Below are 57671 nucleotides of genomic sequence, written 5' to 3' on the forward strand. Positions count from 1 at the left end.
CGTATTCCTCAGTGTCGGCTGCGCTGTTATCGGCGGCCTCACACCCGAGGAACTCTAGGCCCGCTGGTAGGTAGTCGGTGATGGTGAAGTCGGAGCTGGGGTTCACACCGTTGTTGGTGATGGTGAGTTCGTACACCGTCTGGTGATCGTGCACACCGCGCAGCAGTTCAGATTCCGTGGTGGTTAGCTCGGCTTTGTCGAGTACGAAGGGAACGAGCGTGGTACTTGATTCTGCGGCTCCGCCGACATCACGTGAGTCTTCGATGACGTCACCGGTGTTGGCGTCGAACTTCACCAGCGTGCGCTCGTTGGTGTTGGCCAACGCTTCCGCCGTACCCGTGAAGACGTCGCCGACGCTGTACGTGCCCGTCGTCGGGTAGGTGAACGAATAGGTCAGAGAAACGACGGCGCCAGACGAGAGGTCAGCAACGTTGTTCCAGATGAGCTTGGTGCTGCCGTCAGACAGTAGAATCTGCTGCGGTGCGCCGTAGCTGGAGTTGGTGACGAGCGTTGCTCCCGCGGGCAGGATGTCGGTGAACGTGAGGTTGTAGGCGTTAGTTCCCGAGGTTTGCTGTGCCGTGAGCGTCACGGAGACATCGTCTCCGAACAATGTTGATGCGCTCACCTGGCGGTCGAGGTCAACGGCGATGTCTGCCTCGGCGGCAGTTGCGACTGCGGCAGGCACCGTAATTCCGGCGGCTAAGAGGGCAGCAACAAGCAATGAGCGCAGCAAAAACTTCACGGGTAAGACCTTCGGGATTGACCTTGGGCCTGCAAAAATCTCGGGAGCAGGCCGAAGCTAATTCGGGTGGTGTCGGGTTGGGCCGCTCAAGACGAACGCGATGTCGGGTGGTTCGTCGGGTAGACCGTACTCAACCCTAATTGGCCACGAGTCCCCCCAATAGCCCACATAGAGGGGTACACAGACGCGTCTACGTCACCCGTTTTGTCGGCACAAGTGTGGACTACGGGTGCCCACCGCGAAAAACCCTCTCAACGCAGAAAAGCGCGGTGAGTGCGAACAGGACTTGTAGTCCCGCGCACTCACCGCGCCTCTTCGTGAATCCCTGTTACTTACCTGACGTCAGCGCCCGCTTCTCTGTGCTGCCAGCGCGCTTTCTCGGAACGAAGAGCAGTAGCCCTGCCAGTAGGAGCAGCACTGCGAGCGCACCACCCGAGGCGATGTTGGTGCCGGTGAAGGCGAGCAACATCGTAGTGAGTCCCTGGATGACGGAACGCGAACCGAAGGCAGGCAGTTCTACCGTCGACGACGTTCCCGTCGTCGGTCGGTAGTCCGAGTCGACCGTGTCGAGGTCGACGGTTGCCGTGTAGGTTCCCGCAGGCAGGTTCGTCAGAACCCACTCGCCGCTGGAGTCGGTGATGACGGTGATCGTGACGGGACCGTTTGGTCCAGCCCACACCACAGTGACCGTTGCATTCGGAATGCCCACTTCTCCACTGTCACGGATGCCATCCCCATCAGGATCATCGAAGACAACACCGGTGAGGGTGGCACTTCCGATCACGATGTAGTCAACGTCATCGCGAGTCTCGCCCGCGGTGAGAGTGGTCGTCGTGTCGAACAGGTCGCCACCGTCGAGGTCCGCGCTGGGCACGTAGCCTTCCGGCAGAGTAGTGGGGTCATAGGAGACCTGCACCTCTCCGGCCGGCAGCCCCTCTTCGAGGTAGTTGCCATTCTCATCCGTTGTTGTCGTGATGATGATGTCATCGTCGGTGCCGAACACACCGTCGGCGCCGGGACTCGTGACCGTGATCACAATGCCAGCAAGACCGGGCTCGTTCGTTCCTTGGACTCCATCGTTGTCGACATCGAGCCAGAGCAGATCGCCAACGCCAGCGTCACCGGCGTAGCCGAAGTCCTGATCGAGGTTCTCTTCACTAGCGGAGAGGATGAGCTGCGACGCGTTGTCGAACCCGCCGTCGGGATCAGCCGTTGCAACGACTCCCGCGGGAAGGTTATCCAGCTCAACCAGGAACAGTCCCTCGGGCAGACCCTCAAAGAGGTAGTTTCCGTCGACGTCTGTTGTCGTGGTCGAGACCACATCATCAGCGTTGCCGAGGATGCCGTCAAGGCCAGCCCAGGTCAGAGTGACGCCCACCTCGGGTATCCCCGCTTCGCCGTCATCTAGGATGCCATCCCCGTTTTGGTCGAGCCACACCGTGTCACCGATCGAACCAGTGGCGGCGAATCCAAAGTCGATGTTTTCGAGGTCTGTTCCCGCCGGGAGCGCTACGGCTGTCGTGGAGTCAGCGTCCACACCAGAGGCTGGAGTGCCTGGCGTCGGTTGGTTCGTGCCAGCATCAGCATCGAATGTCGGCAGCAGGCCCGCCGGCAAAGTCGCCGTGTCAACAGTCACCGAGTAGTTGCCCTCAGGCAGACCATCGAAGAGGTACTGGCCGTTAGCATCCGTAGTTTCCACAAATGTGAGGTCATCGCCGCCACCCGCTACGCCATCTGGCCCGAACCAGACCAGAGTCACGTCGACATTCGGCAGACCAGGCTCACCCGGATCTTCGACGCCGTCGTTGTTGAGGTCGAGCCAGACAGTGTCAGAGATGCTGGAATCTCCGGTGTAACCGAAGTCTTGATTGAGATCGGAGCCGTCAAGTGTGATCGCCGAAGTCTCGTCGGGACCAACCGTTCCGCTGTCGTCGTCATAGGTCGGCGCAAATCCAGAAGGAATACCGCCGATTACCTCGACGAGGTACTCACCGTCCGGAATGTTGATGATGATCCAGTCGCCCTCAGCGTCGGTCTGAGCGAAATAGAAGTCGTCGGCGTCAGCACCAGTTCCACCGGCAACGCCGTCAGCTCCGAAGTAGGTGACCCGAATGTCGACACCGCTCAGTCCAGGCTCATTTAGATCCTGAACACCATCGGCGTCAACATCCCACCACACACGATCGCCAATAACGGAGTCAGCGAAGTAGCCGAAGTCGACATCGTCGATCGCCTCTCCGAGGGCAAGCGATACAGAAGTTTGCGAATCGTTGTTGCCATCCAGATCGAAACTGTTTTCAACCCCGTCAGGCAGACCGCCCAAAATTTCGACCGAATACTCCCCCGGCAACAGATTCGGGAAGAGGTAAGCACCGGAGGAGTCAGTCGTTGTGAGGAACACCCCATCATCTCCACCGCCAGCAACGCCATCTTCACCAAACCACGTCAGCCGAACTTGAGCGCCGTTGATTCCGCGCTCGGTCGGGTCCTGAACGCCATCGTTGTTGCGATCAAGCCACACGTAGTCGCCGATGGATGCGGTGCCGTTGTACCCGAAGTCCTGATCGGTGCGGATCTGGCCCGCCGTCAGAGACGTCGTGGATGTCGAACTCGTTCCGCCGCTCGGATCAGAGACCACCACGTATCCCGCGGGCAAGTCAGTCACGGTCACGGTGTACGGACCTGCAGGCAGATCGCTCACCGTGTATTGACCGTTGGCATCCGTCGACGTCGTGAACGTGATGTTATCCGCCGTGGTTGCGAGGTCACCATCGAGCCCGCCGGAGACAACCGTGACGGTCGCGCCGGGGAGACCAGGCTCATTGGCATCTTGAACGCCGTCGATGTTCTGGTCGAACCAGATGTAGTTGCCAATCGAACCGGTGCCGGTGTAACCGAAGTCGACGTCACGCTTTGCCGCATCCTCGGCGAGCGAGCCTTGCCAGACACCGTTGGGCGTTGTAGCGCCGCCATCAAGGTCGAAGCTCGGCGTCATGCCCGCGGGCAGAGTGGAGGCATCCACAGTCACACGGTAGGTCCCACCCGGCAGATTCTCGACCAGGTACTCACCGAGCGAGTCGGTAACGGTCGTGAACGTCTCATCGTCAGCAGTACCGAAGATGCCGTCGGCGCCGAGATACACGACGGTCACACCGACGCCTTCGAGGAGAGGCTCGCCAGCATCCTGCACGCCGTCATTATTGACGTCGTACCAGATGTAGTCACCGATTGAAGCGAGATCGAGTTCGACGCTCACGACATCTTCAGTCACGTTGTCGTAGTCGTTGTAGTCGATCGACGGATCGCGGCCAGCCGCAGGAACGCCGAAGTATTGCGAGATGTCTGCGGTATTGACGACCTCGGCCGAATCCACATTTTCATCGGTCTCGTCGAGAAGCGGCATCGTCACGGAATACGTGATGGTGACGGAGTCGCCGATCTCGAGCGGGCCAGCAATTGTCCAGCTCAAGGTGCCATCGGAGGGGTCGGAGTCAGTGTTTGTCACACCCTCCGGATCTGTACTGGTGAACGCGGTAACGCGGTCATCGGGAGTGTCTGTCACCGTAACGTCGTAGGCGGGCGAGGTGCCGGTGTTGGTCACGATGATTGAGTAATCGAGAGTGTCACCAGGCTGCGCACGACGGGTGTCCGGGCCAGTAGCCGGGCCATCGACGTTCTTATCGATCGTGAGCGTCGGTTCGACGATGTCAGTGTTCGCAGTGGACGGGGTTCCGTCAGCATCGAACGTTTCCGGTTCTGGCACTGTCGTCGGAGTTCCCGTGATGAGGTTCGTGTCGTTCCAGTAGGGCCACGCAGTGTTGACGAGCGTGCTGCCGTCTGTCGCCGCCGTTGTCACGATCCCCGTGTAGCGGAACGTGATGACCCGGTCTTCTGCCGCAGCAGGATCAAAGTCACCAATAAAGAAACCGATGGTGCGGTCCGTCGCGCTTGGCGCACCGATAACCTCGGTGGTTGCCGCACAGGGGGCACCTTCTTGGTCACACACAGAGTCAAGGAACTCCCCGAAACGCACGTTGGCCGGCATCGTGTCGATGATCGTGGTGTCGTCGGCAACAACGCTCTTCGGGATCGTCACCTCAACCGTGTAGGTAACAACTTCACCGATCGTGCGTGTTGCCGGGGTTGCCGTCTTGTTGACGTCAACTCCCGGTGTTTGCAGCGTCACGATGCTGGAGTCTTGATAGCCACCAGCCTCAGTGCCGAGCGCTGAATCGGAGGTGCGTTCGTCAGGATCAGTGCCGGCGATCGACGTTGTCGTGGCATCCACGGTGTTCACGATGGTGGCGCCACCACGAAGCGGGTCGTCGACGACGACCGTGTAGCTCCGGATGGTGGACGCGCCGGGAGCAAGGCTCGCGACCGTGAAGGTGATGGTGCGGTCGAGTTCAACCCATTCGCCACCGCCGGGAAGGGTCTGGTCGCCAGAGACGGGGTCGCCTTCTTCGTCGATGGGTTGAACGGTGTCCGGAAGGGTGTCAACGACGATGGTGTCATGGGCGGTCGAAACCCCGGCACCGCCACTGTTGCTCAACTCGAGGGTGTACTCAACGAGTTGACCTGCGACAACTTGGCCAGCCACAGCGTTGCTGGCCTTATCCAGAGCGATGTCAGGTTCAACGATCGTGGTCGTCACGCTGTCACTCACGCCGGAGTCGCTTCCGCCATCAACACGATCCCACGTGAAGGTGGCGTCATTAGAGACTGTGTCACCGCGGACCGGGCCGCTAGCGTCGGGCTCCCGAGTGTCGAGCACCCGCACGATGATGGTCAGGACGACGATGTCATCTCCGCTGCCAGCGTCGTTCACATAGGTCGCACCGAGAGGTGCTGTAACGAGTTGCCCATCAACATCCGCATCCCCCGCATCGACACCGTTGATCGTAAACGTGGGGGTATCGACAATCGCGAGATCATCGCTAATGACGTCAGTCACCGCAGGCTCGTTGTAGGCACTGCCGCCTTCAGGAATCGTGGTCGTCACCGTGTAGGTGATGAGCTCGCCGATCGTGGCTTCGGCGCCAGCGTTGTTTCCCACGTCATCGATCGACGTTGTCGCGGTCTTCTCGACGGTGGGGCGGTCAACGTTTGCCGTAGCCGTGTCCTTGGCGGGGTCGCTGTTGGCATCGTCTTCGAGCGCGGGATCGATGTTGTTCTCAGGAATGTACTCCTGAGGATCCCCGTTATTGGTGTCTCCGTCGTAGGAGAGAACGCCAGCAGTGTTGAGGAACTCGTCTCCCAGTGAAGAATCGGCAGGGGTGATCACGTCATAGGTCACGGTGTAACTGTCACCTGCGGCCAGCGGGCCCGGGATTGTCCACTCAATGGAGTCCGGGGATCCTGCTATGCAGTCGCCATCCGGGCTGATGTTTTCAATATCGGAGCACTCCAACAGGCTCGGCAGGTTGTCCAGGACCGAAATGTTTTCTGCTGCTTGGCTTCCCGTGTTGGCAACAACGACCGAGTACGTTAGGCGGTCAGTCGCCTGCACGGTTGCCGCGTCTACGGGGGCACCAGGGATCGCAGCGTCGTTGAGCTCCGTAATTCCCTTGGCCACGCTCACGATCGGCTTTTCGAGCTCGGTATCAGCCTGGTCACGCAACTGGAATACATCGCCTGCGCTATTTTCATAGGTCATTTTCATGATGTTCGCGACGATCGACCCATCCGTTACCGCAGCCGGATCAGAGATCCGCGCTGCAATAAAGACTTGGAACTCGGATGCAGCATCCACCTCGCCGATGTCCCAGCTCAGCAACGACGAGCCGGCGGTGTGGGTGAAGTCGATGCCATCAGCATCCGTGATGGTGCTGTTTGGCGTGTACTCAAATGCTTCGTAGGTGAATCCTGCAGGCAGGAAGTCGGTAACGGTGGCCTCGAGCGTGTCCAAGATTCCGGGGAAATCGACGGTCAGCTCGTAACAGACCAGATCACCAGGGTGGAAAGGACCGGTGACGGTGTCGCTAAACACCAAGCCTGTTTCAGCGCCGCAGGTTGTAGCGACATCTGCCGGCTCCGCGACGCGCTTGTCAATGGTGATACCCAGCGCCGTTTGACCGGCACTGGACTCGTCAACCACGGTCAGTTCGGTCGTGTTCGCATCGCTGTCGGTGATGACATCTGCAGTCGCGGCAAGAGCAACCGAGTTCGTCCACGAGTCGTTCGAGCTCACCGGACCGCCACCGTTGCGGTAGTCGGTCCGCGTGGTCGTGGTCAGCGTGATGGTGCCCGACGCGGATGCCGCGGCGAACGCTGCGGCATTCCAGGTCACGGTGATCGTGCCGTCAGCGTTGGTCACAACGGATTCAGGAGTGAGCGAGCTTGTGTCGTAGTTGAGGCCATCAGGAATGGTGTCGATGACGCTAATTGTGCTGGTGGAGAGCGCGTACTCCGAGGATTGGAAATCGAGCGACCATACGCTCGTGCCACCCTGTGCAATTGAGTCTTGGTCGACAGACTTCTGGATGGCCACGTCTTCGGCCGTCACGGTGGCGGTGGCATCATCCGTGTACTCCGCTGCGCCGTAGGTGCCGGTCGCGGCCGCGTAGTTGGTGAGCTCTTGCTCGTCAGTGGTGAGGTCTCCCGTGTTGTTGTCGAGGTTTGCGGTGGCCTCGCCCGAAGCGGCGACGTTTTCGCGCAACGGGATCGCTGCAGCATAGGCAATCGTGAGAGACGCTCCGGCGGCAATCGTGCCGAGGGAAGCCCACTCCACACGGGTATAAACATCGTTGGGGAGCGGCCCGGCACCGTCTGGGTCGACTGTCACCGTTGACGTCGTGGGCACGAACCCGTTGCAGTTCACCGCGGCAGGGAGCGGTGTGTCATCGATACGCCCCGAGCCGGCATACTCTTCGGTGCCTGCAGTGCTGTTGTCTTGGGTCGTGCAGCCGAGAAATTCGAGCCCGGCTGGCAGAAAGTCGACGACAGAGAAGTTGGTGCTGTTAGTGACACTGTTATTTGTGATTTCCAGCGTGTAGACAGACTTGTAGTCGTGAACACCGCGCAAAAGTTCTGATTCGGTGCTCGGCTCACCCTTGGTCAGCTCAAACGGGATCACCGTGGTTGACGATTCTGCCGTGTCCCACCCAGTGCGCGTGTCTTCGTCGACTTCACCGGTGGTGGGATCAAATTCCACCACAACACGAGGGTTGGAGTTAACGAACGCCTCAGCAGTGCTCGTGAACGTGTCATCCACGTCATATATGGCCGTGTCGTAAGAAAACGAGTACGTCAGCGGCACAACGGTCCCTGCCGAGAGGTCGGCCACGTTGTCCCAGATGAGCTTCGTCGCTCCGCCGGGGAGCGGGATTTGTTGACTGACGGGGTAACTGGAGTCGGTGAGCGTTGCCCCGGCAGGGAGCACGTCAGTGAACGTCAAGTTGTAAGAATTAATCGCGGGCACCGAGGACTGCTGTGCCGAGAGCGTCACCGAGACATCACTGCCATACAGCGTCGAAGCGCTAACCGCCCGATCGAGCTGCACGTCGGGATCGCCCGCCGCTGTTGCTGCCGAGACGGGAACCGTGATGCTCGCTGCGATCAGAGCGGCAACGAGCAGAGGGCGTAGAAAAAGCTTCACAAAGATGGCCTTACGGTGTGGGTGCGTTGGTCATGGAGATCGAACGAATCAACAATCGTCGGGGGTTAGGCCGGAGATGCAGATGAAGAGTACGAGTCCGCGCAGCATGAACTGCGTTTGCAAAAAACGAGACCAATCGCCTACTTCAGTGGGTGAGGTGTACGACAAGGTCTACTGCTCCCAAATGTACCCCGAATTGTCCCCGTTTGCACGGATAGTTCCGAACTGAATCTATTTGTGCTTCGTTACAGGAAACAACAAATGCCGCTGAATCCCCCGACGATCTCTCAAGTTGAGCCCGCTTATGAGGAACATTAGGCACGCATCCGACCCTCGAACGCAGCCGCCGCACCCGGTGCAGAAACGCTCATCGGGTTACAAAATAAAGTGCGCGAAGTGGTCTAGTTTTTGCGAGCGTCGCGAGCCGAAAAACGCGGCCCCCAACACGCGCACCACAACTTCAGCGCCAATTGTTTACTGCGCACCACTAGCCTGTTCGCATGACGGACAAGACTCCCGACAACGACGTTCCTGACGTTCCCGCTGTTCCGCGCGTCTCTAATACCCGCGCCATTGGCACTGTGGGGCAGGGACTCCTCGCGGATACGCCGATTCCCAAGAGTCGCGTGCGCGCGTGGGCGCTCTGGGATTGGGGCTCCGCCGCGTTCAATGCCGTCGTCACCACTTTCGTGTTCAGCACGTATCTGGCGAGTGGTCTATTCATCGACCCCGAGATCGTTGCCGCCGCAGGCGATGACGACAAGAACCCGGCGCTCGTTCTCGCTAAGGCAAATAACACGACCGTCATCTCGGGTGCGCTCACGATTGCGGGCATCCTTGTCGCCATTTTGGCTCCCATTTTGGGGCAACGATCGGATGGTTCTGGTCGCAGAAAATTGTGGCTTGCGATCAACACGGGCCTTGTTGTGCTCGCGATGGGCGCCATGTTCTTCGTCGCTCCGGTGCCGTCGTACATTTATCTCGGTGCTGCGCTCTTGGCTGCCGGCAACGTTTTCTTCGAGTTTGCGAGCGTGAATTACAACGCAATGCTCGTGCAGGTTTCCACTCCCAAGACGGTGGGCCGGGTGTCGGGCTTCGGCTGGGGCATGGGCTACATCGGCGGAATCGTGCTGCTGATCATCCTGCTCGTACTGTTCATTCAGAACTTCGGTAGCGAGACCGGCAATGGTCTGCTGAACGTTCCGTTTGGAACCGATGGCGGCGCCCTCGACGTGCGCTACGCAGTGCTTGCCTCCGCACTGTGGTTTGCGATCTTCGCCATTCCGGTGCTGATCGCAGTGCCCGAGATTCCTGCCGGCGCCCGCCAGAACCGGGTGAGTTTCTTTGCCAGCTACGCCAAGCTTTTCGGCACCATCAAGACTCTTGCCAAGAAGAGCCCGCAGGTGTTGCTGTTCTTGCTCGCAAGCGCTGTCTTTCGTGACGGTCTCGCGGCCGTGTTCACCTTTGGCGCCATCATTGCGGCGCAGGTGTTCGGCTTCAGCCCGAGCGAGGTCATCTACTTCGCGGTTGCGGCCAACCTGGTTGCGGGCATCGGTACCTTTATTGGCGGATGGCTCGACGACAAGCTCGGGGCCAAGAATGTGATCATCGGCTCTCTCATCGGCCTCGTGCTCGCCGGCCTCGCTGTGCTCTTCGTGGGCGACGCCAAAACCGGGTTCTGGATCGCGGGCCTCTTCCTTACGCTCTTCGTCGGACCAGTGCAGGCGGCAAGCCGCAGCTTCCTTGCGCGCATCACTCCGGTGGGGCGCGAGGGCGAGATCTTTGGTCTCTATGCCACGACGGGCCGTGCGGTGAGCTTCTTGGCTCCCGGCCTCTTCACGCTCTTTGTGGTGATGACCGGCGACACTCGTTTCGGCCTCATTGGCATCGTCATCGTGCTCGTTGCCGGAATTGCGCTCATGCTGCCGGTGAAGGCCAAGCAGTCGGTTATTGACTAGTTCGGTTCGAGTCCGAAATTCACTGGCGCCGAGCATCCGTGAGGGGGATGCTTGGCTCATGACCGAAACTGCTCCCACTTCGTCCGTTGCCCGCGCCGAACTTCTCCGTTCGCTTCACGTTCCTGGCACTCCTCTTATTGTCTCCAACGTGTGGGATGCCATTACGGCCCGCACCGTGGCTGAGGCTCCGGGGGTTCGCGCCCTTGCCACCGCGAGCCATGCGGTGAGTTTTGCGCGCGGAGTCTCCGACGGCGAAGGCCTCACTGTTGAGCAGGCGCTGGAGGCGGCATCCATTATCTGTACTGCTGTTGAGATCCCTGTCTCTGTTGATTTCGAGAAGGGCTATTCGCCAGATGCTGCGGGCGTGCAGGCCAATGTCGAACGACTGATCGCGGCAGGAGCTGCTGGCTTGAACATCGAAGACAGCTCGGGACCAGCCAAGGCGCCGCTCTTTGAGCTCGAGGATGCCGCGGCTCGGGTTGCTGCAGCGCGCGCGGCTGGCGATGCCACCGGTGTGCCGATCGCGATCAACGCCCGCGTCGATGTGTTGGCCGGTGGCGGCGAGTGGGATGACATGGTCGCCCGTGCGAACGCTTACCTCACTGCGGGCGCTGACTGCATTTTCGTGCTCGGCCTTGGTGACGAGCAGATGCTTGCTCAGGCGATTGCTCAGATCGATGGCCCCATTTCGGTAATTGGCGGGCCTGGCTATGTGCCGCTGAAGCGCCTCGCAGAGCTAGGTGTCGCCCGCGTCAGCTTCGGCCCCCGCACCCTCGGCCTCACGCTGTCGCACTTGCAGCAGGCCGCCACGCAGCTCACGGCGCTGGGCGACTACCCCGAAGAACTCGGTTACGTCTACTAGATCGCGGTGTGAGGCGTAGTGTCAGATTATGGACACGAAACAACCCATCAGTTACTGGGTGAAACTCGTCGATCGCATCGTTGACGAGCTCTTCGCCACCACCCTTGAAGAGCACGGAATCACCCGCCGGCAATGGCAGCTACTCACCGTGTTATCGAAGGCCCCCGCCGGTGTCGAGCTGCTCGACATCGAAATTGCGCCCTTCCTTGACCGCGCGAATAGCGCTGTGCCACCGACGGAGGGATTGCACACCACGTCGGTCGAGTCGCTCGCCGAGTTGGTGGAGAGCGAATGGCTCACCACGGATGGCGCCCTGTACTACCTCACTGACCGCGGCCGCGCCGTTGTCGATCGGCTCACTATCGTGATTGCGGATGGGCGCGAGAAGGCGACCGAGGGCGTCACCCCTGAACAGTACGAGACCACGGTGACGGTGCTCGAAACTATGGCCCGCAACCTCACGCCGCACCTTGTAGGCGGCTCCGCCTAGCGGATGAACGCCCACCAGATGAGCAGCATCGTCACGAAGAACCCGGTGACGAAATTGAGGGCCAGGAAGTTCTTCCAGCCGCGGTTTGCTGACTCGGCTGTGGCATCCGTGATGTTCCAGAATGGCGCGCACATCGCCGCATAGGGCAGCACCAGAATGGCGCCGAGTGGGCCCGGCCAGCTTGAGAAGAGCAGCAAAACGCCGCCAGCCAAGTACGCGATGACTGCGAAGCGCGTTGTGGCGCGTGCTCCGATGACAGTCGCAATTGACGAGATGTCGGCGGCACGATCGGCGAGCACATCTTGCACCGCACCGAAGGCGTGCGAGGCAATGCCCCAGAGGAAGAATGCACCAAGCACTGCCCAGAGCTGCGGAGTGAACACGGCCCCGGCGAGCACGAGCGCGTAGATCGCAGGCGACACAAAGTGCGTGCTTGAGGTGAGCGAGTCGAGGAACGGTCGCTCCTTGAAGCGCAAACCCTTGGCCGAATAAGCGACAACGGCAAACATGCTGATCAGCAGCACTAACCACGACAGAGGGTTACCGACGATCACGAGATAGATCAAGAACGGGATGGTCGTGATGGCGGCGGCGATGAGCGTTGGCCGGTGCATCCGCGGGGCAAGAAGCGCACCCTCGACTCCGCCCTTGCGCGGGTTGCGCAGGTCAGACTCGTAGTCGAAAACGTCGTTAATGCCGTACATCGCCAAGTTGTAGGGCACGAGGAAGAAGATGGTGCCGAGCACGAATGTGAGGTCGATGACGCCGGTGGTCAGGTAGTACGCGGCCGCAAAGGGGAAGGCCGTATTGACCCAGCTCAGCGGGCGAGACGAGAGGAACAGATCCTTAAGCATGGGAGTCCTTTCGGCGAGAACCCAGCAGCATCCACAAGCACGGCAGCCCGACGACGGCCGCGACTGTGTAGGCGAAATCTTCGAGCGGGGCGACGCCGATGAAAGCGCCGCTGATGGCATCCGCGCTGTAACCCACCAGGCCGACCGAGATCATCACGTTGTCGAAGACCGCGGTCATGACAAGCAGGATGCCGGCGGTAATCGCAATTGCACGCCACCGTGGTGCGCGGGAGGTGGCGATCGCGGACACTGCGAGCGCCGCCACGATCACCAAGAAGACCGCATTCAGGAGCCAGTAGGTCATGACGCGCTCGCCCGCGGCTCGGTCGCTGGTTTAGCGGAAGCTTTGGTGGCGGTCGCGCTGGCGGAAGCAGCGGAGGCGCTGTCGCCCTGGCGGGTGAGTGCCCCATAGACATTCATCGTGAGATAGCAGAGCAGGGTGAGGAAGAAGACTTCTTCGAGCGGAACCTCCGGCGCCACGAGCAGACCGGTCATGAACTCGGTCTCGCCGCGAAAGAAGATGCCGAGGCCGACACCGAGAAGATCCCAGACAAGAAAGAACAGCACGCCGACCGGCAACACGATGCGGGCGCGCCGGGCATCCCGCCAGAAGAACAGCGAAAAGCGTCGATCGAGCACGACCATTCCCGTGAGGGAAATCAGCAGAGCAAGAAGGTAGAGAACGATCACGGCCAGGGCCTTGGTTCCGGTGCGACCACGGGCATGAGCGGCTCGGCAAGCGGGCCTGCAGAGGTGTCGCCGCGCAGGCGCTTCACGAGCACTTCGGCACTGATCAGACACATAGGAAGGCCGATACCCGGGATGGTCGACCCACCCACGTAGTAGAGCCCCTTGACCTTCTTGCTCACATTGCCCGCGCGGAAGAAGGCGCTCTGCTTGAGCGTGTGCGCCGGGCCCAGCGCGGTGCCGCGCCAGGCGTTGAGGTCATCGGCGAAGTCGCCGGGGCCAACCGTGCGACGAACAGTGATGCGGTCGGCGAGGTCGGGGATGCCGGTCCACTCGCTGATCTGCGAGATCACCGAGTCGGCGAGCTTCTCGATGCGCACATCGCCAGCGCCAGCACCGGCGAGCTGACCGTGACCGATAGCGGGGTCGGCCGGAATCGGCACGAGCACGAACACATTCTCGTGACCCTCGGGCGCCACATTCGGGTCAACACCACTCGGCTTGCAAATGTAGAGCGATGCCGGCTCGGGCACCTTCGGCTCATTACCGAAGATGGCCTCGAAGCCCTCTTGCCAGTCCTTCATGAACAGCAGCGTGTGGTGCTCGAGCTCGGGAAGCTCACCCTTCACGCCCAGATACAACAGGAGCGCGCTCGGGCCAGGAACCTTCTTCTCCCAGTAACCAGCGGGGTAAGTCTGCTCGCTCGAAGCCAGCATCGTGGTTTCGGTGTGGTGCAGGTCGGCAGCAGACACCACGGTGTCGGCGTTCAGCGTGTGGGTCTTGCCCGCGGCATCCGTATATTCGACGCCGCGCGCTACGCCCGCGACTGTCACGATGCGCGTGACCGTTGAATCGGTGCGGATGTCGACGCCAGCCGTGCGCGCAATGTCGGCAATACTCTCGATCACCCGGGTGAAGCCGCCCATCGGGTAGAGCACGCCGTCCGACAGATCGAGGTGGCTCATGAGGTGGTACATGCTCGGGGTGAGGTACGGCGAGGAGCCGAGAAAGACGGCCGGGTAGCCGAGCACTTTGCGCAGACGATCGTCTTTGACTGTGCGAGCAACCAAACTCGAGAGAGGTTCGATAAGCAAGCGGATGAAGCGGGCCGCCTTAGCGAGCACCTCTTTCGTTGCGCTCGTGCGCAGATCAGCGAAGCTCGTGTAGAGAAAGTACTTCTTCGCGAGCTCGTAGGTGTCTTTGGCCGAGACGAGGTACTTGCGCATGCGGGCACCCGAACCCGGCTCGATGCTCTCGAATAGCGCGAGGTTCTCTTCGAGCTCGGTTGAAATGTCGAGCGCTTCTTTCTCTCCCTCAAAATAAACCCGGTAACCAGGGTCGAGGGTGACGAGCGAAAGCTGCTCGGCGGCGCTCGTGCCCATGAGCTTGTAGAAGTGATCGAACACCTCAGGCATCAAATACCACGACGGCCCGGTGTCGAAACGGAACCCTTCGTGCTCCCACAGCCCCGCGCGGCCACCCACCTCAGGGCGGCCCTCGAGCAGCGTGACCGAATGCCCCTCCTTAGCCAGCAGTGCCGCACTCGCGAGCCCGGCAATACCGCCACCAATTACTACAACGTCACTCATGGTCGAGGAGTCACTCCTATCGCGGCCGCCGCAGCCAACCGCAGTTTCACAACATCTGGAACCCGCACCCGGGTCTTCACCAATTCGCTCGCCGGAGTTGCCCGGATGCGCTTGGAAAGTTGGGCAAAGAGAGAGTGCGCGAGCGCAACCGCTTTTTTGCTGCTCGCCGGCAGCTCGGCACCAATGGCGGCATCCCGCAGATCAGCATCGAGATCATCAAGCAGTCGGATCTTTTCGGCTTCGGTGAACGAGGCAACATCGATGCCCGGAAAGTAGCTGCGGCCGAGCGTCTCAAAATCGTCGGCGAGGTCACGCAAGAAGTTGACCTTTTGGAAGGCTGCGCCGAGCGCTTGTGCACCGCGCTCGAACTTGGCTCGCTGCTCGTCGCTGACATCGTGGCCGTGCAGGAAGGCACACAGGCACATAAGACCGACAACTTCAGCGGAGCCGTAGACGTAGCGATCAAAGCTGGCCTGGTCGTGCTCTTTCTGGTTGAGATCCATGCGCATCGACTCGAAGAAGGGAGCCGTGAGCTCTGCACCAAACGACACCTCGCGCGCGGTGAGCGCGAAGGCATGAACGACGAGGTTCGAGCTGAAGCCGCTCGCGATCGCGTTCTCGGTTTCTTTCTCAAGTTCGTTCAACTGACGGCCCGTCGCGATCACGTCGAGACCGGCTTCTTCGGCTCCGCCGTCAACGATTTCGTCGGCCACCCGCACGAGAGCGTAAATGTTCTCGACATGCTGGCGAACATCCGTGCCGAGGAGGCGGGATGCCGCAGAAAATGACGTGGAATAGCTGCGGATGACGATGCTGGCAGCATCTTCGGCCACCCGGTCATACAGCTTGAGGCGTGAACTCACGCGCGCCCGCCCTCGGCAGGCTCAGACACATTGGTTAGGCTGAGTGCAGGCCGACACATGGGGTGCGGCATTTCGATTCGTTCCACCTAGGCAGACTATCGCGATCATGAGTGAAATCCCCGAGCAGGTTGTACTTCTCTCCGAGTCCGGCGAACACATTGGTGTTGCCGACAAGGCTCTCGTACACACCATCGACACCGCCCTGCACCTCGCCTTCTCGTGCCACGTCTACAACGCCGACGGCAAGGTGCTCGTCACGCGCCGCGCTCTCTCGAAACTCACCTGGCCCGGCGTGTGGACTAACTCGTTCTGCGGGCATCCGGCCCCCGGCGAAGACATGGCTGACGCGATCATCCGCCGCGCCAAGTACGAGCTCGGCATCACTGTCGGCGACGTGCAACTTGTGCTGCCTGACTTTCGATACCGCGCCGTTGACTCCTCTGGCATCGTCGAGAACGAAATCTGCCCCGTCTACCGTGCAGTGACGACGGATGCCGCAGCCCCGAACCCTGCAGAGGTCGACGAGTTTGACTGGGTTGACCCCGAATCGCTCCACAGCGCCGTGGCCGCAACGCCGTTCGCGTTCAGCCCGTGGCTCGGCTGGCAGTTGGAGCAGCTCGACGCTCAGCGTTAGGCGCCCAGCGCCGGCACACGTGACCGGCACTGAGCCCTCAGTACAGCTCCGCGCTTAGTAGCCGCGCGTGGGGTTGGCGGCTCGGATCTCTTCGAGAGCGCTATTGGCATAGCTGAGGCTCAAGTCTCGCGTGTAGGGCGTCGTGTAGATCCACAGGTCATCGATGAGCACGTGCGCCGGGAACCGACTGGCCGATGAACCTTCGGCTTCGCCGACATAGGTTTCGACTCCGTCGTTCTCAATAGTTTCGTAGCCCGACGCGAGAATCTGAGCGCGCAGCGCATCGAGGTCGGTGTTGGAGGTATCGGCGACCATCAAGCCGACAAAGACCTCAAAGCTGCCGGCGGGAGCCCACGTGCACTGCTGGCTCAACGGAACCTCGGCCAGGAAGTCTTCGAATCCTTCGTAACGCCCAGGCCAGGTGAGTTCGAACTCCCCCGTGTTTTCTACGCTAAGTAGTTCAGTGGTGTCACCAAGATAATCGGCAACCACGCTCAGCGGAAGCAACTCTTCGCAGGAGGGGATCACGAGAGGTTCGACCGCGGGAGCCGCTGATTCCGAAGGCGCGCTGCTCGGCGATACCGCTGGCGAGGCTTCAGGCGAATTTTCGACTACGGCCGGGGTGCACCCGACTAGTGACAGTGCAACCACAGTTGCCGATGCTGCAGCCACGAGACCACGGATAAGTGGTCGTGCCGAGCGTGTTTCAGATCCCCCGAAAGTGTTCATGAACGCAACAATATGCGAGGGTGAGAATTCGACAACTACTAAAAACGGAATCGTGATCTAACGTTCATTCGAGTTAGCCCCCGAGCGAACCCGCATCGTTCGCTCGCACATCGGTGCGGTGAAAATTTTGAAAGCTGCGGCTCGCCGTTGGACCACGCTGGCCCTGGTAACGGGAACCGTATTGACCCGAGCCATAAGGCGATTCGACCGGCGACGTCGTCTTGATAAAGCACAACTGGCCAATCTTCATGCCGGGCCAGAGCTTGATCGGCAAGGTCGCAACATTGCTGAGCTCAAGGGTGACGTGACCCGAGAAGCCGGGATCAACGAAGCCGGCGGTCGAGTGGGTGAGCAGGCCGAGGCGCCCGAGCGAGCTCTTGCCCTCGAGCCGAGCGGCAACGTCATCGGGCAAAGTCACGAGTTCGAACGTGGAACCGAGCACAAACTCACCGGGGTGAAGGATGAACGGCTGGTCGGCATCCACCTCCAGAAGGTGAGTGAGATCGGGCTGATCAACCGCCGGGTCGATGAACGGGTATTTGTGGTTGTCGAAGAGGCGGAAGAAGCGGTCGAGCCGCACATCAACACTCGACGGTTGCACCATGTCGAGATCGAGAGGGTCAAGGCCGATGCGGCCAGAGGCGAGTTCGGTCCGGATGTCGCGATCACTGAGAAGCATGGCCTAAGACTAACGAAATCCCGGCTGCGTAGTGCTCAGATGAGCAAACTTGGGGAGCCGCGAAAGCTACGACAGCCGGGCGGGAGCGAGCAGCGCGAGGCGCGATGAGGCGACATCCGCTGCCGTCTTCTCGATGAGTTCGTCGAGACTCTCGTAGCGGAACATTCCACGCAACCAGGCGTGCACCGTGAACTCGACCTCGGCGCCATAGAGATCGCCGTCGAAGTCGTGAATGAAAGCCTCGACCCGACGCTCGGTCACATCGTCGAACGTGGGGTTATCGCCAATGCTGATCGTGGCGCCGTGACGTGCCGCAGCAGGCGGAAAGCTCACCCAGCACGCATACACACCGTCGACCGGCAGCGCGTGCTGATCGATGACCGCAATATTCGCGGTGGGAAAGCCGAGCTCGCGGCCACGCTTGTCACCGTGCACGACGGTGCCACGAAAACTCAGCGTGGGCGGATGCTCCATTAGGCCACCGCAATCGGTGCTCGGGCCACGCTCGTTAGCCGTGGCGCGCACCCGTGACGCGAGCACGCTCGCGCCCTACAGGCCGCGGAACTGGCTGAGGTGAAAGACAAGAGGAGTGACTTCGGGGAACGCTTCAGAGTGGATGACTTCGAGAGCCACAATCTCGTGGTCACCGCCATCAAAGCTGTTGCGGATCTCGCACTCGAGCCACAAAGCGGCACCATCCATGTGGATGGCTCCCCCTTCGGTCGCACGCCACGCGACGTCGGCGAAGCGGTCACCAGTGCGGGAGGCGAGGCTGCGGGCGGTGCTTTCTTGATCGGCGCCGAGAACGCTGAGCCCGATGCGGGTGGCGCGAGCGAGCACAGGCCAGGTGGCGGAGGTGCGCGCAGGGCACACGGCCACGAGCGGTGGATCGAGGGAAACGGAGGTGAAGGAGTTGACGGCGATGCCGGTTGGGGTGCCATCGACGACGGCGGCGAGGGCGACGACGCCGGTGGGAAAGAGCGAGAGTGCTCGGCGAAGAGCAACCTGCGGGGGAACTTCTTCCGCGGTCGTCTGATGTGACATGGGCGGACTCCTTTGCTTGAAATGTTCAACCAGCGACTGCTAGTCAAGTTTGAACATATGACTACATGTTAGTCATTTTTGATCATGTAAACAACTAACTTTCTGCCCTGCGCGCCGACCGCTTGGCCTACCATTGGGGGCATGTCGACTACAACTCGCCTCGTCGTACTGGGAGCTGTGAACCAGTTCCAACCAGTTCACGGCTACTTTCTGCGCCGTGAACTGATGACCTGGCACATCGACGAATGGGCCAACATCCAACCCGGCTCGATCTACAACGCCCTGCGGTCGCTCACCAACGATGGCTATCTCGCCGAGAACGGCACCGAATCTGCCGGTAACCGCCCCGAACGCACGACCTACCGCATGACCGAAGCCGGCGAAGTCGAATTGCTCCGGATGCTGCGCGACGCCCTCTGGACAGTCGAAGTCTTCGACACCAAGCCCGTCATGGTGCTCACCTCGTTTATGTACGCCCTGCAGCGCGAAGAAGTGCTCGCCGGCCTCGAACACCGCGTCACCGAAATCGACGCCCGCATCGCCAGCAATACGTACCACATTGGTGATGTTGCAACCTCGACCTCGACCCCCGCCTACGTGCGCGAAATCTTCGAACTGGCAACCTCTCGCTTGCGCGGAGAACAGCAGTGGGCTCGAGACGTGATCGGCCGCATCCGCTCTGGCGACTACGTCTTTGCCGGAGAAGATGGCGACCGCCCCGCTCGCCGCGCTACGAGCTAGTTCTTCGCTTCACCCGCGGCCGTCGCCCGGTAGGCGGCACCCGGGTGGTCATCGCGCAAGATCGAATCGTCGGTGCCGAGCAGACGCTCGCGCAGCGTCGGAGCGTCATAGCCTTCGCCCGCAACTCCCCGCTCGCGCAGAATCGGCAGCACCTTCTCAATGAACTCGACCGTCGAACTGGGCTGGATCATCGGCGTCAGTAGGAACCCGTCGAGGTCGGCGCCCTCAGCGAGAGCGATCATCTCGTCAGCGATCTGCTCAGCAGTGCCCACGAAGGGCTTGCTGCGCACACCATTGCCGTGCCACTGAGCGAGAACATCGCCGACGGTCTGGTCGCCGAAGCGCGTGACCTGAGTCTGCGAGAGCTCGGTGTGGAGCTCCTTCATCGGCGTCGCCGGGTCGAAGGACGAGAGATCGAGGCCCGTGAACCACGCGTAGGAGGCGACAGCAACGTCGGGGCTCTCGGCATCCAGCACCGCTTGCAGCTTGGCCTTGGCTTCGTCAGCCGTGTCGCCGATCACGCACGTGAAGGCCGACATGATCTTGACCGAGTCGGCGGCGCGACCGTTCTTCACCGCTTCTTCACGAATGGATGCCACCTGCTCGGCGACCTTCTCGACCGCTCCGCCACCGAGGAAGACAGCTTCACCGTGCTTGCCGCCGAACTCGCGGCCGCGCGGAGAGGTGCCGGCCTGGAAGAGCACCGGGGTGCCCTGCGGCGAGTACGAGGAGTTTCCATAACCGTGCGACTTGAAGTACGGGCCATCGTGCTCGATGCGGTGAACCTTGGCGGGATCAGCGAAGCGACCGTTCTTGTCACGCTCGAGCGCGTCACGCTCCCACGCGCCCTCCCACAGCTTGTAGACGACCTCCATAAAGTCATCGGCCATGTCGTAGCGCTCGTCGTGCGCGACCATCGGAACACCGAAAGCCTGCGATGCCGTTTCGGCGGTACCCGTCGTGACAACGTTCCACCCGATGCGGCCGCCCGAGAGGTGGTCGAGGCTCGCAATGCGGCGAGCAAAAGCGTAGGGCTGTTCAAGAAGAGTGGATCCCGTGAGCACGAGTCCGAGATTCGTGGTGGTCGAGATGAGGGCAGCAGCCAGAATCGCCGGATCGAGGCGCGGCAGGTCGAGGCCCTCGACCGAGCAGATCTCGGGACGCTCGCCGTTGACGTCAGCCCAGCCCCAGGCATCCGCCAAGAACATGAAGTCGAAGCCGGCCTCTTCGCAGATGGTCGTGATCTCACGCCAGTAGTCGAGGCGGTCGAACATGTCGCGCTTGTTGTCGGGGTGACGCCACGTGGACGTTCCCGAGTCGTTGGCCTGGGGGTTCTCGAATAGACCGAAGCGAAGCTTCTTCATGATGAAACCTTTCGTGGTGGTGAAAAAGTCAGGTAGTGCTGACAAAAGTCAAAGTTGTAGCGGGAAAAGGTGGGGGGAGCCGAAAACTAGCGGCCGACGGCGGCCCCGTCGCTCCACCACAGCACTCGTTTGCGCACAAGAGCGAGCAGTGAAATGAGCACGACGCCCATGAAGCAGAGCAGCGCGATGCTGGCCCACGTGACGGGCAAATTGGCTTGGGCTGCGGCGATCGTGACGAGTGATCCGAGCCCTGCCTGCTGGCCGGCCGCGACAAACTCGGCGACAGCCGCGCCGACAATCGCCAGCGGAAGCGCGATACGCAGTCCCGCGAAAACGTAGGGCATCGACCCGGTGAAACGCAGGTCGCGGAAGATCTCCCAGCGGCTGGCATGCAGTGTCTTCATCACATCGAGAGCACGGTCATCCACATCTCGCAGCCCGGCAAGCGAGTTGACGAGCATCGGGAAGAACACGACCAGCGCGGTCACGATGAACTTGGGCGTCATGCCGAAGCCGAACGCCACGACAAGCGCGGGAGCGATGGCCACGATCGGAGTCACCATCACGACAACGACGAGCGGCATAACCGCGCGTTCCATGACCTGAAACTCGGCCATGATGATCGCCAAGATGAACCCGGCGATGATGCCCGAGCTCGCACCGACGAGAACTTCTAGCCCCGTCACGAGCATGTTCGCCCAGTACGTATCGGCATCTTTGATGAGGCTCACCCACACCTGGTCGATGGTCGGAATCACGTACGGGTTCGCGATCGCCGTGATCTGCCAGAGCGCTGCCGCAATCACAAAGGTGATGACGGCGGGAGCCCAGTTGGTCCAGCGCAAGTTCTGTTTGAACTTGGCCGAGGCCAGCGGCGAGAAGCGGCGACCGGTAGCGCTTGTCGCCGACTGAACGGCCAGTGCTGACGTGTCGGTTGTTGACATGCGTTCCTCGTTCCTGCGTGACTTAGGCACTTTTTTGTCCCATCACTTCGCGCAGCGTTTCGCGCACGTGGCCTTCAAGATCGCGGAACTCGTCGGTCGCGTACACGTCGATCGTGCGAGGACGTGGCAGGGGAACATCGATAACTTCGGCGATGTGGCCAGGATGCGCCCCCATCACCACGATGCGGTCAGAGAGCATGATCGCCTCGGGCACCGAGTGAGTCACAAACATGACCGCTTTGCGGTTGGACTGCCAGAAATCGAGCAGGCCCAAACGTTGAGCGTCACGGTTCATCTCATCGAGCGCCGAGAAGGGCTCGTCCATGAGCAACACACTCGGGTCAAACACGAACGCGCGAGCAATAGCGACGCGCTGCTGCATCCCACCCGAAAGCTGACCGGGATACTTGTCGAGCGCAGCGCCCAACCCGAATGACTCCAGAATCTCGCGAGGGTCGCGCAGGTTGCGGTTCGCGTTCGCTTTCGGGTTCACCTTCATCGGTAGGCGCACATTGTCGAGCACCGTACGCCACGGGAGCAGCGCTGGGGACTGGGGAACAAGACCGATCATCTTGTTCTTCGTCGCGGCTTTCACCGTCATCCCGTCGACCATGACGGTGCCGCTGTCGGCGTCGATGAGGCCGGCGACCGTCTTGAGCAGTGTCGACTTGCCGCACCCGCTCGGGCCGATCACCGAAACGAACTCGCCCATCTTGATCGAGAGGCTCACGTGGTTGAGCACGAGCGTGCGCGCCCCCTCGGGGCCGAAGCTCTTAGAGACGTTCTCGATATGAACGCCCGCGTGTGGCTGTGCGGTTTCCACAGTTACTCCCTGAGTTGTGAAGCCGGATGCCGCACCGGGTGGAGTGGTGCGGCATCCGAGCGGGGTGGTCGGGTTAGTTGCCCGGCCAGATCAGTTCGCCGTCTGCATAGAGATCAGCGACGAGCGTTTCATCCATCATGTCGGTGATAGCGGGAAGAGTGTCGACGTTGCCGAACTCTTTGACGAGTTCGTACTCGGCCGCCCAGTCAGCAGCAGTCTGGGTTCCGGGGAGCCCACTGTTGCTGTCCTTGACCCACTGCGATTCCACATTCCAGGTGCGTTCGAGCTGATCGCGTGGGAAGGCAGAACCTTGACCGTTGTCTTCGGCGAGCTGGGCGATCATGTCGATGCACTCGCCAGAGCTGTCGAGGCAGAACTGCAAGGCGTGCAGCGAAGCGCGCATGAAGTCAGCGGCGACTTCGCGGTTCTCGGCGAGAAACTCGGAGTTGACCTCCATGACGTTGTAGGTGCCTTCAACACCAACATCTGAGGGGAAGAACTCGCTGAACGGCAGGCCCTGAGCGCGAAGGTTCTCGGGCTGGTTCGAGGCGTAGCCAACAATGGCATCGACCTGACCGCGGGTGACCACGGTGGGGTCGTAATTGGTCATCTTGATTAGCTCGACCTTGCTGACATCGACGTCAGCAGCATCCAACATGGCGGAGGCGATCGGAGTGAGGTTGATGAAGTAGCCGAGCGAACCACCTTCAAGATCCTTGAGGCTCGTGATCTTCTCGTTGGCGAAGATCGAGAACGGCGGGGTGTTGCCGTAGGTCGCTACTGCCGTGAGGTTCGAGCTGTTGGCGGCGGCAAGCATGACATCGGATGCCGAACCGAGGGCGGTGAACTCAGCTTGACCCGAGGAGACGAGCTGTTGCCCGTTCGCACCGGAGGCGTTGATCTCTACGTCGAGGCACATGTCCTTGAAGTAGCCGAGCTCTTCGGCGAGGAATACGTCGAGCTGGCCAGCGCTGGCCGAGTATCCGTAGCCGGAGATGTAAGTGATGGTTCCCGCCGCGGCGTTGCGGTCGCAGGCTTCCTGAGAAATCAGGAGGTCGCTGGCGTCGGGTGTGGATTCTTCTTCGGGAGCTGTGCAGGCGGAGAGCGTGAGTGCTGTTACCAAGAGCGATGCGATGCCGAGGCCTCGCAATTTCTTGGAATCAAGAGGTGTAATCACTTGGATCCAGGTTCCTTCCTAGGCCGTATCCGTCATTGGATGGCTAGACAAAACGTACATGATCAAGATTGACTGTGCAAACTTGATTTACGGTCGTTTTGATTGCCACCACACGCTGGCCAGGCGCAATGACACTCGCGCTTCGGGTAGACAAGTCGTGCGCCCGACGGCACACGGATGGTTGCTACTGACGTTAGCGGAGGAAGACAGGAGTCAGTAGGCGCGCGTGGGGTTCGCTACGCGAATCTGCTCCAGTACTCGCGCGGTGACATCGGCAGCGAACTCGTTGTACGGAGGAGCTGCCGCCCTGAGCCACAAATCACCATCAAAATAATGGCTGGTGAAAAAGTCACCTCCCGGCTGCACGGTCAAGAACTCGAATGTGCTCGCGCTGCCCGCCACTTGCTCTGAAAACCCTTCGTCGCGCAGTGCAGTCATGAGATTAGCCGCATCGTTTTCAGAGACGCCAGCGACTGTGACCTCGAAACCATAACCAGAGCTTGGCAGCCCCCAGAGGCACCTCCGAGCGGTTGTGGCGTTCTGAGAAATCGGTTCAAGTTCGGCGAGTTCCATCTCGCGAAACGGGACAGCGTCATCCTCTTGCAATAACTCCGACCGGTCATTGGCAAATTCGTGCACATCATCCAACGGTATGAGCGTCTCGCAGTCGGGGAGAACGAGAGGCTCAACAACGGGAGTTGGGTCAGGGCTAGGTTCGATTGACTCGCTTGAGGGCACCGCTGATGGTTCGGTCGCGTTGTCTACCGCGTCACCCGTCTCGTCTTGCACGCAGCCCGCCAGCGCAATCACGATCAGAGTCGCGGATGCCGCCGCGATAGAAGTTCGGACAGGTCGTAGTTGGTCACTCACTGGGGTCCCCCTCGCATCCGTAGCAATGCCTGAAGGGTAGACCTATCTGTCTTCTTTTTACACAGTTGTAGCCGAACTGTGAGGATTACTGCCGATCAGTAGGTGCGGGTGGGGTTCGCTGTTCGCATGGCTTCGAGGCCACGATCGGCAACATCAACGGCAAGATCAGCACTCGTTGCGTTGACGTAAATCCAGAGGTCTCCCGCGAGATAGTGCAATTCGCTCCCCACGCTAAGCGAGTTATCTGCCGTGCGCGCCAGAGTAGTGAGACCACCCTCAGTTGCCCCCACAAACCCAGATTCGCTCAACGCCGTAGAGAGCGCAGCCGAATCGGCCTCGGTGATGTCAGCGACCGCAAGGTTGAACCCACCATCCGATCGCGGCAAACCCCAAATGCAGTGCTTGGCAATCGTCGCGTTCGAAGCGGCATCCGCGAACTCAGGGACATCGTCGGTGAGGGGCGGGATGATGTCATCCTCGGTGAAAATTTCTGTGTCAGGGGAGAACAGATTTTTGGCATCGCTCAAGGGGAGCAGGGTGTCGCAACCGGGAATGATGAGCGGCTCCGGTGTGGGGATCGGCGTGGAGCTGGAGGAGTCCGGAGCGGCTGGAGAGGGTGACGCGGCAGGCACCGAAACTTCCGGCTCCACGGGCGCACAACCGGCAAGCGCAACACTGAACAACAGTGCGGATGCCGCAACCGCCGTCATCCGCCGGCGTTGAGCTACGGCGAGCACTGAGTTGTCGTCGCGTCCACTGTTCATGATTGAAGAGTAACCCGGCCACCGGTTGGGCGGAAGAGAGTTATTCTTACTGCCCGGGTAGCTCGGCTGTGCCGCGCGACTAGCTGGACTGGCGTGCGAGCTGGCCCAGGGCATCCGCGTCGAGGATGACGACGCGGGCGCGGCCCTGCCGGATGATTCCGCGGCTGGCCAGATCAGACATGGCCTTGCTTGTGGATTCGCGGGTCGCACCGAGGAGTCCAGCGAGCTGATCGTGGCTGAGGCGGATTGTCGGATGCGTGAAGCGCGAAATGGGGGCTGCTTCGGCGAGGCGCAACAGCGTGCTGCACACGCGGGACTGCAACGGGCGAAGCGCAAGATCGGTGAGACGCTCTTCGAGCCGGACGACTTGCTCGCCGAGGTGGCGCGAAATGCGAATCGCAATGCGCGGGTCAGAGAGGAGGTACCGCTCGACATCCGCAGTATTGAGGAGACAGATTTCGACGTTGTCGACCGCTTCGGCGTAGTTGTCGTACATGCGCTGGCCGACCATCATCATTTCGCCAAAGACTGCGCCCGGCTCGAGGATCGCCATCGTGAGGGCCTTGCCGTCTTCGGTGACCCGGAAGATGCGGATGCGACCCTCTTTCAAAATGAAAAGAGCGGTGACGGGCTGGCTCTGGCTGAACACCAACTCGCCCATCGCATACGAACGCGAGGGCGCCATGCGGTCCATCTGCTCGATCTCGGCAGGCGACAGGTCGGCGAACAGGTCAACTTCGCTTAGGCAGCTAAATGAACCGTTGTCGATTGGCATGAGTGGTTCAGAATCCCTTCGCTGCGGCGACCACGGGCGCTCGCCCGCCAGAGGGGCAGACGCCACTCTCTCGCCACAGGGATCCATCATGGCATGCTCGCCTCTACTCTCTAGCGGTATTCGGGGTTGGCTTCGAAGCCGAAGTGCTCGCCGTCGTTCCACGCCTTGCGGGTGTTTCCGTAGGCGGGGATACCGCCGGCGTTCTTGAGAATCGAGGCCAGGTGCATGAGGTTCCACGACATGAAGGTCGTGTTGCGGTTAGTGAAGTCGTTCTCGAGACCGCCTGAGCCCTCGTCGAGGTAGCTGGGGCCGGGGCCGATTTCGCCAAGCCAGCCAGCATCCGCTGCGGGAGGGATGACGTAGCCAATGTGCTGAAGGCTATAGAGCACCGACATGGCGGAGTGCTTCATGCCATCCTCGTTTCCGGTGAAGAGCGCGCCGCCGACCTTGCCATAGAAGACGTACTGGCCCTTGTCGTTGAACTCGCCACTCATCGCATAGAGACGCTCGATGAGCATCCGCGTGACAGAGGAGTTGTCGCCCAGCCAGATCGGTCCGCCGATGACGAGGATGTCGGCCGCTTCGATGAGGGGCCAGACTTCGTCCATCCAGGCATCCTTCTCCCAGCCGTGCTCGCGCATGTCTGGATAGACGCCGATGGCGATGTCGTGGTCGATGAAACGCACGTTGTCGACGTGCACTCCGGCACTGCGCATCAGCTGGATGCTGGAATCCATGAGCCCCTGGGTGTGGCTCATCTCGGGGCTCTTCTTGAGCGTGCAGTTGATGAAGACGGCCTTGAGCCCGTCGTAGCGGGGGGCGTCTGCAGGAACGGTGTTCGCGTTAGTTTCGGTAGCCATGACCCGATGTTACGGGCGAGCCCTCGTTGAGAACTGTGATCTAGCGTACGGTTCGCTGAACAATGCGCTGCTAAACATGACTGGGGGCAAACGCCCTCTCGAAAGGAACACGCATGCCCGCTCAGTGGGATCTCATCGTCATCGGCTCCGGCAGCGCCGGAATTGTCGCCAGCAAGACCGCCGCCCGGTTTGGTGCACGGGTGTTGATGGTCGAACGCCACCGTCTCGGTGGGGATTGCCTCTGGACCGGCTGCGTTCCCTCGAAATCACTGATCGCTACAGCGCATGCCGCTCACGTCATGCGAACCTCCGAGCGCTTCGGCATCACCGCCGACAACGTAACAATCGACTTTGCGCGGGCGATGGGGCACGTCAAGGATGCGATTGCCACGATCGAGCCGCACGATTCCGCCGAGGCTTTTGCCGAGTTCGGCATCGAGGTCATCCACGGGGATGCTCACTTCACTGGTCGCCACTCGCTAGAAATCGATGGCACTCGCCACACGTTCGTGCAGGCCGTGATCGCGACAGGGACCGAACCGCGTCTCCCCAAGTTCGCCGGCACCGACAGCATCGAGATGCTCACGAGCGACAGCATTTGGGAACTCGACGAACTACCACCGCGCCTCGTCGTGCTGGGCGGCGGTGCGATCGCAAGTGAACTCGGCCAAGCAATGGCCCGACTGGGTTCCGCCGTGACGATTGTGAACCGCCGCGACCGCATCCTTCCCACTGAGGATGAGCGTTCCAGCAGCATCCTGCAGGCGACGTTCGACGGCGACGGCATCACCGTGTTCAACGGTCGCTCTGCCACCGAGGTCATCTCGACCGACGGACTGGCCGGAGAGCTCGTGCTCGATGACGGCACCCGTGTGCCCTTCGACCGCCTGCTGGCCGCGATCGGGCGCTCAACCCGCGTGGGGACTCTCGCCCCCGAGGCCGCTGACGTAAACATCACGGCCGAGGGATTCATCGATGTCGATGCCTCGCTGCGCAGCTCCAACCCGCAGATCTGGTCGGCCGGCGACGCCGCCGGGTTGCCAAAGTTTAGCCACATCGCCGGAGTAAGCGGCAGCATTGCAGGCACCAACGCGGCCCTGGGCCTACGCCGCAAGTTCAATGACCAGCTTGTGCCCCGCGTCACGTTCACCTCGCCCGAAATCGCAGCCGTCGGCATCACCGCGGCGGATGCCGTGCCCGGCAAGCACCGCGTTTATACCGGCGAACACCTCTCAACGGACCGCGCCATTGCCGAAGGTGAAGAAGAGGGTTTCGCGCAGATCGTCGTCGACACTCGCGGCCGGGTACTTGGCGGCACAATCGTCGGACCGCGCGCGGGGGAAAGCCTCGGAGAGCTCACACTTGCCGTCAGCGCGAAACTCTCCACGAGCGCGCTCGCCTCGGCGACCCACGCCTACCCGACCTTCAGCGATGCCCTCTGGAATGCGGCCATTGCTGACGTTCAATACCGCTTGAAGAGCGGCGTCGTGAAGTCAGCTATCCAACTGTTGGCTCGGGTTCGCCGGGCGACGTTGGGAAAGCCGAAGGACTAGCGCAGCAGGCGGTAGCCGACGATCATCCGCTGGGTGGCGCTGACGAACACGATGATGCTCCACACAATCGCGATCTGCCATGCGAAGAACGGCACGATCAGCCAGAGCGCGTGAGTGAATACCGTCTCGCCGCCTTCGGCAATACGACCGAGGAAGAACAGGGAACGGTTGTCTTCGTCTGAGACCGTTCGGCCGGTGCGTTCAGCGATCGAGGAGAACGCGAGAAACGCGGCACCGTTGAGGTAGTAGCTGAACATGACGAGCAAGAACGGCCACCAGGGCGCCCCGAATGCGGTGGTCGCACCGATCGCAACACCAAGGACCGTCGCGCCGTAGACCACAAAGTCGGCGACGATGTCGAGAAAGCCGCCCGCTTGGCTCGCAGCAGCGGAGCTCGAGGCATTCACGCCATCCCGACCCGAAACGGATGCCGCAGCGAGCCGCCGTCGAGCAAGAGTTCCGTCGAGCCCATCCAGCACTCGCGACAGCAGCCACGCGATGAGCGCGAGGCTCCACCATTGCGTTGCGGCGAGCGCCGCACTACTCAGGCCGACGACGAGCCCGGCGATCGTGATGCGGTCGGGCGTGATCCAAGGCACGTCGAGGGCGGATGCCATGCCGTTGAGCGGTCGACTGACCGCTCGACGCAGTTGGGCATCCAGCACGGCTAGTCGTTCTCCGCGTCGAGTTCTTTGGCGGCATCCTCGTCACCGGCGGCCGCTGCGGCGACAGCGTCTTTCTTGCGCAGTCGCGCGGCAACGATCCCGCCACCGATCGTGAGAACGCCGAGTGCTCCGAGTGCGATGAAGAACCCGGTGTTGAGTTCAGCGCCATAGGCGCCGACCGCGACGAACGCCATGGTGCCGGGGATGATGCCGACGGTCGTGCCGATCATGTAGTCGCGCACGCGCACCGCGGTGAGGCCGGCCGCGTAGTTGATGACGGTGAAGGGGATGAGGGGGATGAGTCGCAACGCAATCATGGAGAGCAAGCCCCGTTTCTGTAGCATCTCGTCAACGGCGCGAACCTTGCCGCCCGTGTACTGCTCAACAGCTTCGCGGCCAAGCAGGCGGCCAATCCAGAAGGAGAGGGCTGCCCCGATAACGGCGCCCACGAGCACGAGTAAGGTGCCGATCCACAATCCCCACGCGAGCCCTGCGGCAATGCTGATCACGGCTTTCGGCGCTGGCGTAAGGGTGAGCACCGCATAAATGAGAATGAAGATCAGGGCCCCCAGCACGCCGGTGCCTTCTGCTGCCGCTTGAATCTCTTCAACGCTCGGAATCTCTACCGTGAACGCCACAATGACAATGGCCACGAGGAACACGACGAACGCGCCAGCTTTCCAGAGCGCTGAGGCGCGTTTATTTTTCATTTGAGCAATGCTATGTCGGAGCTATGAAGTCCGTATGTGATGTGGCTTACTGAAGTAATAAGTTGTTCGCGCTTAATCTGGAGTGCGCTGTGCGGGGCATCTCGACAGTTCCCCGTGAGCCCTCAATTACTTAGGAGCACCTGCGTGCAGATCTGGCTACCGTTTCGTCGTGCGGCTTCCCCCACCACTGCCCGCCGCCGCGTCCTTCCCGCGCTTGCTACGGCAGCAGTGACCGCGTTGGCCCTGAGCGCGTGCTCGGCACCAACGACCACTCCTCGCGGCCCTGAGTTCTTCGACTGGGCTGACGTGCAGATCGCTGCCGAAGGCCAAACAGTGAAACTGTGGATGTGGGGCGGCGACGATCAGGGAAACGCGTACGTCGACGATGTACTAGCTCCGGCTGCGGCGGTGCAGGGCGTCACTCTTGAACGTGTTCCGATTGCCGACACCAAGGATGCGCTCAACCGTGTCTTCACTGAGCTGCAGGCTGGCCGTAATACGGATGGCGCTGTTGATCTCGTCTGGATCAATGGCGACAACTTCCGCACTGGCAAGCAGGCTGATGCTTGGTTCTGCGAGTGGACAGACCTGCTGCCCAACATGACCTTGGTCTCCGACTCTGACCCACTGCTCACCGAAGACTTCGGCACTCCTGTGGATGGCTGCGAGGCTCCCTGGCACAAGGCACAGTTCTCGTTCGTCTACAACGAGGCCACGGTGCCGAACCCTCCGACGACCATCGAGGGCATCCTCGACTGGGCCGAAGATAACCCCGGTCGCTTCACCTACCCGGCTGCTCCCGATTTCACGGGATCCGCTTTCTTGCGCGAGGTGCTCTACAGCGTCTCGGGTGGCTACGAGAATGTTCCTTCGGTCTACAGCGATGACGCTTTCGCCGAACTTTCCCCCGCCCTCTACGAGAGACTCGACCAGCTCGCGCCGTCACTGTGGCGCGAAGGCAGTACGTATCCCGCAACCTCGGAACAACTGACGAAGCTGTTTGCCGATGGCGAGATCGACTTGATGATGACGTATGGTCCCGCCACGCTCACCGCACTCGTGGAGAACGGCACGCTCCCCGAGACCACACGAGTGCTCACTGTGGAGGACGGAACGCTGGGCAATGCCAGCTTCTTCGGCATCCCGAGCAACTCCGGCAACATTGCTGGAGCCATGGTCGTCGCGAATGAAGCCCTCTCGGTTGAGCAGCAGGTCGCCAAGGCCGACCCTGCCGTGTGGGGCCAGTTCACGGTGCTGGATTTGGATGTGCTTTCCGCCGATGATCGCGCCCTGTTTGATGCCCTGCCGCAGTCGCCTGTTGTGCCAAGCTTCGACATCCTCTCGCAGAATGCCAACCCCGAACTCTCGGCCGAATGGGTTCCTGCACTCGATGACGGTTGGCGCACTACGATCGCTGCTCGTTGATGACGGCGGTGCAGAGTCGGCCGCGACGCCACGGGATGCGTGCCACGCTTCTCGTGCTCCCGGCGATCATCCCGGTCGCAATTGTGGTGATCGGCGGCATCGGCACCACGGTGGTGCAAAGTCTCGGGCTCATGCCACTTGTTGGCGCGCCAGCCCTCAGCACGGACGCGTTCGGCAGCGCGGACGACCTGCTCGGCTCCGCGCTGCTTTCTCTGGGGATCGCCGTCGTGTCAACCGCGATCGCTGCCGTAGTCGGGTTCTTCACCGCCGTACTCATCATCTCGGGCAACTGGGGTGGCCGCATCGTGGGCGCCCTCAGCGCTGCGGCCGTCACCGTGCCCCACCTCGTCGGAGCTGCGAGCGTCGGCCTTCTGCTCTCCGACTCTGGCGTGCTCGCCCGTATTCTCGGCATCCCGCCAGAATCGTGGCCCGCGCTCGTCGCCGGCCCCACTTGGTTTGCCGTGATCGCTGAGTACGCGTGGAAAGAATCCGCCTTCGTCGCGCTCATCATTGTCGGCACCCTCGCCACCCGCATCACGTCCTACGACGAAACTGCCGCTGTGCTCGGCGCTCACCGCGGAGCCCGGCTGCGCTTCGTCGTTTTGCCACTGGCCGCCCCGTCTCTTCTCGTGGCATCCGCTATCGCTTTCGCTTACACGCTCGGTTCGTATGAGGTCGCGTGGCTGCTAGGCAAGACCTACCCCGAGCCGCTCTCGGTCATGGCGCTGCGGTTATTCAACTCGGCAAGCCTCACCGCTCGGCCCGAGGCTGCCGCCGTTGCCGTGATTACTCTGCTTCTCACGGCGGCGATCGTGGGCGTCGCCATGCTCGGTCTCCGACGGATGCGAGCGTGGCAATGAGCGCCGGAACCACGAGCGTCAACCTCGATAAGCCGGTCGCGCACCCACCCCGGCGGATGCCCGGGGACCACGGCAGCCCGCTGACTCAGTCTCGCGGCGTTGCCCGTGTGCTGCGCATCCTCTCGACCGCGCTCATCGCGCTGTGGTTTGCACTGCCGTTTTTACCCCTCGTGCTGTGGTCGTTTGCGAACCAATGGATGCACCCCGCCGCGTTCCCGATGGAAGCCGGCACCGACGGCCTCACCGCCGCTCTCGCCAACGGCGGCGGGCTCGCCTTCATCCACTCGCTGCTGCTGTCGCTTGTGGTGGCCGCGATCGCGACCCCGCTCGGAGCAATGGCCGCCCGCGCACTCTCGCGCGGTCACGTTCGCTTCGGTAAGGCGATTACCGTTCTTCTCTTCTCCCCCGTGCTGCTTCCGCCCTTCGCTGCAGTGCTTGGCCTCAATGTGCTGCTGCTGCGCGCGTGGGTGCCGCCGGCCATTGGTGTGGTTCTCGTGCTCGTTGCGGTGGCGATTCCGTACACAACGTTCTCGATGCGCGCCGCCTATTCCGCCTACGACAATGGCTTCGATGACGCTGCCCGCACGCTCGGGGCGAGCTCACGGCTGACGCTGTGGCGCATTCACCTCCCCCTGATCGCTCCGGCGTTGGCACGCTCTGCTTTCTTGGCGTTCTTGGTCGGCTGGAGCGATTACCTCATCACGCTCGTGGTGGGAGGCGGCCATATGATCACACTGCCACTCATCATCGCGTCAAGCGCATCCGGTGTCGGCAACGAATCAAGCGTGGCGGTGTTGTCGCTCTCCGCGGTCATTCCACCCCTCATCCTGTTGGGCTTCATTGCTCGCACCCGCAATCTCGACCCAGGGAAGCAACGATGACCACTCACACCCAGACCACTAACGTGGAGACCTCTGCGATCACCCTCACGGGCATCACGAAGAGTTATTCGGCCGCCTCTCCTGCCGCGCTGCGCGAGGTGAACCTCGATATTTTGCCGGGCACGAGCACCGCGATTGTGGGGCCGAGCGGTTCGGGCAAGAGCACGATTCTGCGCATCATTGCCGGTCTTGAGGATGCCGATGGTGGCCAAGTGCGCCTCAGCGGTCGGGATGTCACAGCGCTTCTGCCGGAGCAGCGCGGTATCTCGATGGTGTTCCAGCGCCCGCTGCTGTTTCCGCATTTGACGGTGCTCGACAATGTCGCGTTTGCCGATCGCGCGGCAGGACTCAGCCGTGGGCAGGCTCGGGAGCGCGCCCGCGAGCACCTAGAGCTGGTGCAGATGGGGGCATTCGCATCCCGCTCGCCACACTCGCTTTCGGGCGGCCAGCAGCAGAGAATCGCTGTGGCGCGCGCTCTCGCCGCAAAGCCTTCCGTACTACTGCTCGACGAACCGTTCAGCGCCCTCGATCCCGGGCTGAAAGATGAGATGCACGCGATGATTGCGAGCATTCGGGAGGCCGTGAATCCGACCATTCTCTTCGTCACCCATGACCGTGATGAGGCGAGCGCGATGGCCGAACGGATCGTTGTCCTTGAGAACGGTCAGTTGCTGCAACACGACACCGTCGACAACGTTTTTCACCGGCCGGCATCGCTCGCGGTTGCTCGACTTCTTGGCGGCAAGAATGCGTTCGCCGGGGAGGTCAGGAACGGGGTGCATCATTCCGCGATCGGCGCCGTCGCCATCAGTTCCACGGTTGAATCGGGCCCCGCAACGCTCGTCTTCCGCCAGGAAGCGGTCTCCGCTTCAGCGCGCGTCCCCGATAACAGAACGGATGCTTCGCCACCTGTCACTCGCGATTCAGATGCCACCGCGTGCCAGAGTCGGGGCCCGCGCGAGCTGCACGGCGTCGTCACCTCTGCCATTCAGCGCGGCCCGCGTCGCGAGCTTCTCGTTCGAGTCGGAGACGCCGAGATCCGCACCGAGGCAGCCCCCGGCACTCTTCTCTCAGCTGGCGATTCCGTCACAGTTTCTCTGCCGTGCGAAGCGCTCTGGACGGTTCCCTCTTAGCCGCGCAATTGCCGAAGCTGGCGACGCCGGGCAGCTATTGGGGGCTAGACCGGCTCGGGCGCAATCTGCTCGTCAGCTGGCGGAACGATCTGGTCGTTCTCTAAGACGGGATCGTTTTTACGGATGTGCCTCACCACAAGTACACCAGCGACCGCGAGGACCCCGATGGCTCCGAGCGCGAAGTAGAAACCGTCATTGAGCTCTGCACCGTAAGCGCCCACCGCGACATACGCGAGCGTGCCCGGGATGATGCCGATGACAGTACCGAGGGCGTAATCCCGCACGCGCACGGCAGTCAACCCTGCGGCGTAGTTGATGAGGGTAAACGGGAGCACGGGGATGAGGCGAAGTGCAATCACCGACAGCAGGCCCCGGCGCTGAAACATGTCATCGACAACGCGCACTCGCCCACCGGTGAAGTGCTCGACGGCATCCCGCCCCAAGTATCGTCCGAGCCAGAACGAAAGCGCTGCGCCGATCAGGGCGCCGATCAGCACGATGAGACTGCCGATCCAGAGCCCCCAGGCAACCCCGCCCGCGATACTGAGCACACTTTTCGGTATTGGAGTGAGCGTGAGAAGCGCGTACCCAGCCACAAAGATGGCGATTCCCGGGCTTCCTGCGCTCTTCGTCCATTCGTGAATCTCATCCGTAGAGGGGACCTGCACGGTCAACGCGACGATCACGATCGCAACGAGGATTGCGAGAAGAACGCCAGCGCGCCACAGAGTTGAGGCGCGGGGCTTTGTCATGAGCCCAATGCTACGGCTCCCCTGGACCCGCGGTGTGTGATCGGGCTTACTCAGCGGCACACCGGTCCCGAGGCGGAACTCCCGTTCCCTGCTTTCGTGAGGAAAGTTATGGCAGCATTAGCGAATGGTCTATGTCGCTGATGATGCCCGTTATGAACCGATGCCCTACCGCCGTGTGGGGCGTAGTGGCCTGAAACTGCCCGCCGTCTCGTTGGGACTCTGGCAGAACTTTGGAGATGACAAGCCGCTCGCCAACCAGCGTGCGATTCTGCGCCGCGCTTTCGATCTCGGCGTCACTCACTTCGACCTCGCCAACAACTACGGCCCTCCCGCCGGTTCTGCCGAGTCGAACTTCGGCCAGATTCTGCGTGAAGACTTCCGTCCGTACCGCGACGAGATGATCATCTCCAGCAAGGCCGGCTACGACATGTGGCCCGGCCCCTACGGTGTGATGGGATCACGCAAGTATTTGCTCGCGAGCCTCGACCAGTCCCTCAACCGCCTTGGTCTCGACTACGTCGACATCTTCTACTCGCACCGCGCCGACCCCGACACTCCTCTGGAGGAGACGATGGGTGCGCTGCACACTGCCGTCACCTCGGGCCGTGCTCTCTATGCCGGAATCTCGAGCTACTCGCCCGAACTCACGCGCGAAGCCGTGCGGATCATGAATGACCTCGGAACGCCCCTGGTCATCCACCAGCCCTCGTACTCGATGTTCAACCGGTGGGTCGAAGACGGACTTCTCGACACCGTGGAAGAGCTGGGCTTGGGCGTTATCGCGTTCTCGCCGCTCGCCCAAGGACTACTCACCGATCGCTACCTCGGCGAAGTTCCCGCAGACTCGCGGGCCGCCAAGGGCGGCTCGCTCAAGTCGGGAATGCTCAACGACGAAACCCTCGGTCGTGTGAAGGCGCTCAACGACATCGCTTCCGGACGCGGCCAGTCGCTCGCACAACTCGCCATCTCGTGGGCACTGCGCAACGATCGCGTCACCTCCGCCCTCATCGGTGCCTCGAGCGTCGCTCAGCTCGAGCAAAACCTTGCCGCGGTTCAGAACCTCTCGTTCGAGGATTCCGAGCTGGCTGCAATCGACGAGCACGCCAAGGATGCCGGCATCAACCTGTGGGCAGCATCGAGCGCGGTTTCCTAAGCCGCCATCGCACGACAGCTGCAGTCGCTGTGGGAGGGTAGAGCGTGAGCTCCCCCACAGCGCAGCAGCACCACGACGAAGTACTCGGTGCGCTTTCCGCGCTCGCCCGCGAAACGGAGATCTCGCCCAAGCGCGGTGAACTCGTGCGGGCCGATCGCCGCTCCGGCTACGCCTACTTCGGTCTGCGCACGCCAGACCGCCGCCGCCGAGTTGCGGCTGGCTTCTCGTTCACCGACCAGGATTCGGCATCCGTCCTCGCTGCATGGGATGGGATCTGGAACCTCGCCAACAACGGCGATGTGATGTTTGCGGCGCTCGATTTCTATCGGCACCGGATCGGTTCACGCCGTTGGACCGCGGCTGACGGCGCCGAACTCTGGAGCACCACCGTCGGCTGGATCGGGCGCATCGACAACTGGGCTCACGCCGATGACCTGGCTCGGCTGTATTCGTTCGCGCTGGCCGACCAGCCAGAACTCGTGTATCCGACACTCGAGGAGTGGAGCCGTTCCGACAGCGAATGGCAACGGCGTATCGCGATGGTGAGCCTCATCCACTACAGCGGCAAGAACGCCGTCTTCATGCCGATCGACCCGTGCCTTCAGTTGCTCGCGAACTGCGTGGACGACCGGCGCAAGACCGTCTCGAGCGCGCTCGGTTGGGTACTGCGCGAACTGCTGGCCGTGCATCCGGATGCCGTACGCGCGTTTCTGGCGACCCACTCCGCGAGCATGCCGCGGCCCGCCATTCGCCGCGCGACGGAGCGCTTGCCTCAACCCGAACGCGACCGCGTGCGCGCCTCGCTCGCTTAGCTCGGCCGCTCAGGGGACGAAACCCAGGACGCTGTTTTCCTCGGTTCTTGGTGGGCGCCAAGTGTCATAACTACCCCACCAATGCACAGCACAGTCGCGCCTGCCGCAATGGCGATCGCATACGCCCGCGGGTCCAAACTTGACCCAGCATCGGCAGCGCGCACTGAGGCGTACGAGAGAAGCTGCGACGAAATCACGGTGGAAAGGGTAGACGAGAGGCCAAGAATAGGTACGCTCACTGCCGTAACTCGCCCCATAAATCCCGGCGGTGTTGAGGCTTGCAAAATGGGCCCCTGCGCAACCAGATAGACCGCAAATCCAACACCACAGAGCAGCATCATCCCTGCTGCTGACCAGAAATCCCGCGTGAAGGCATAACCGAAATAGCAGAGACCAAGAGCGACGATCACGCTAGGAAAAAGTCGCTCACTGCCCACCTTGCGCACCAGCGGCGCAGCGAACGCAGCTCCGATGAGGCCTCCAAGCGAAAAGCTTGCGGCGACCATTCCATATTCGGCAGCGCTGAGGCGAAGTGTTTCGAGAGCGAAAAGGGACAGCACCGCATTGTTTATCCCCAGCGAGACGCCGTAGAGCCCAACGCCGATGAGAACCATCCTTATCGAACGCACGCGCCAGGCCGTGACGATCCCGCTGCGAAAACGCGACCAAAATGATGCGATTTCGGGTTCTGAGATCGGGATCACCGCGAGGTTTCGAGTCTGCGCGATTACGAGTGCGGAGACAAGGAAGGTCAGCATGTTCGCGGCCAAGGCAGGGATAGCACCGTAGAGGGAAAAGAGCGCCGGGCCGAGCGCAGCAGCAATGACCGCGACGCCTAAGCCTGCGAACATGCTCTTGCTCGAGGCATCCACTCGACGTTCGGCGGGGATCACTACTTGCATCAGCGCGGCGCGTGCCGGATTGAAGAACTGCGAAAGCACCGAGATACCCAGCAACAAACAGAGCAGCGAGCCAATCATCAGTTGCTTGCTAGGGCCAGTGCTCGCAATCGCGATGACGGGAACGATCAGTGCAGCGCGAATCACGTCGGCCCAGACCATTGTGGGCTTCGCGCGCCAACGATCGACCCAGACTCCGGCAAACGGAGCAATGAAAAGCCGAGGCGCCGAGGAAGCGATCACAACAGCCGCGACATAAGTAGGAAGCAACGGGTCGTTGCGGGCGAGATCGAGCACCAGCCACACCGTGGCTGTGGCGCCGAGAACGAATTCCCCAAACGACGAAGTGGCTTGCGCCACCCACAGCAACGCAAAGTTTCTACTAACTAGATATCGCGCTGTCCTGCCCACGGTGCCAAGTTAGCTATCGTTTTGTTGCTCGGAACTGTCGCGCTGCTCCGAAGTGGGTGAATCCGAATCGCGATCCCGCTTGACGGACTCGTCGAGTGCCTGAGGATCGCCGTTACCACCGCCGTTTGCTTGCAGAAAGCTCTGCGCGATATTCGCCACCGTCGCGCCGAGGCGATAGAGGAACGCGGTGATTGTGGTCATGCTGCAACCCTAGGCGAAAAAGCGAGAAAATTTCCGTTCAGGCCGCGCCGAGCTCCACCGAGATCTCGCGCGCGACGTCCTGCAGCAACGGCAGGTTGGCTTTGAGGGAGTTGAGGTCAGCGACCATCCGGATCGCCGTATTCGAGAGCGCACCGACCACCCCAGCCGGGCCATAGATCGGCACCGCGATGCAGTTGACGAAGTCTTCGAACTCGCCGTCGTCTACCGCCCAGCCGCGGGCTGAGACGGTCGAGAGCTCGGCATCGAGGTCGGGGCGGGTGGTGAGAGTCTTCGCCGTGAACTTCTCCCAGACCACGTTTCGCAGCACGGCATCCCGGTCAGAGGCATCGAGCCCAGCGAGAATCGCTTTGCCGACGCCGCTGCAGTACGGCCGCGCTGGGCTGCCAATGCGCGAATACATGCGCACACCGCTGGTGTCTTCGACCTTGTCGACATAGACGATGCTGTGGTCAACAATGGCAGCGAGATGGATGGTGTTGCCCACTGTGCGGTGAAGCTTCACGAGGCGATCGTGAGCAATTTCGGCCAGATCGAGACTGTCGGATGCCAGGTGCGAGAGTGCAATCAGTCGCAAGCCGAGCACGTACTCGCCATTCTTTCGCTTGCGCAGGTAACCGACCTCTTCGAGGGATTGCACCTCGCGGAACATCGTGGAGCGGTGCACCTCAAACTCGGCAGCTAGCTGGCTGACACTTGCGGGATGCCGGGCAATCGAGTCGATGATGCGCGCTGCTCGACGAACGCTCTGCGACATCCGGGCTCCCTCTGCTGGCGGTGTGGTGCGGCATCCACGTCACACCGATGTGTTGCACTATCTGCAACAGTGTTGCACAGAATGCGCACATGGTCGATAGTGGAACCGTGCAAACGACAACGAAGCCGGAGATCATCACGATCGGCGAGACCATGGTGCTCATTACGCCCACGGTCGCCGAGCCCATCGAAACGGCTGAGCTGTTCCACCTCGAAACCGGTGGCGCAGAATCAAACGTCGCAGTTCACTTGTCCGCCCTCGGCCATCACGCCGCCTGGGCAAGCCACTTGGGGTCGGATGCTCTCGGCCGCCGCGTCGAGCGCCAACTCCGCGAGCGCGGTGTCGACACGAGCCTCGTGAAGTTCAGCACGGATGCTCCCACCGGCTTCTATTTCAAAGATCCCGGAAACGGTGTGATCTACCATCGCGCCGGCTCAGCCGCGTCGGCCATGACCGCCGACGATCTGGCGGACGTCGCGTTCGAGCAGGCCGCCCTCACCCACATTTCGGGAATTACGCCGTCTCTCTCGGCGAGCTGCGCTGCACTCATCGAGTCGGTTCTCGATCGCGCTCAGCACAGCGACACTGTTGTGAGCTTTGACGTGAACTACCGTGCCGCGCTGTGGCCCATCGAAGAGGCCGGGCCAACTCTCCTCGCTCTCGCCCGCCGAGCAGACATCGTGCTCGTCGGCCTCGACGAAGCCGAAGTGCTGTGGGGCACGACCACGCCGGAAGAAGTGCGGGCACTGCTCGACGCCCCCGGCATCCTCGTGATTAAGGACGGCGACGTCGGCGCGACAGAATTCAGCGCCGAGGGCACCGTCTTCGTTCCCGCCCACACGGTTGACGTCGTCGAAGCCGTCGGAGCTGGCGACGCGTTCGCCGCCGGCTACCTCAGCGGCTACCTCACCGGGCTCACTCCGGAACAGCGCTTGGGCCTCGGCCACGACCGCGCTGCCCTCGTGCTGAAATCCACCACCGACCTCCCCACGCTCTAACTCTTCTCCCCCACACCGCTGAAAGGCTCACTCTCATGGCTCAGATCTCTAACGAATCCCTCGACCAGCTCTTCGACGGTCAGCCCCTCATGGCGATCCTTCGTGGCTTCGGCGTCGACCGCAGTGTTGCCCTCGCGCGCACTGCGTGGGAGCTCGGCATCGACTCGGTAGAGGTGCCCATCCAGAGTGAGGAAGATGTTGAAGCACTGCGCGCCGTCGTTGCTGCCGGCAAGGAGCTCGGCAAGGCCGTCGGCGCCGGAACCGTCGTCACCCTCGAACACGTGCGCCAAGCTGCGGATGCCGGAGCAGCCTTCACGGTGAGCCCCGGCTTTGATCTCGATGTCGTTCGCGCCTCGTTCGAAGCGGGCATGCCGCCGCTGCCGGGCGTCGCCTCCGCCACCGAGGTTCAGACCGCACAAGCCGCTGGCCTCACCTGGGTGAAAGCCTTCCCCGCATCACTTCTCGGCACTAGCTGGTTTGGCGCCATGCGTGGACCGTTCCCCGCGATGCGTTTTGTCGCGACCGGTGGAATGGATGCGGGCAACGCCGGCGAATACCTCACCGCGGGCGCGAAGGTTGTTGCGGTCGGTTCGGCACTCGCCGATGAGACCCAGTTGCCGCGCCTCGCGGAGCTGCTCGCCGCGCGCAACTAGCTCGCTGCGCTGAGCTAGAGCTGAAGGCGCACAGAAGAGTCATTCGCGACGTGGCTCAACGCTCGCACGGCGAGTTCGTGACGGAATAGCGCTTTCGTGTGACTCCACCCAGCAATCCACGGCGCGAGACCGGGTTCCATGACCGCTACGAGCGTCTGGATATCCGTGAACAATCTCTCGGGTGATCGGCGCACCCTGTGTCCAGGTTCACCGAGCCCCGGCATGGGGAGCCCGAATACAACAGGCTCACAATGACTGATGCGGTTACGCGCCCAGTTAATACGCATCGCCAGTGCGCGCAGCTCAGAGCGGGGGATTGAGAATGAGTGCTTGAACGCAGGTTCCCACACATCTCGCACGTAACGCGCTTTAGACCCGTCGGCTTTCACTTCGCCTCGGCCAAGCAAGTCCACCCACGTGCCGAGCATCAGTTGAGCGACCACCTTGCCTGCCGAGGCGTGGGGGCCCACTTGAGCCGTCGCCTGGGCAATAGAGCGGATCGTGCCCTCGTCAAGAATGCCCGCAGAATCGTCGAACCAACGCTCGCCATACAACTCCGATAATGATCGATGCATTTTTTCGCGCAACCCGACCTCAACGAAACGCACCCCTGCGTGCAAGTGCGAAGCGATTTCGGAGTCCAAGAGATAAAGAGAAATAGCGTCGCGGTCTCCGTCTGTAACCTCACGGAAGCGTCGCAGTCTCTGTTTCGCCAGGCTCGCGATGAGGGCTCGTTGCTCGCTCAGTGTGGGTTGAGGAATCAAGGGATGAAAGCTATTCTTGATGCATATTCCCCCCGGCACAGGCCGAGCGGGTTTCGGAAACCGTCGTAGATCATTTGATCACGACGGTTTCATTTTTAACGAGCGCTATCCACAACGAATGGACCCGCAACCCCCCTCGAAACCTAGCGCCCCGCGATCTCCACGGGCTGCAGGGTCGCGCTCTTCGGTTCCCGGTTGTCGCCCGAGGAACGCCCGGTGAGACGGCGGCCGATCCAAGGGAGCACGTATTCACGCCAGTAGGCCGCGGTGCGGGGGCGGGCGTCATCCGCTGGTCCCTCGTCGGCCGCAAAGTCGGGCACCGGAATCTCGAGCGCCGACAACACATTGCTCGCCACCCGGGCATGCCCGCGAGCGTTGAGGTGAAGCTTGTCGACCGACCAATATTGAAGCTTCGTGAGCTCCTGATCAGCCCAGTTGTTGACGAACGTCACGTTGTCCTTCGACGCCCGCGACATAACTTCTTGCGCCAAGCGGTCGCCGCGCGTAGACATTACCGATCCGAACGGCAAGTGCTTGCTCGGGTTTCCGCCACTGAGTAAGAGAACGTGGATGCCGCTGGCCGTGGCCGTGTCGACTGCGGCAAGCAGCTGGTCGGTGATCGATTCCAGCGAAACTTTGGGGCGCATGATGTCGTTTCCGCCACCATTGATGCTCATCAGCTCAGGGCGGAGGTCAACAGCAGCCTTCAGCTGCTCTCCCGCGATGGGCGCGAGAAGGCGTCCGCGAATGGCGAGGTTCGCATAGGTGACCGGCTGAGGCGATGCGAGCGCAAGGCCGAGAGCAACTTGGTCTGCCCAACCGCGCACCCGACCATTCGGCAGTTCATCTCCGACGCCCTCAGTGAAGCTGTCTCCGATCGCAACGTAGCTGGAGAACTGGTGAGTCATGCGGTGTTACCTTCCGAAGGGGGAATCGGGGCGGCGCCAGATCACGACGAGTGCAGTGGCGATGGGCCCGAAAATGAGGGCGAGGAGAAACCACACCCAGCGCCGACGGTGCTTCATTTCCGCAAGACCGGCGGTGACAATCGCGAGAGCAATCCACGCCCAACTGCCATCGACAAGGGTCTGAGTTTCAATCATCCCGCCAGCCTACGCCTGAGCTGGAGGGCGGGGGCCACGCGCTAGGGATCGGCGCGTGGCCGACGGCCTAAAGGGACTTGATGGCCTCAACCACATCGGCGGGCTCGGCACGCAACTTGTAGTCGGCCTGCACGAACGCGTACGCGATAGTGCCGTCTTGCGCGATCACGTAGGTTGCGGGAAGCGGCAGTTGCCAGCCGGTCGCACCGTTGGACTTCACGAGGTCATAGCCCGACTTCTCATAGAAGGCTTTGGTGCGGTCATCCACGGGGTGAAGGAGTCCGAAGCCGTTGATAGCTTCGAGCTCGCCGTCGGACAGCACCGGAAATTCGAGGTTGTGCTTTTCTTCGAGAGAGAGTGACTCGTCTGGAGTTTGCGGCGAGATCGCCACGAGCGTTGCCCCAGCGGCGCGGAAGTCGGGCAGGGTGTCCTGCAGCGCCTTGAGTTCGATGTTGCAGTAGGGGCACCAGGCTCCGCGGTAGAACGCGATTGCGACCGGGCCCTTGTTGAGCAGTTCGCTGAGGCGCACGGTGTTGCCTTCGGCATCCGGCAGCGCAAAGTCGGGAGCGGTGTCGCCGACCTTGAGCGCGTTGTTGACGATGCCAGCCTTTTCGACTTCGGTCACGGAGTTCGTCAACGTTGCAGTGTCTTCGGCAGACTTTGTCGCTGCGCTGTTGTCGGCACGTTCTTTGAGCTGCTGGGTGAGATTCATGGCGCTCCAAACTAGAAGGAAAAGGTGTTGCTGGGGGAAACCAGCAGCACAGTCACGCTATTCCTGATGCCTGAATGCTCACCGCGTGATTGCTGAACATGACAAGGCCAACTGGGCGGCCCTGCGGCAGCTAAGGCCACCGCTGCTGCCGCTTCCACTGCCGCCGCTACGACGTTACGGCCGCTGCCGCACCAACCCAGTAGCTACCGGCAGGGAACGAGAACTCGGCGACCGACGACTCGTGCATTTGCGCCGAGTAGCCCGGTGCCATCGGCACGCGGTAGGCGCCGTTCTCGACGATGCAGGGGTCAACGAAGTGTTCGTGCAGGTGATCGACGAACTCGGTTACCCGGTTCTCGAGCGTGCCCGATACGGCGACGTAGTCGAAGATCGAGAGGTGCTGCACGAGCTCGCAGAGGCCAACGCCGCCAGCGTGCGGGCAGACCGGAACGCCAAACTTCTTGGCCATCAGGTACACGGCAATGATCTCGTTTGGGCCGGCGAGGCGTGCCGAGTCGAGCTGGCAGAAGTCGATGGCCTCGGCCTGGAACATCTGCTTGAAGAGAACCCGGTTCATGCCGTGCTCTCCCGTGGCGACACCGATCGGGGCAACGGCCTTGCGGATCGTGGCGTGGCCGAGCACGTCATCCGGACTCGTCGGCTCTTCAATCCACAGCGGGTTGAACTCGGCGAGCGCCTTCACCCAGACAATCGCCTCATTGACATCCCACACCTGGTTGGCGTCGATCATGAGCTTCGCGTCATCGCCGATCACTTCGCGAGCGATACCGCAGCGACGGATGTCCTCCTCAAGATTCGCCCCGACCTTCAGTTTGATGTGGCGGTAGCCAGCATCCACAGCCTCCTGGCAGAGCATGCGCAGCTTCTCGTCGGAGTACCCCAACCAGCCAGCACTCGTTGTGTAGCAGGGGTAGCCGCTCTCGGTGAGTTCGGCGATGCGCTGCTCTTTGGTGGGAGCGAGTTCGCTCAGCATCGCGACTGCTTCCTCTTTAGTGAGAGCGTCGGTGAGGTATTGGAAGTCGGCGGTATCGACAAGTTGCTCGGGAGTCATGTCGGCAAGCAAACGCCAGAGCGGCTTGCCCGCGCGGCGAGCAGCGAGATCCCACACGGCATTCATCACGGCGGCCATCGCCAAGTGCTCAACACCTTTTTCTGGGCCGAGCCAGCGCAGTTGCGAGTCAGACTTCAGCTCGCGGTAAATGCCACCAAGGTCGCCGACGATGGAGTCGACATCCCGACCCACGAGAGGTGCGGCCCGCTGCTCGGCAGCGAGCGCGCAGATCTCGTTTCCTCGGCCAATCGTGAAGGTGAAGCCGTAGCCCGCGACGCCCTCTTCGTCTGTGCGGAGTACAACATAGGCGGCCGAATAGTCAGCGTCTTTGTTCATGGCATCCGAGCCGTCGGCGGTGAGTGACGTCGGAAAGCGCACGTCGTAAACGTCAACGCTGGTGATGGTGGTCATCGTGAAAGGTGCTCCTTGATCGGAATGAAATTCGAATTAGTCGGTGTGGAAAACTTCGGGAAGCTCTTTCCACCACTCACCCTCGGCGCGATCATCCAAGGGTCGCTGAAGGGGCTCTTGAAGCGCCCACCAGCGTTGCGTCTCGGGGTCGGCCGCGATGGCCGCCATGTCAGCGTCGTAATCGTCGCCGGTGTATTCGAAGTAGGAAAACAGCAGATCGCCGTGCCGGTAGATCGAATAGTTGTGGATGTTGCTGGAGGCGAGTCGGTCGAGAATCGTCGGCCACACGGCAGCGTGGTAGTGCTCGTACTCCTCGCGATTCTCGGGCGGAAGACCGATCACTTGAGCTACTCGTTTCACAGTTTTCCCTTTCGCCACAGCGTCCCTTGATGCGTGATCAAACGTTATACCACTGGACAATCATGTGCAAGCATTGCGAGGGCCCTCCGGCCAACGCAACGAAAACGGCCGTCAGCTAACGAGCGCTAGAAGCCAATTCTGGCGTCATCGATCGAATAGAAATCTGCAGCGGTACGCCCAAGAATCGCCTCTCGGTCGACAGCATCCACACCTTCAAGAAGCGCAGACACTCCGGCCCATACGCGCCGATAACCGCCGGCCAAAATGGAGATCGGCCAGTCGCCGCCATACATCAACCGTGACGGCCCAAAGACATCGAGCGCGCGCTCGTAGAAAGGGCGCACGCTGTCGGCGGTCCACGCAGCAGCATCCCCGCTGGCGGAATACAAACCGCTCACCTTCGCGAACACATTGGGGTTCTCGGCCGCCTCCGCAATCGCAGTCCACCACGGCTCACGCTCATCGAGATCGATCGGCGGCTTGCCCAAATGGTCAACAACCATCTTGAGTTCGGGATGCCGCCGCGACAGTTCGGGCAACAGGGCGAGAAGCTCGGGCGACTCGGCAACCACATCAAAGGTAAGCCCGGCTTTTTCAAGCACCGTGAGTCCCTCGTCGACGTTCGGTCGCAGCAACCACTCGGGGTCAGGCTGGTTGTGCACAAGGCAGCGCACTCCCACCATGCGAGTGTCGTCTTTCCAGGATTCCACAATGCGTGCAGCCTGCTCTGGCCGCTCGAGTGGCACGTAGCCCACAATCGCCGCCACTTCATTGTGGGCGGCAGCGGACTCCATCATCAATCGGGTGTCATCCGAGTTGTCGGCGGACTGCACTTGCACCGTGTAATCAATGCCGGCCGTGCGCAACTCCGGAAGAAGGTCGGCCAGCGTCATCTTCTTGTTGATGGGCGCGAGCGAATCATTCATCCAGTCGTAGTGCGCCCGGTTGGGATCCCACACATGTTGGTGGGCGTCGATAATCGGAAATGTCACGGTTTCTTCCCTTCGCTGCTGGTCAGTCTAGAGAGTGCTGCGAGCGGCGACCACGAACTCGACAACCGCGTGACTCTAGCCGCCCGTTCGCGGCTAGGCGCGAACGGCGTGACTCCGCTCCACGGAAATCGACAAGCGGCACTAAGCATGAATCGTTTTTATTGCCCCTTGACAGGGGTAGACGAGTCCGTCACCATTGAATCGATTCAGAGACTGGTTCCACCGTGTCACGATGTCGTGACCGCAACACAGGCAAGGAAGCCGATGCAACTGGCAATGTCGCCAAGAGTCCTCCGTCCATCCCGAGCAGTCGCCGCCGCGTTGGCTTTCCTGCTCCTGATCACCTCACTCGCCCTCAGCACCTCAACCTTTGCGCACGCCGCCGCGGCCACAACCGCCCCGACCGGCCTGCGCATCAATGGGCTCGAGAAGCCCGCCGATCTCGATGATCTCCAAGACCCCACGTTCTCGTGGTACGTCAACACGATCGTTCAGTCTGCCTACCAAATTCGGGTCTCGAGCACCGCGGATGCCGCTGCGAACGGCAACGGTGACGTCTGGGATTCCGGCAAGGTTTCCTCAACCGACCAAACTGATGTCGCCTATGGCGGAGAGCCTCTCGCCGCCGCCACTCGCTACTTCTGGAGTGTCACCACGTGGGATTCCGACGATACTGAATCGGCATCCGCCACTCCAACGTGGTTTGGCACGGCGGTCGGCAGCGACTGGGATGCTGAACCCATCTGGGCATTCTCCGAATACCCCGGCGCGGCTGCACCGTGGGTCGACTACACGCTCGACACCACCATCAGCACCACGGTTGCGCTCGGAATTTTCGTGCGCGGCGTCGATGGCTCCAACGCCTACATGTGGCAGTTCCGAGCCGACAAGAACCAGCTCGTTCCTCACACCCTGACCAACGGCAAGTACGTCGCGCTTCCCGCCGTGTCGCTTCCGAGCGGCTCCATCACGCCAGACGTTCCGGTCGATATTCAGATCACCGTGTCGGGCTCGACCATCACCACATCGGTCGCTGGCGTGCAGGTCGACGAACGCACCAACGCTGCATTCGCCTCCGGCGGCGTCGGCTTCCGCACCGGTGGTTCCGAAGGCGGAACGGTCAGCGCCCTCACGGTCACCGCACCGGATGGCGAAGAACTGTTCGCTTTTGACCCGGCCGGCTCTAGCCCACTCGCGTGCGGCTCTCTCGACAACGGGGTTATCACGGTGGGTAAGTCCAGCGCATGCCTCCTCTCCGTTCCCGGAGCGCAAACGATCACGACCAACTGGGCGTTCCTGCGCACCGAGGTTGAACTCAGTGACCAGACCATCACCGGAGCAACACTCTTCGCCACGGCTGGAGACTTCCGCACGCACAGCCAGTTCGCTTTCAAGGCCTACGTCAATGGCGAGTTTGTGGGCCTCGGCCCGACGAACCGCATCGGAACGGAGAACCGCTACGACGGCTTCGATGTCACCGCGCTGCTCGAGCAGGGCGAGGCGAATGCAATTGGCATCCAGGCCTATTCGGCCGATGCTTCGCTTCAGAAGTTCATTGGCGAGCTCGTCGTCACCTATGCCGATGGTTCAACAGAAACCTTCGGCAGCGATGAATCGTGGACCGCTCTTCCTGGTTCACCGGTGCTTCCGGATGCGGGATCGATCAGCTCGTCGCGCTACACCGCCCCGAAAGAAAACCTCGACCTTCGCGAGTTCCCCACCGGCTACACCACCGTGGGTTTCGATGACTCCGAATGGTCGGGCGCAGTCGAGAAGCCAGCCTTCCCTGATCTGCAAGCGACACCCATCGCCAAGGTCGAACAGCAGCTTCACGACCCCATCTCGATCGTTGACAAGGGTGACGGAAACTACTTCGTCGACTTCGGTCGCACCTGGATCGGTGGCGTCAGCTACGACATCGCCGATGGCGCAGCGGGCGATACCGTCGAACTCCGTTTCGGTGAGATCACCTCGGCAGAGAACACGGTCAAGTACAAGCTCACAACGAACACCAACGAGTACCGGGATGTTGCGACACTCACTGACGGTGAGCAGACGATCGAAACGTGGGGCATGCGAGTGTTCCGCTACCTCGAGATTCTGGATGCTCCCGAGCCGGTAACCGCCGAGAACCTTCAGGCACTTGCGCTCGTGTACCCGTTCAACGAAGAGGCATCGACCTTTACGTCATCCGATGACAACCTCAACCAGGTCTATTCTCTGTCGAAGAATTCGATCGAAGCGCTCAACGCGAACTTCTACACCGACTCGTGGACTCGCGAGCGCATCAACTATGAGGCAGACGGCTATCTCCAGTTGAAGTCATCCCTCTACCTCATGGAAGATCTCTCGCTCGGCCGCTACTCGATGGACTACTTCGCCAACAACCGCACCTGGCCTACCGAATGGCCGATGTACGTGGTGCTGGCGGTCCATGATGCCTGGCGCCAGACTGGCAATCTCGAACAGGTCGAGACGTCATACGCATCACTCGTCGACAAGATGCCGACCAAATGGATTGATCCTGCTACTGGCCTTGTGCAGAAAACGTCGGGTTCAGACGGCTGCGCTAGTCGCACCGACTGCGACATTGTCGACTGGCCAACAAGCCAGCGTGACAACTACGAGTTCCGCGAATACAACACGGTGATCAATGCCTTGGCGTACCGCTCACTCGTCGACATGGCTTCGATGGCTGAGGCTCTCGGCCTCGCTGACGATGCGGCAAGCTACACCGTTCAGGCTGAGCGCATGCGCGACGCCATGAACGAGTTGCTCTACAACGAAGACACCGGCAGCTACGACGATGGAATGGATGCCGACGGTGTCCTCACCGGTCACTACTCACTGCACGCAAGCGCTTTCGCTCTCTCCTTCGGAGTCCCCGAGAATGACGAGTCTGCGCTGGTTGCCGACTTTGTCGCGTCGAAGGGCATGGCGTGCAGCGTGTACTGCGCCGGCTTCTCGATCTCGGGCCTCTTCGATGGTGGCGCCGCGGATGCCGCAGTCGGGCTCCTCACCGATGAAGGTACATCCAGCTGGATGAACATGATCAATCTCGGCGCTGGCTCAACGATGGAGGCGTGGGACCCGTCGCAGAAGAACAACCTCACCTACTCGCACCCCTGGGCTGCCTCGCCGGCATTCCATGTGCCAGCAGGGCTCTTCGGCATCGAGCCGATCGAGGTCGGCTACGAAACCTTCCAAGTGAAGCCGCAGCCGGGTGGCGTCGACGAGGCGCGCATCACTGTTCCAACCGTCAAGGGTCAGATTGGTGCAGCCTTCAACCATGCTGAGGATGGCACGATTCGCCTCGTCACGGAGATCCCCGGAAACACGACGGCCGATCTGGTCGTGCCGGTGCCTGACGGAACTACCGGGGTCTACCTCAACGGAACACTGACCGGTGTCGATGTTGAGGGCGGGTTCGCGACCCTCCCCGGCGTGGGCGCTGGTTGCCAGGCTGTCACCGTCTCCGCCGACCCAGATGTCGCTTCTGACGACTACCTCACCGCACTCTGCGAGCCGACGATAGCCGCCGACGAGACGGCTCCCGTGCTCGCCGGCATGCCATCCGGGGTCATCTTTGCGGATACCGCCCTCGAGCTGGGCGTCACGGCCAGCGACGCAGAGAGCGGCATCCAGTCGCTTGCTGTCACGTTCAACGGCGAAGATGTTGCCGCAGATGCAACGATCTCTGCTGAAGAACTTGCTGGGCTCGTGGGTGCGGATGTCGTGCTCACGGCGACAGCAACGAACGGAGACGGTTTGGTCACCGAAGAATCGGTAACTCTCACGGTGCTTCCCTTCGACGATGGCGCAACTCAACTGCCGTCGCGCGGAACTCTCTCCAACACCAGCGGGTGGGCCTACGGCTTGCACGACGGCAACTACCGCGTGGAGATGAACATGTGGTGGGGCACCCAGGGCAGCGTCTTCCGTCTCTATGAAAATGGGGAACTCGTGAACACGGTTCTGCCGGAATCGACTTCGGTCTACGCACAGAAGGCGAGTGTCGACTTCGCTGACAAACCGAACGGAATCTACGTGTACACGGGTGAGCTCGTGAACTCGCAGGGCGTGCGGTCGACATCAACCACCACGGTGACGGTCACGTCTGCCGACCCCGGTCGCCCCACGGCGAGCCACAACAACTGGGCGAAGTCGTCGACGTTCACGGCGTTCGCGAATCTCTGGTGGGGTACGAATGCCAGCGAGTATCGCTTCGAGCTAGACGGTGCTGTGGTGAGCGAAGGGGAGCTGACGGCAGAGACACCGCTTGCGCAGCACGTCGCTGTCGAGCTCTCTGGCATCACCCCCGGCACGCATGAACTGGTCGTTGTGTTCGTGAACACCCACGGCGAGACCGCATCGCAGCCGGTCAGCGTGACCGTTCAGTAGCACTACACACGAGAACGAGGAGGGGTCGGGCCGCTGGGCTCGGCCCCTCTTTTTTAGTAACGAGCGACAGCGGCCTACGGATGCCGCGAGCACTCGCAATGCGGTTGGGAAGCGTGCTGCAATCAATTGGTTGCACTCGCTGAAAGTTAATGCAACTATCGGGTTGCAGTCTTCCGCGAATTGAGGAGAGAATCATGGCCATGACCAGCAACCCACCCGCCGTCGTCGACAACGACGAGTTCACCGTGCGGCGAACCATCACCATCAAGGCGCAGGTCGTCGCGGTGTGGGCCGCCATCAGTGAGCCGCAACACCTTTCGCGTTGGTTCCCCGAGGTCGCGACGTTCGACGCTGTCGCGGTTGGCGAAACCGGCACTTTTACCTTTGAGGGGTATGGCAGCTTTCCGGTGCAGGTCGAAGAACTCGATGAACCGAACGTGATCGCGTATCGCTGGGGCGGACCAACTGACGACCCCACTAAGCCGATCGACCCGAAGCGCTCAACCGTCTTCCGGTTCACTTTGGATGCCATCGAGGGAGGCACGCAACTCACCGTCGTTGAAACGGGCTTCAACTTCGGCGACGACCCCGCGGCCAATATGGAAGACCACCGCGGTGGTTGGGACTCCGAACTCGACGAACTCGTCGCCTATCTCGAGGGCGCATGATCACCACACTCGTCCCCGTCTTCGCGGCCCTCGGGGATGAAACCCGGTGGAGCATTCTGGCGGCGCTCGGAGAAGGCGACGCTTCGGCATCCGCCCTCGCCGCACGCTTGCCCGTGACGCGCCAAGCCATCGCCAAACACTTGAACGTGCTGCATGATGCCGGGCTCGTTGAGCCCGTTCGAGTGGGCCGCGAACTGCGCTATCGCGTGCTCGGGGCGCAACTTAGCGAAGCTGCCACACGCCTCGATGCCATCGGCGCCGAGTGGGATCGCCGCCTTCTCGCGATCAAGGCGATCGCCGAAGAGCTAGAGCGCGGCGACTAGCCCGGCAGCTTCGAGGTCGCGCCACAGCCCCTCGGGCATGGTGGCCGCGTAGCGATCAATGTTCGACTGTGTTTGTTCGCCGCCGCGGGCTCCCACAACAACGGAGACGACCGCCGGATGCCGCAGCACATACGCAATAGCAGCTTCGGGAAGCGTGACGCCGTGGGCTTCGCACGCGTCAGCGACGCGATTGGCCCGCTCAAGAATTGCCGGCGGAACGGGGCCGTAGTCGAACGTCGCATCGGGGCTTGGACGATTGCGGCCAAGAAGTCCAGAGTTGTAGACGCCGGCAACAACGACCCCAACGTGGCGTTCGAGGGCAAGTGGCATCAGCTCGGCGAGCGCGGTGTCATCGATGAGAGTGAACCGGCCAGCACACATGACGAGGTCGATATCGGCGCGACGAATGAGTTCGGCGAGGGGCTCGGCGTAGTTCATGCCGGCACCGACGGCCTTCACCATCCCCTGCTCTCGCAGTTCGATAAGGGCGCCGATTCCTTCGGTTGATGCCTGTTCGAAGTGATTTTCGGGGTCGTGGAGGTAGAGCACATCGAAATGGTCGAGGCCGGTGCGGGCGAGCGAGGCTTCAACCGAGCGCAGGATGCCATCGCGACTGAAATCCCATTGTCGTTTGGTGACTGCCGGCACCGCGAAGCCTTCGTCATCCATCCGGTTCTCTCCACCCGGGTTAGGCACCAACAGCTTTCCCACTTTGCTGGAGATCACGTATTCGTCGCGCGGGTGCGTGCGAAGCTGCTCGCCAAGGCGTCGCTCAGACAGACCAAGCCCGTAGTGCGGCGCTGTGTCGAAATAGCGCACTCCGGCGTTCCACGCTGCAGCCACGCCCTCTTCCACCTCGACGTCAGTGGTTTCGCGGTACAGATTGCCGAGCTGGGCGGCACCGAGGCCAATTTCGGTCAGTTCAAGTCCACGCTGAGTTGATCTGGTTTTCACTGTTGGCTCCTCCGTGGAGTGTTAGTGCGCGGGCGGCGCAGTGGATTCGCGCACGATCAGCTGCGGTGCTGGGTCGGCGATTACTCGGTTTTCGGCGGTTCCTGAGTTGATGAAATCCCACAGGTTTGCCATGGCATTGCGGCCAAGTTCGTACAACGGCATCCGCACACAGGTCAGGGGCGGCCAGGCTATCTCCGCAGTCCAGGTATCGTGCATCGCAACGATTGACAGCTCTTCGGGAACGCGGATGCCCAGCCGCCGTGCTTCGGAAAGCACACCGTGCGCTGCGTTGATGTTAGCGACAACGACCGCCGTCGGTCGCGCTGGAGCCTCAGCCATCACGGTGAGGGCCTGCACGCCATCCTTCGGGTAGTAGCCGAAATCGGTGACCAGCGCGGGGTCGATGGCGAGGGATGCGCTGGTTATGGCTTCGCGAAAACCGGCGAGCCGTCGCTGGCCCGATTCTGAGGTGGGCAGGCCGCCGGCATAGCCGATGCGGGTATGCCCCAGCTCGATGAGGTGCTGCGTTGCCAACCGCATCCCTGCTTCGTCATCGAGCCGAACTGAGCCGCCGCTGCCCGGGTTGATCGCGTTGACCGAAATGACGGGCAGGCCGCTTTCGGTCACAGTGCGCAGGTCGTCACCGCTCAGATGATCGCCGAACTGCACGATCACCCCGTCGACCCGCCCCTCGCCCATGAGGCGCGGAATCGACTCTTCGCCTTCGGGCAGTCGTTCGGTGCTGGCAATCAGCACCATGTAGTCCTTCGCCCTCGCTTCTTCTTCGACCCCACGCATGAGTTCGGAGAAAATGGCGTTCGTGACGCCGGGAACGACGAGACCGACCGCATGGGTGCGCGACGACTTGAGGGCGCGGGCGGTGAAATTGGGGCGATAGTTGAGCTCTTTAGCCGCGTCGTGAATTCGCTGGCGCGTTGCGACGCTCACCCGCACGCCGGGCTTGTCGCTCAGCACGCGAGACACCGCTGAGACGGATACTCCGGCGCGAGCTGCAACATCACTCAAAGTGGCCATAGTTGCCTAGTGTATTAGTGCGCCCGGGCTTTGGTAAGTCGATTGACCAGATCGACTCCACCGCCGGTCACGGCCGCCCGATGCATAATGATCGAAAACGGAGCCAGACCCATGAACGGCATGTTTGACCTCACCGGAACCACCGCGGTCGTCACGGGCGCACGGCGCGGGATCGGCTTCGCCATGGCCGAGGCACTCGCCGCTGCCGGCGCGAACATCATCGGCGTCAGCGCCTCGATCGAGGCCTCAGGCAGCGACATCGAGAAGGCGGTCACCTCGTATGGCCGCACCTTTGAGGGCATCGCGTGCGACTTTACCGACCCGGATGCCGTAGCCGCGCTGGGCGAGACACTCTCGACCCGCAACGTGGACATCCTCGTCAACAACGCCGGAACCATCGAGCGCGCCCCCGCCGTCGAACACCCCACCGAGCTGTGGGATCGCGTGCTCCAGGTGAACCTGTCGAGCCAATTCACCCTCACGCAGGCGATCGCTCGCTCGATGATCGAACGTGGTCGCGGCAAGATCATCTTCACGGCATCGCTACTCAGCTTCCAGGGCGGCATCAACGTGCCCGGTTACACGGCAGCGAAGTCCGGCATCGCGGGCCTCACCAAAGCACTGTCCAACGAGTGGGCGGGCAAGGGCATCACCGTGAACGCGATCGCCCCCGGCTACATCGCCACCGACAACACCCAGGCGTTGCAAGACGACCCCGACCGCTCGAAGGCAATCCTCGACCGCATCCCCGCCGGTCGCTGGGGCGTCGGCAGCGACCTCGCGGGTGCCACCGTGTTCCTCGCATCGCGCTCCTCCGACTACGTCTCGGGCGCGATCCTCAACGTGGATGGCGGGTGGCTGGGCCGGTAGACCTCACGCACACACTGTTGGCTTCCACCATCGTCGGCTAGCGGCGCTGCCCCCTGCGCCGGTCACAGCATTGCGGTCAGTACTCCGCCGTCAGCGCGCACGGCGGCTCCGTTCGTTGCAGAGGAAAGCGGGCTCGAGAGATAGACGGCGAGGTTCGCGATTTCGGCAGGCTCGATGAAGCGCTCGAGGAGAGAGGTTTGGTTCCCCCCTATGATGGTCGCCTTCAGATCATCCGTCGAGAGCCGTTGCGCCTCGGCGATGTCGCGGATGGTAGCGGCTACTCCGTCTGAGTAGGTCGGGCCGCCAAGAATTGTGTTAACCGTCACGCCGGTACCGCGGGTGAGCTTGGCTAGGCCGTTACTCAAAGCGAGCATGCCCGCCTTGGTTACGCCATAGTGAGTCATATCAGCGGGTATGTTTACGCCTGATTCGCTCCCGATGAAGATGATCCGGCCCCATCCTGCGTCGATCATCCTGGGCATCAACGCTCGGGACAGTCGGACTCCGCTCATCACGTTTACCTCGAAATAGCGCGACCAGTCATCGTCGGGTATTTCGGCGAAGGGCGTTAAATCGAAGAGGCCGACGTTGTTAACAAGGATGTCGACGCCACCGAGCGAATCGAGGAGGCGCTGCACTTCAGCGGCGTCGGCAAAGTCCGCCGCAATACCCGTCACGTTCCCACCAGGTACTTCAGCTTGGAGGTTCGTCAGCGCTTGCTGAAGCCGGCTGTCGTCACGGCCGTTGATGACCACCGCTACGCCCTCCCGGAGAAGCGCCTTCGCGATCGAATACCCGATCCCCTGCGACGAACCACTCACAAAGGCACGTTTGTTTTCCAGCTGCATATCCATGGTCGTGGGGACCTCTCGTTTTTTATTTGCCCAGTCAAGTAAAAACTAACCTCATTCGGTTGCTCAGTCAAGTAAACCTGTAGCGTGTAGACATGACTGATTCCAGCGCCCCGAACCGCCTCACAGGAAATGACCTCGCGACGTGGGCGGCACTTGCGACGGTGCTCGAATGGCTGCCACCCGCCCTCGACGCCCCTCTGGTTCGCGGTTTCGACCTCACGCACTTTGAGTACGGCATCCTGTTCGCATTGGCTGACGCGCCGGACCGCACGCTGAGGATGACCGTTCTGGCGGATTATGCGAACAGCTCGCTTTCGCGGTTATCTCGAGCAGTGTCGCGTATCGAGGGACGGGGTTGGGCGCAGCGCACTCGAGACCCCTTGGACGGGCGGTCAATGCTTACCAGCCTGACCGAGGCCGGGCTGGAGATGCTCGACAAGGCCACCCCGGTGCACGCTTCGTCGGTCACGGAACTCGTCCTCGATCCGCTCACAAAGGCACAACAGAGTCAGCTGCGAGAAATCAGCCTGAGTATCCAGCGAGCAATTCGGAAGCAGGAGGGATGGCAGCCACCAAGATCACTCTCCTCCGACACCGACTAGCAAACCAAGCCCGGCTCATCCTCAACGTGGATGGCGATTGGCTCGGCCGCTAGTCCTTGCGCGCAATAACCGCCTCGGGCCGCAGGTCGAGGCGGCGCAGCAGTTGCGCGTTCGCCGCGACAACAACGGTCGAGGCCGACATGAGCAGCGCTCCGACGGAGATCGGCAGCACGAAGCCGATGGGGGCAAGCACGCCAGCAGCGAGGGGCACCGAGATGAGGTTGTAGCCGGCAGCCCACCACAGGTTTTGGCGCATCTTGGCATAGCTGCGACGCGAGAGTTCGAACACGGCGAGCACCGAGCGTGGGTCGTCGCTGGCGAGCACAACACCGGCCGAGGCGATGGCTACGTCAGTTCCGGCACCGATCGCGATTCCGACATCCGCCTGGGCGAGCGCTGGCGCATCGTTCACGCCGTCGCCGACCATTGCGACGGTGTCGCCCGCCTTCTGCAGTTCGGCGACCTTGCTGGCTTTGTCTTCTGGATGCACGCCCGAGAACACCCGGTCGATCCCGAGCTCTGCGGCTACCGACTGTGCAACAGCATCCGCATCTCCCGTGATCATGACCACGGTGACGCCCTGCGCGTGCAGCGCATCGATCGCCTGGCGCGAGTCTTCGCGCACTTCATCCGCGAGCCCAATTGCCCCGATCACGTGACCGTCAGAGAGCACGTGCAGAATGATCGAGCCGTCTGCCGCCCACTCGGTCGTTACATCGATGGGCTGCTGGTCGTGCTGGCGCAACATGCTCGGCCCGCCCACGCTGATCGTCGCACCATCAACAGAAGCTTCGACGCCAACACCGCTCGACGAACTGAAGTTGGAGGCGCCTACTCGTTCGAGTTCGCGATCCTTCGCGGCGGTCACAATCGCCTTGGCCAGCGGATGCTCACTGTCGTTCTCCGCTGCCGCTGCGAGTCGAAGAACGTCATCTTCACTCGCATCCCCGACCGCCGCGACGTGAGTGACGGCGGGCTCGCCCTTCGTGAGCGTTCCCGTCTTGTCGAAGAGAACGGTGTCGACCTTGCGCATTGTTTCGAGGGCGATGCGGTCTTTCACGAGCACTCCGGCACGAGCCGCGCGCTCAGTAGAGATCGAGACGACGAGCGGGATGGCAAGGCCAAGAGCGTGCGGGCACGCAATGACGAGCACCGTGATGGTGCGCACGATCGCGTCATCCGGGCTGCCCGCGAGGGTCCACACGGTGGCGGTGATCGCGGCGGCACCGAGAGCGAACCAGAACAACCAGCCTGCGGCGGTGTCGGCAATGCGCTGGGCGGGCGACGAGGAGTTTTGCGCCGTTTCAACGAGCTTGGTGATGCCCGCGAGCGCCGTATCATCGCCAATCGCGGTGACCTTCACTCGGATCGAGTTATCGGTAGCCACGGTTCCCGCCACAACGCGGTCGCCCTCGCCGCGCGAAACCGGCTGCGACTCTCCCGTGATCATCGACTCATCAACCTCGGCTGAACCGTCAATCACTTCGCCGTCGGCGGGTACTCGTCCGCCGGGACGCACGATGACGACATCGCCCACAACGAGATCAGACGGCGGCACGGTGACGAAGTCGTCCCCCTCAACCTTCTCCGCCTCATCCGGAAGCAAAGCGGCAAGAGAATCGA

Annotated in this window: 55 protein-coding genes (2 of these 55 running past the window's edge); 19 read left to right on the plus strand and 36 right to left on the minus strand. The window is 61.7% G+C overall.

The annotated features are described in order from the left end of the window. Nucleotides 1-742, minus strand: partial view of an SdrD B-like domain-containing protein gene (locus I6E56_RS08255; RefSeq protein ID WP_197137262.1) — the 5' end (the start) only. The gene continues 6560 nt to the left of window position 1, outside the view; 742 of the gene's 7302 nt are visible here — the first part of the coding sequence; its start codon is at nt 740-742; its stop codon lies beyond the left edge, outside the window. Nucleotides 743-1070: 328 nt separating this feature from the next. After that, nucleotides 1071-8339 carry an SdrD B-like domain-containing protein gene (locus I6E56_RS08260; RefSeq protein ID WP_197137263.1) on the minus strand — a complete coding sequence of 2423 codons (7269 nt, stop codon included), beginning with the start codon at nt 8337-8339 and terminating at the stop codon, nt 1071-1073. Nucleotides 8340-8839: 500 nt separating this feature from the next. Here I6E56_RS08260 and I6E56_RS08265 point away from each other — a divergent pair, with 500 nt between their 5' ends. The 3 genes from I6E56_RS08265 to I6E56_RS08275 are packed head-to-tail and all read left to right on the plus strand — an operon-like array spanning nt 8840 to nt 11649. Next, complete coding sequence (locus tag I6E56_RS08265; protein ID WP_231606284.1) at nt 8840-10297, plus strand: MFS transporter; 1458 nt, start codon at nt 8840-8842, stop codon at nt 10295-10297. Nucleotides 10298-10355: 58 nt separating this feature from the next. After that, nucleotides 10356-11159 (plus strand): isocitrate lyase/phosphoenolpyruvate mutase family protein, encoded by an 804-nt coding sequence (locus I6E56_RS08270; RefSeq protein WP_197137264.1) that lies wholly within the window; start codon nt 10356-10358, stop codon nt 11157-11159. A 28-nt stretch (nt 11160-11187) separates the two neighbouring features. Then, the gene (locus I6E56_RS08275) at nt 11188-11649 is read left to right on the plus strand and encodes a MarR family winged helix-turn-helix transcriptional regulator (RefSeq protein WP_197137265.1); all 462 of its coding nucleotides are present in this window, start codon (nt 11188-11190) and stop codon (nt 11647-11649) included. Here the strand turns inward: I6E56_RS08275 and I6E56_RS08280 are convergent. The 5 genes from I6E56_RS08280 to I6E56_RS08300 are packed head-to-tail and all read right to left on the minus strand — an operon-like array spanning nt 11646 to nt 15642. Beyond that, nucleotides 11646-12503: a prenyltransferase gene (locus tag I6E56_RS08280; RefSeq protein ID WP_197137266.1), complete on the minus strand. Its 858-nt coding sequence runs from the start codon at nt 12501-12503 to the stop codon at nt 11646-11648. The genes I6E56_RS08275 and I6E56_RS08280 overlap by 4 nt on opposite strands. Beyond that, nucleotides 12496-12807 (minus strand): lycopene cyclase domain-containing protein, encoded by a 312-nt coding sequence (locus tag I6E56_RS08285; protein WP_197137268.1) that lies wholly within the window; start codon nt 12805-12807, stop codon nt 12496-12498. The genes I6E56_RS08280 and I6E56_RS08285 overlap by 8 nt, the downstream gene beginning before the upstream one ends. Further along, a complete protein-coding gene (locus I6E56_RS08290; protein WP_197137270.1) occupies nt 12804-13193 on the minus strand; it encodes a lycopene cyclase domain-containing protein in 390 nt (129 codons plus the stop codon). The genes I6E56_RS08285 and I6E56_RS08290 overlap by 4 nt, the downstream gene beginning before the upstream one ends. Next, a complete protein-coding gene (crtI, locus tag I6E56_RS08295) occupies nt 13190-14779 on the minus strand; it encodes a phytoene desaturase family protein (RefSeq protein WP_197137272.1) in 1590 nt (529 codons plus the stop codon). The genes I6E56_RS08290 and crtI overlap by 4 nt, the downstream gene beginning before the upstream one ends. Then, nucleotides 14776-15642 carry a squalene/phytoene synthase family protein gene (locus I6E56_RS08300; protein WP_197137274.1) on the minus strand — a complete coding sequence of 289 codons (867 nt, stop codon included), beginning with the start codon at nt 15640-15642 and terminating at the stop codon, nt 14776-14778. Before I6E56_RS08300 ends, crtI begins: the two co-directional genes overlap by 4 nt. A gap of 106 nt (nt 15643-15748) precedes the next feature. On the opposite strand from I6E56_RS08300, the gene idi reads away from it, so the two are divergent. Beyond that, nucleotides 15749-16276 carry an isopentenyl-diphosphate Delta-isomerase gene (gene idi, locus I6E56_RS08305; RefSeq protein WP_197137276.1) on the plus strand — a complete coding sequence of 176 codons (528 nt, stop codon included), beginning with the start codon at nt 15749-15751 and terminating at the stop codon, nt 16274-16276. Between the two features lie 54 nt (nt 16277-16330). On the opposite strand, the gene I6E56_RS08310 is transcribed toward idi, so the two are convergent. The 4 genes from I6E56_RS08310 to I6E56_RS08325 form a co-directional block, all read right to left on the minus strand. Further along, entirely contained in the window at nt 16331-16948 is a 618-nt protein-coding gene (locus tag I6E56_RS08310) for a hypothetical protein (protein ID WP_197137277.1), read from the minus strand. 130 nt (nt 16949-17078) lie between these two features. Further along, nucleotides 17079-17684 (minus strand): dCTP deaminase, encoded by a 606-nt coding sequence (dcd, locus tag I6E56_RS08315; RefSeq protein WP_197137279.1) that lies wholly within the window; start codon nt 17682-17684, stop codon nt 17079-17081. 66 nt (nt 17685-17750) lie between these two features. Next, nucleotides 17751-18224: a riboflavin kinase gene (locus tag I6E56_RS08320; protein ID WP_197137281.1), complete on the minus strand. Its 474-nt coding sequence runs from the start codon at nt 18222-18224 to the stop codon at nt 17751-17753. Nucleotides 18225-18233: 9 nt separating this feature from the next. After that, on the minus strand, nt 18234-18728 hold the full coding sequence (locus I6E56_RS08325) for a flavin reductase family protein (RefSeq protein WP_197137283.1): 495 nt from the start codon (nt 18726-18728) through the stop codon (nt 18234-18236). A 141-nt stretch (nt 18729-18869) separates the two neighbouring features. Here I6E56_RS08325 and I6E56_RS08330 point away from each other — a divergent pair, with 141 nt between their 5' ends. Next, nucleotides 18870-19469, plus strand: a complete 600-nt coding sequence (locus tag I6E56_RS08330) for a PadR family transcriptional regulator (protein ID WP_197137285.1) — start codon at nt 18870-18872, stop codon at nt 19467-19469. Here I6E56_RS08330 and I6E56_RS08335 read toward each other — a convergent pair. The 8 genes from I6E56_RS08335 to I6E56_RS08370 form a co-directional block, all read right to left on the minus strand. Continuing rightward, entirely contained in the window at nt 19466-20833 is a 1368-nt protein-coding gene (locus I6E56_RS08335; protein WP_197137287.1) for an NtaA/DmoA family FMN-dependent monooxygenase, read from the minus strand. The two genes, I6E56_RS08330 and I6E56_RS08335, sit on opposite strands and share 4 nt — an antisense overlap. 86 nt (nt 20834-20919) lie before the next feature. After that, nucleotides 20920-21777 carry an ABC transporter permease gene (locus tag I6E56_RS08340; protein ID WP_197137289.1) on the minus strand — a complete coding sequence of 286 codons (858 nt, stop codon included), beginning with the start codon at nt 21775-21777 and terminating at the stop codon, nt 20920-20922. 22 nt (nt 21778-21799) lie between these two features. Beyond that, a complete protein-coding gene (locus I6E56_RS08345; protein ID WP_197137291.1) occupies nt 21800-22600 on the minus strand; it encodes an ABC transporter ATP-binding protein in 801 nt (266 codons plus the stop codon). A gap of 73 nt (nt 22601-22673) precedes the next feature. Continuing rightward, nucleotides 22674-23777 (minus strand): ABC transporter substrate-binding protein, encoded by a 1104-nt coding sequence (locus I6E56_RS08350; protein WP_307842807.1) that lies wholly within the window; start codon nt 23775-23777, stop codon nt 22674-22676. A gap of 213 nt (nt 23778-23990) precedes the next feature. Then, nucleotides 23991-24647: a hypothetical protein gene (locus tag I6E56_RS08355; RefSeq protein WP_197137293.1), complete on the minus strand. Its 657-nt coding sequence runs from the start codon at nt 24645-24647 to the stop codon at nt 23991-23993. 95 nt (nt 24648-24742) lie between these two features. Continuing rightward, nucleotides 24743-25411 (minus strand): hypothetical protein, encoded by a 669-nt coding sequence (locus I6E56_RS08360; RefSeq protein WP_197137295.1) that lies wholly within the window; start codon nt 25409-25411, stop codon nt 24743-24745. Between the two features lie 79 nt (nt 25412-25490). Next, the gene (locus I6E56_RS08365) at nt 25491-26186 is read right to left on the minus strand and encodes a Crp/Fnr family transcriptional regulator (RefSeq protein WP_197137297.1); all 696 of its coding nucleotides are present in this window, start codon (nt 26184-26186) and stop codon (nt 25491-25493) included. A gap of 110 nt (nt 26187-26296) precedes the next feature. Further along, entirely contained in the window at nt 26297-27046 is a 750-nt protein-coding gene (locus I6E56_RS08370) for a flavodoxin family protein (RefSeq protein WP_197137299.1), read from the minus strand. A 113-nt stretch (nt 27047-27159) separates the two neighbouring features. Here I6E56_RS08370 and I6E56_RS08375 point away from each other — a divergent pair, with 113 nt between their 5' ends. After that, nucleotides 27160-28599, plus strand: coding sequence for an NAD(P)/FAD-dependent oxidoreductase (locus tag I6E56_RS08375; RefSeq protein WP_197137301.1), 1440 nt, complete (start codon nt 27160-27162; stop codon nt 28597-28599). On the opposite strand, the gene I6E56_RS08380 is transcribed toward I6E56_RS08375, so the two are convergent. Next, nucleotides 28596-29264 (minus strand): CDP-alcohol phosphatidyltransferase family protein, encoded by a 669-nt coding sequence (locus tag I6E56_RS08380; RefSeq protein ID WP_197137303.1) that lies wholly within the window; start codon nt 29262-29264, stop codon nt 28596-28598. The two genes, I6E56_RS08375 and I6E56_RS08380, sit on opposite strands and share 4 nt — an antisense overlap. A gap of 2 nt (nt 29265-29266) precedes the next feature. Then, nucleotides 29267-29974, minus strand: a complete 708-nt coding sequence (locus I6E56_RS08385) for a TVP38/TMEM64 family protein (protein WP_197137305.1) — start codon at nt 29972-29974, stop codon at nt 29267-29269. 144 nt (nt 29975-30118) lie between these two features. On the opposite strand from I6E56_RS08385, the gene I6E56_RS08390 reads away from it, so the two are divergent. The 4 genes from I6E56_RS08390 to I6E56_RS08405 are packed head-to-tail and all read left to right on the plus strand — an operon-like array spanning nt 30119 to nt 34273. Continuing rightward, complete coding sequence (locus tag I6E56_RS08390; protein WP_197137306.1) at nt 30119-31399, plus strand: ABC transporter substrate-binding protein; 1281 nt, start codon at nt 30119-30121, stop codon at nt 31397-31399. A gap of 8 nt (nt 31400-31407) precedes the next feature. Continuing rightward, on the plus strand, nt 31408-32259 hold the full coding sequence (locus tag I6E56_RS08395) for an ABC transporter permease subunit (RefSeq protein ID WP_307842808.1): 852 nt from the start codon (nt 31408-31410) through the stop codon (nt 32257-32259). Beyond that, nucleotides 32256-33140: an ABC transporter permease gene (locus tag I6E56_RS08400; RefSeq protein WP_231606546.1), complete on the plus strand. Its 885-nt coding sequence runs from the start codon at nt 32256-32258 to the stop codon at nt 33138-33140. The genes I6E56_RS08395 and I6E56_RS08400 overlap by 4 nt, the downstream gene beginning before the upstream one ends. Next, nucleotides 33137-34273 carry an ABC transporter ATP-binding protein gene (locus tag I6E56_RS08405; RefSeq protein ID WP_197137308.1) on the plus strand — a complete coding sequence of 379 codons (1137 nt, stop codon included), beginning with the start codon at nt 33137-33139 and terminating at the stop codon, nt 34271-34273. Before I6E56_RS08400 ends, I6E56_RS08405 begins: the two co-directional genes overlap by 4 nt. A 44-nt stretch (nt 34274-34317) precedes the next feature. Here the strand turns inward: I6E56_RS08405 and I6E56_RS08410 are convergent, their stop codons facing one another. Beyond that, a complete protein-coding gene (locus I6E56_RS08410; RefSeq protein WP_197137309.1) occupies nt 34318-35025 on the minus strand; it encodes a TVP38/TMEM64 family protein in 708 nt (235 codons plus the stop codon). A 124-nt stretch (nt 35026-35149) separates the two neighbouring features. On the opposite strand from I6E56_RS08410, the gene mgrA reads away from it, so the two are divergent. Both mgrA and I6E56_RS08420 read left to right on the plus strand, forming a co-directional pair. Next, nucleotides 35150-36178 carry an L-glyceraldehyde 3-phosphate reductase gene (gene mgrA / locus I6E56_RS08415; RefSeq protein ID WP_197137310.1) on the plus strand — a complete coding sequence of 343 codons (1029 nt, stop codon included), beginning with the start codon at nt 35150-35152 and terminating at the stop codon, nt 36176-36178. A gap of 44 nt (nt 36179-36222) precedes the next feature. Then, nucleotides 36223-36990, plus strand: coding sequence for a DNA alkylation repair protein (locus I6E56_RS08420; protein ID WP_197137311.1), 768 nt, complete (start codon nt 36223-36225; stop codon nt 36988-36990). On the opposite strand, the gene I6E56_RS08425 is transcribed toward I6E56_RS08420, so the two are convergent. From I6E56_RS08425 to I6E56_RS08435, 3 genes are read right to left on the minus strand one after another with little or no spacing between them, the layout of a single operon-like run. After that, the gene (locus tag I6E56_RS08425) at nt 36987-38300 is read right to left on the minus strand and encodes an MFS transporter (protein ID WP_307842809.1); all 1314 of its coding nucleotides are present in this window, start codon (nt 38298-38300) and stop codon (nt 36987-36989) included. The two genes, I6E56_RS08420 and I6E56_RS08425, sit on opposite strands and share 4 nt — an antisense overlap. A 9-nt stretch (nt 38301-38309) precedes the next feature. Beyond that, the gene (locus tag I6E56_RS08430) at nt 38310-38501 is read right to left on the minus strand and encodes a hypothetical protein (protein ID WP_197137314.1); all 192 of its coding nucleotides are present in this window, start codon (nt 38499-38501) and stop codon (nt 38310-38312) included. A gap of 37 nt (nt 38502-38538) precedes the next feature. Beyond that, the gene (locus I6E56_RS08435) at nt 38539-39276 is read right to left on the minus strand and encodes an IclR family transcriptional regulator (protein ID WP_197137316.1); all 738 of its coding nucleotides are present in this window, start codon (nt 39274-39276) and stop codon (nt 38539-38541) included. Between the two features lie 89 nt (nt 39277-39365). On the opposite strand from I6E56_RS08435, the gene I6E56_RS08440 reads away from it, so the two are divergent. Further along, the gene (locus tag I6E56_RS08440) at nt 39366-40274 is read left to right on the plus strand and encodes a sugar kinase (RefSeq protein WP_197137317.1); all 909 of its coding nucleotides are present in this window, start codon (nt 39366-39368) and stop codon (nt 40272-40274) included. 35 nt (nt 40275-40309) lie between these two features. Then, on the plus strand, nt 40310-40927 hold the full coding sequence (locus I6E56_RS08445) for a bifunctional 4-hydroxy-2-oxoglutarate aldolase/2-dehydro-3-deoxy-phosphogluconate aldolase (RefSeq protein WP_197137318.1): 618 nt from the start codon (nt 40310-40312) through the stop codon (nt 40925-40927). 14 nt (nt 40928-40941) lie between these two features. Here I6E56_RS08445 and I6E56_RS08450 read toward each other — a convergent pair whose 3' ends face one another. The 7 genes from I6E56_RS08450 to I6E56_RS08480 form a co-directional block, all read right to left on the minus strand. Further along, nucleotides 40942-41691: a hypothetical protein gene (locus I6E56_RS08450; RefSeq protein WP_197137319.1), complete on the minus strand. Its 750-nt coding sequence runs from the start codon at nt 41689-41691 to the stop codon at nt 40942-40944. 143 nt (nt 41692-41834) lie between these two features. Beyond that, complete coding sequence (locus I6E56_RS08455; RefSeq protein WP_197137320.1) at nt 41835-42599, minus strand: SGNH/GDSL hydrolase family protein; 765 nt, start codon at nt 42597-42599, stop codon at nt 41835-41837. Between the two features lie 6 nt (nt 42600-42605). Beyond that, nucleotides 42606-42794, minus strand: coding sequence for a hypothetical protein (locus I6E56_RS08460; RefSeq protein WP_197137321.1), 189 nt, complete (start codon nt 42792-42794; stop codon nt 42606-42608). 67 nt (nt 42795-42861) lie between these two features. After that, nucleotides 42862-43506, minus strand: a complete 645-nt coding sequence (locus I6E56_RS08465) for a peroxiredoxin-like family protein (RefSeq protein ID WP_197137322.1) — start codon at nt 43504-43506, stop codon at nt 42862-42864. 166 nt (nt 43507-43672) lie between these two features. Next, nucleotides 43673-44989, minus strand: coding sequence for an L-fuconate dehydratase (locus I6E56_RS08470; protein WP_197137323.1), 1317 nt, complete (start codon nt 44987-44989; stop codon nt 43673-43675). 36 nt (nt 44990-45025) lie between these two features. Then, entirely contained in the window at nt 45026-45349 is a 324-nt protein-coding gene (locus I6E56_RS08475; RefSeq protein WP_197137324.1) for an L-rhamnose mutarotase, read from the minus strand. Between the two features lie 125 nt (nt 45350-45474). Beyond that, a complete protein-coding gene (locus I6E56_RS08480) occupies nt 45475-46341 on the minus strand; it encodes an amidohydrolase (protein ID WP_197137325.1) in 867 nt (288 codons plus the stop codon). A gap of 276 nt (nt 46342-46617) precedes the next feature. Between I6E56_RS08480 and I6E56_RS08485 the strand changes: the two genes are divergently transcribed. The 3 genes from I6E56_RS08485 to I6E56_RS08495 all read left to right on the plus strand — a co-directional run bounded on the left by I6E56_RS08485 (nt 46618) and on the right by I6E56_RS08495 (nt 51733). Further along, nucleotides 46618-50742 carry a family 78 glycoside hydrolase catalytic domain gene (locus tag I6E56_RS08485; RefSeq protein ID WP_197137327.1) on the plus strand — a complete coding sequence of 1375 codons (4125 nt, stop codon included), beginning with the start codon at nt 46618-46620 and terminating at the stop codon, nt 50740-50742. Nucleotides 50743-50936: 194 nt separating this feature from the next. Then, nucleotides 50937-51410, plus strand: a complete 474-nt coding sequence (locus tag I6E56_RS08490) for an SRPBCC family protein (protein ID WP_197137329.1) — start codon at nt 50937-50939, stop codon at nt 51408-51410. After that, a complete protein-coding gene (locus I6E56_RS08495) occupies nt 51407-51733 on the plus strand; it encodes a helix-turn-helix transcriptional regulator (RefSeq protein ID WP_197137331.1) in 327 nt (108 codons plus the stop codon). Before I6E56_RS08490 ends, I6E56_RS08495 begins: the two co-directional genes overlap by 4 nt. On the opposite strand, the gene I6E56_RS08500 is transcribed toward I6E56_RS08495, so the two are convergent. Beyond that, nucleotides 51716-52687 (minus strand): aldo/keto reductase, encoded by a 972-nt coding sequence (locus I6E56_RS08500; protein ID WP_197137332.1) that lies wholly within the window; start codon nt 52685-52687, stop codon nt 51716-51718. The genes I6E56_RS08495 and I6E56_RS08500 overlap by 18 nt on opposite strands. 21 nt (nt 52688-52708) lie before the next feature. Then, nucleotides 52709-53722, minus strand: coding sequence for a LacI family DNA-binding transcriptional regulator (locus tag I6E56_RS08505; RefSeq protein ID WP_197137334.1), 1014 nt, complete (start codon nt 53720-53722; stop codon nt 52709-52711). A 111-nt stretch (nt 53723-53833) separates the two neighbouring features. Here I6E56_RS08505 and I6E56_RS08510 point away from each other — a divergent pair, with 111 nt between their 5' ends. Then, nucleotides 53834-54592 (plus strand): SDR family oxidoreductase, encoded by a 759-nt coding sequence (locus I6E56_RS08510; RefSeq protein WP_197137336.1) that lies wholly within the window; start codon nt 53834-53836, stop codon nt 54590-54592. Between the two features lie 62 nt (nt 54593-54654). Here I6E56_RS08510 and I6E56_RS08515 read toward each other — a convergent pair whose 3' ends face one another. Then, on the minus strand, nt 54655-55446 hold the full coding sequence (locus tag I6E56_RS08515; protein ID WP_197137338.1) for an SDR family NAD(P)-dependent oxidoreductase: 792 nt from the start codon (nt 55444-55446) through the stop codon (nt 54655-54657). A gap of 92 nt (nt 55447-55538) precedes the next feature. On the opposite strand from I6E56_RS08515, the gene I6E56_RS08520 reads away from it, so the two are divergent. After that, nucleotides 55539-56048: a MarR family winged helix-turn-helix transcriptional regulator gene (locus I6E56_RS08520; protein ID WP_197137340.1), complete on the plus strand. Its 510-nt coding sequence runs from the start codon at nt 55539-55541 to the stop codon at nt 56046-56048. Between the two features lie 49 nt (nt 56049-56097). Here the strand turns inward: I6E56_RS08520 and I6E56_RS08525 are convergent, their stop codons facing one another. After that, nucleotides 56098-57671 carry the 3' portion of a heavy metal translocating P-type ATPase gene (locus I6E56_RS08525; RefSeq protein WP_197137342.1) on the minus strand. Its footprint extends 409 nt past the window's final position, so only the last 1574 of its 1983 coding nucleotides appear in the window; the start codon falls outside the window, past its right edge; its stop codon occupies nt 56098-56100.

The organism is Salinibacterium sp. NK8237, from assembly GCF_015864955.1.
Lineage (GTDB): Bacteria > Actinomycetota > Actinomycetes > Actinomycetales > Microbacteriaceae > Rhodoglobus.

Coding starts and splice junctions, on each gene's coding strand:
- dcd (WP_197137279.1), bottom strand. CDS start 17,684: ATGCTTCTCAGTGATCGCGACATCCGGACCGAACTCGCCTCTGGCCGC.
- I6E56_RS08325 (WP_197137283.1), bottom strand. CDS start 18,728: ATGTCACATCAGACGACCGCGGAAGAAGTTCCCCCGCAGGTTGCTCTT.
- I6E56_RS08505 (WP_197137334.1), bottom strand. CDS start 53,722: ATGGCCACTTTGAGTGATGTTGCAGCTCGCGCCGGAGTATCCGTCTCA.
- I6E56_RS08410 (WP_197137309.1), bottom strand. CDS start 35,025: ATGACAAAGCCCCGCGCCTCAACTCTGTGGCGCGCTGGCGTTCTTCTC.
- I6E56_RS08335 (WP_197137287.1), bottom strand. CDS start 20,833: ATGAAGAAGCTTCGCTTCGGTCTATTCGAGAACCCCCAGGCCAACGAC.
- I6E56_RS08445 (WP_197137318.1), top strand. CDS start 40,310: ATGGCTCAGATCTCTAACGAATCCCTCGACCAGCTCTTCGACGGTCAG.
- I6E56_RS08510 (WP_197137336.1), top strand. CDS start 53,834: ATGAACGGCATGTTTGACCTCACCGGAACCACCGCGGTCGTCACGGGC.
- I6E56_RS08375 (WP_197137301.1), top strand. CDS start 27,160: ATGCCCGCTCAGTGGGATCTCATCGTCATCGGCTCCGGCAGCGCCGGA.
- I6E56_RS08455 (WP_197137320.1), bottom strand. CDS start 42,599: ATGACTCACCAGTTCTCCAGCTACGTTGCGATCGGAGACAGCTTCACT.
- I6E56_RS08340 (WP_197137289.1), bottom strand. CDS start 21,777: ATGTCAACAACCGACACGTCAGCACTGGCCGTTCAGTCGGCGACAAGC.
- I6E56_RS08485 (WP_197137327.1), top strand. CDS start 46,618: ATGTCGCCAAGAGTCCTCCGTCCATCCCGAGCAGTCGCCGCCGCGTTG.
- I6E56_RS08440 (WP_197137317.1), top strand. CDS start 39,366: ATGGTCGATAGTGGAACCGTGCAAACGACAACGAAGCCGGAGATCATC.
- I6E56_RS08330 (WP_197137285.1), top strand. CDS start 18,870: ATGTCGACTACAACTCGCCTCGTCGTACTGGGAGCTGTGAACCAGTTC.
- I6E56_RS08385 (WP_197137305.1), bottom strand. CDS start 29,974: ATGAAAAATAAACGCGCCTCAGCGCTCTGGAAAGCTGGCGCGTTCGTC.
- I6E56_RS08270 (WP_197137264.1), top strand. CDS start 10,356: ATGACCGAAACTGCTCCCACTTCGTCCGTTGCCCGCGCCGAACTTCTC.
- I6E56_RS08520 (WP_197137340.1), top strand. CDS start 55,539: ATGACTGATTCCAGCGCCCCGAACCGCCTCACAGGAAATGACCTCGCG.
- I6E56_RS08470 (WP_197137323.1), bottom strand. CDS start 44,989: ATGACCACCATCACCAGCGTTGACGTTTACGACGTGCGCTTTCCGACG.
- I6E56_RS08280 (WP_197137266.1), bottom strand. CDS start 12,503: ATGCTTAAGGATCTGTTCCTCTCGTCTCGCCCGCTGAGCTGGGTCAAT.
- idi (WP_197137276.1), top strand. CDS start 15,749: ATGAGTGAAATCCCCGAGCAGGTTGTACTTCTCTCCGAGTCCGGCGAA.
- I6E56_RS08370 (WP_197137299.1), bottom strand. CDS start 27,046: ATGGCTACCGAAACTAACGCGAACACCGTTCCTGCAGACGCCCCCCGC.
- I6E56_RS08405 (WP_197137308.1), top strand. CDS start 33,137: ATGACCACTCACACCCAGACCACTAACGTGGAGACCTCTGCGATCACC.
- I6E56_RS08285 (WP_197137268.1), bottom strand. CDS start 12,807: ATGACCTACTGGCTCCTGAATGCGGTCTTCTTGGTGATCGTGGCGGCG.
- I6E56_RS08360 (WP_197137295.1), bottom strand. CDS start 25,411: ATGAACAGTGGACGCGACGACAACTCAGTGCTCGCCGTAGCTCAACGC.
- I6E56_RS08400 (WP_231606546.1), top strand. CDS start 32,256: ATGAGCGCCGGAACCACGAGCGTCAACCTCGATAAGCCGGTCGCGCAC.
- I6E56_RS08490 (WP_197137329.1), top strand. CDS start 50,937: ATGGCCATGACCAGCAACCCACCCGCCGTCGTCGACAACGACGAGTTC.
- I6E56_RS08460 (WP_197137321.1), bottom strand. CDS start 42,794: ATGATTGAAACTCAGACCCTTGTCGATGGCAGTTGGGCGTGGATTGCT.
- I6E56_RS08365 (WP_197137297.1), bottom strand. CDS start 26,186: ATGCCAATCGACAACGGTTCATTTAGCTGCCTAAGCGAAGTTGACCTG.
- I6E56_RS08495 (WP_197137331.1), top strand. CDS start 51,407: ATGATCACCACACTCGTCCCCGTCTTCGCGGCCCTCGGGGATGAAACC.
- I6E56_RS08275 (WP_197137265.1), top strand. CDS start 11,188: ATGGACACGAAACAACCCATCAGTTACTGGGTGAAACTCGTCGATCGC.
- I6E56_RS08430 (WP_197137314.1), bottom strand. CDS start 38,501: ATGACCACAATCACCGCGTTCCTCTATCGCCTCGGCGCGACGGTGGCG.
- mgrA (WP_197137310.1), top strand. CDS start 35,150: ATGGTCTATGTCGCTGATGATGCCCGTTATGAACCGATGCCCTACCGC.
- I6E56_RS08515 (WP_197137338.1), bottom strand. CDS start 55,446: ATGGATATGCAGCTGGAAAACAAACGTGCCTTTGTGAGTGGTTCGTCG.
- crtI (WP_197137272.1), bottom strand. CDS start 14,779: ATGAGTGACGTTGTAGTAATTGGTGGCGGTATTGCCGGGCTCGCGAGT.
- I6E56_RS08465 (WP_197137322.1), bottom strand. CDS start 43,506: ATGAATCTCACCCAGCAGCTCAAAGAACGTGCCGACAACAGCGCAGCG.
- I6E56_RS08265 (WP_231606284.1), top strand. CDS start 8,840: ATGACGGACAAGACTCCCGACAACGACGTTCCTGACGTTCCCGCTGTT.
- I6E56_RS08435 (WP_197137316.1), bottom strand. CDS start 39,276: ATGTCGCAGAGCGTTCGTCGAGCAGCGCGCATCATCGACTCGATTGCC.